This window comes from Micromonospora sp. SYSU B005 (genome assembly GCF_055362685.1).
This window is the reverse complement of the sequence record NZ_JAXCFU010000013.1, coordinates 110,312-154,875: the sequence shown is the minus strand read 5'-3', so window position 1 is coordinate 154,875 and position 44,564 is coordinate 110,312. Positions and strand designations below refer to the sequence as shown.

Annotated in this window: 38 protein-coding genes (1 of these 38 cut by a window edge); 20 read left to right on the top strand and 18 right to left on the bottom strand. The window is 71.6% G+C overall.

The window, feature by feature from the left end:
- Positions 1–80 precede the first annotated feature (80 nt).
- The 3 genes from SM452_RS25115 to SM452_RS25105 all read right to left on the bottom strand — a co-directional run bounded on the left by SM452_RS25115 (position 81) and on the right by SM452_RS25105 (position 5,236).
- Positions 81–1,637: a glycosyltransferase family 87 protein gene (locus SM452_RS25115; RefSeq protein ID WP_463840819.1), complete on the bottom strand. Its 1,557-nt coding sequence runs from the start codon at positions 1,635–1,637 to the stop codon at positions 81–83.
- Positions 1,638–1,757: 120 nt separating this feature from the next.
- Positions 1,758–4,595: a transglycosylase domain-containing protein gene (locus tag SM452_RS25110; RefSeq protein ID WP_463840818.1), complete on the bottom strand. Its 2,838-nt coding sequence runs from the start codon at positions 4,593–4,595 to the stop codon at positions 1,758–1,760.
- Between the two features lie 194 nt (positions 4,596–4,789).
- Positions 4,790–5,236 (bottom strand): DUF5318 domain-containing protein, encoded by a 447-nt coding sequence (locus tag SM452_RS25105; protein ID WP_013289362.1) that lies wholly within the window; start codon positions 5,234–5,236, stop codon positions 4,790–4,792.
- Between the two features lie 175 nt (positions 5,237–5,411).
- On the opposite strand from SM452_RS25105, the gene SM452_RS25100 reads away from it, so the two are divergent.
- Together SM452_RS25100 and SM452_RS25095 are read left to right on the top strand one after the other, a co-directional pair.
- Complete coding sequence (locus SM452_RS25100) at positions 5,412–6,050, top strand: PadR family transcriptional regulator (protein WP_120572535.1); 639 nt, start codon at positions 5,412–5,414, stop codon at positions 6,048–6,050.
- A 23-nt stretch (positions 6,051–6,073) separates the two neighbouring features.
- Positions 6,074–7,153, top strand: coding sequence for an inositol-3-phosphate synthase (locus tag SM452_RS25095; protein WP_366625881.1), 1,080 nt, complete (start codon positions 6,074–6,076; stop codon positions 7,151–7,153).
- Positions 7,154–7,218: 65 nt separating this feature from the next.
- On the opposite strand, the gene SM452_RS25090 is transcribed toward SM452_RS25095, so the two are convergent.
- On the bottom strand, positions 7,219–7,698 hold the full coding sequence (locus SM452_RS25090) for a methylated-DNA--[protein]-cysteine S-methyltransferase (RefSeq protein WP_355509481.1): 480 nt from the start codon (positions 7,696–7,698) through the stop codon (positions 7,219–7,221).
- Positions 7,699–7,777: 79 nt separating this feature from the next.
- On the opposite strand from SM452_RS25090, the gene SM452_RS25085 reads away from it, so the two are divergent.
- Complete coding sequence (locus SM452_RS25085) at positions 7,778–8,320, top strand: hypothetical protein (RefSeq protein WP_355509483.1); 543 nt, start codon at positions 7,778–7,780, stop codon at positions 8,318–8,320.
- 25 nt (positions 8,321–8,345) lie between these two features.
- Complete coding sequence (locus SM452_RS25080; protein WP_262012921.1) at positions 8,346–9,854, top strand: flotillin family protein; 1,509 nt, start codon at positions 8,346–8,348, stop codon at positions 9,852–9,854.
- Between the two features lie 57 nt (positions 9,855–9,911).
- Here the strand turns inward: SM452_RS25080 and SM452_RS25075 are convergent, their stop codons facing one another.
- Together SM452_RS25075 and SM452_RS25070 are read right to left on the bottom strand one after the other, a co-directional pair.
- Positions 9,912–11,948, bottom strand: coding sequence for a S8 family serine peptidase (locus SM452_RS25075; protein WP_355509485.1), 2,037 nt, complete (start codon positions 11,946–11,948; stop codon positions 9,912–9,914).
- A 176-nt stretch (positions 11,949–12,124) separates the two neighbouring features.
- Positions 12,125–13,585 carry a CCA tRNA nucleotidyltransferase gene (locus tag SM452_RS25070; RefSeq protein WP_262012919.1) on the bottom strand — a complete coding sequence of 487 codons (1,461 nt, stop codon included), beginning with the start codon at positions 13,583–13,585 and terminating at the stop codon, positions 12,125–12,127.
- 132 nt (positions 13,586–13,717) lie between these two features.
- On the opposite strand from SM452_RS25070, the gene murJ reads away from it, so the two are divergent.
- From murJ to SM452_RS25035, 7 genes are all read left to right on the top strand, one after another.
- Positions 13,718–15,466, top strand: coding sequence for a murein biosynthesis integral membrane protein MurJ (murJ, locus tag SM452_RS25065; protein ID WP_355509488.1), 1,749 nt, complete (start codon positions 13,718–13,720; stop codon positions 15,464–15,466).
- A 409-nt stretch (positions 15,467–15,875) separates the two neighbouring features.
- Complete coding sequence (locus SM452_RS25060; RefSeq protein WP_463840817.1) at positions 15,876–17,483, top strand: protein kinase family protein; 1,608 nt, start codon at positions 15,876–15,878, stop codon at positions 17,481–17,483.
- Between the two features lie 43 nt (positions 17,484–17,526).
- Positions 17,527–18,231, top strand: a complete 705-nt coding sequence (gene sigM, locus SM452_RS25055; RefSeq protein WP_357470680.1) for an RNA polymerase sigma factor SigM — start codon at positions 17,527–17,529, stop codon at positions 18,229–18,231.
- Positions 18,228–19,175 (top strand): hypothetical protein, encoded by a 948-nt coding sequence (locus SM452_RS25050; protein WP_355509494.1) that lies wholly within the window; start codon positions 18,228–18,230, stop codon positions 19,173–19,175. Before sigM ends, SM452_RS25050 begins: the two co-directional genes overlap by 4 nt.
- A gap of 177 nt (positions 19,176–19,352) precedes the next feature.
- Entirely contained in the window at positions 19,353–20,306 is a 954-nt protein-coding gene (gene trxB, locus SM452_RS25045) for a thioredoxin-disulfide reductase (RefSeq protein ID WP_262012914.1), read from the top strand.
- 38 nt (positions 20,307–20,344) lie between these two features.
- On the top strand, positions 20,345–20,668 hold the full coding sequence (gene trxA / locus SM452_RS25040) for a thioredoxin (protein WP_013289375.1): 324 nt from the start codon (positions 20,345–20,347) through the stop codon (positions 20,666–20,668).
- A gap of 162 nt (positions 20,669–20,830) precedes the next feature.
- Entirely contained in the window at positions 20,831–21,991 is a 1,161-nt protein-coding gene (locus tag SM452_RS25035; RefSeq protein ID WP_463840816.1) for an N-acetylmuramoyl-L-alanine amidase, read from the top strand.
- Between the two features lie 8 nt (positions 21,992–21,999).
- On the opposite strand, the gene SM452_RS25030 is transcribed toward SM452_RS25035, so the two are convergent.
- Complete coding sequence (locus SM452_RS25030; protein WP_013289377.1) at positions 22,000–22,665, bottom strand: GNAT family N-acetyltransferase; 666 nt, start codon at positions 22,663–22,665, stop codon at positions 22,000–22,002.
- 282 nt (positions 22,666–22,947) lie between these two features.
- Here SM452_RS25030 and SM452_RS25025 point away from each other — a divergent pair, with 282 nt between their 5' ends.
- Together SM452_RS25025 and SM452_RS25020 are read left to right on the top strand one after the other, a co-directional pair.
- Positions 22,948–24,261, top strand: a complete 1,314-nt coding sequence (locus SM452_RS25025) for an aminotransferase-like domain-containing protein (protein ID WP_355509498.1) — start codon at positions 22,948–22,950, stop codon at positions 24,259–24,261.
- A gap of 7 nt (positions 24,262–24,268) precedes the next feature.
- Entirely contained in the window at positions 24,269–25,261 is a 993-nt protein-coding gene (locus SM452_RS25020) for a D-alanine--D-alanine ligase family protein (protein WP_463840815.1), read from the top strand.
- A gap of 2 nt (positions 25,262–25,263) precedes the next feature.
- Here SM452_RS25020 and SM452_RS25015 read toward each other — a convergent pair whose 3' ends face one another.
- The 9 genes from SM452_RS25015 to rpmH all read right to left on the bottom strand — a co-directional run bounded on the left by SM452_RS25015 (position 25,264) and on the right by rpmH (position 34,306).
- Positions 25,264–26,130 carry a hypothetical protein gene (locus SM452_RS25015; protein ID WP_463840814.1) on the bottom strand — a complete coding sequence of 289 codons (867 nt, stop codon included), beginning with the start codon at positions 26,128–26,130 and terminating at the stop codon, positions 25,264–25,266.
- Positions 26,131–27,881: 1,751 nt separating this feature from the next.
- A complete protein-coding gene (locus SM452_RS25010) occupies positions 27,882–28,922 on the bottom strand; it encodes a ParB/RepB/Spo0J family partition protein (RefSeq protein ID WP_355509501.1) in 1,041 nt (346 codons plus the stop codon).
- 27 nt (positions 28,923–28,949) lie between these two features.
- A complete protein-coding gene (locus SM452_RS25005) occupies positions 28,950–30,287 on the bottom strand; it encodes a ParA family protein (RefSeq protein ID WP_315985915.1) in 1,338 nt (445 codons plus the stop codon).
- 245 nt (positions 30,288–30,532) lie between these two features.
- A complete protein-coding gene (gene rsmG, locus SM452_RS25000) occupies positions 30,533–31,294 on the bottom strand; it encodes a 16S rRNA (guanine(527)-N(7))-methyltransferase RsmG (protein ID WP_463840822.1) in 762 nt (253 codons plus the stop codon).
- 341 nt (positions 31,295–31,635) lie between these two features.
- Complete coding sequence (locus tag SM452_RS24995; RefSeq protein ID WP_355509503.1) at positions 31,636–32,223, bottom strand: Jag family protein; 588 nt, start codon at positions 32,221–32,223, stop codon at positions 31,636–31,638.
- Positions 32,224–32,434: 211 nt separating this feature from the next.
- On the bottom strand, positions 32,435–33,436 hold the full coding sequence (gene yidC / locus SM452_RS24990; RefSeq protein WP_262012908.1) for a membrane protein insertase YidC: 1,002 nt from the start codon (positions 33,434–33,436) through the stop codon (positions 32,435–32,437).
- On the bottom strand, positions 33,437–33,676 hold the full coding sequence (gene yidD / locus SM452_RS24985; RefSeq protein WP_013477538.1) for a membrane protein insertion efficiency factor YidD: 240 nt from the start codon (positions 33,674–33,676) through the stop codon (positions 33,437–33,439). It abuts the gene before it with no gap.
- Positions 33,677–33,720: 44 nt separating this feature from the next.
- A complete protein-coding gene (gene rnpA / locus SM452_RS24980; protein WP_262012907.1) occupies positions 33,721–34,134 on the bottom strand; it encodes a ribonuclease P protein component in 414 nt (137 codons plus the stop codon).
- A gap of 34 nt (positions 34,135–34,168) precedes the next feature.
- Positions 34,169–34,306 (bottom strand): 50S ribosomal protein L34, encoded by a 138-nt coding sequence (gene rpmH, locus SM452_RS24975; RefSeq protein WP_013289388.1) that lies wholly within the window; start codon positions 34,304–34,306, stop codon positions 34,169–34,171.
- A gap of 576 nt (positions 34,307–34,882) precedes the next feature.
- Between rpmH and dnaA the strand changes: the two genes are divergently transcribed.
- The 5 genes from dnaA (at position 34,883) to SM452_RS24950 (ending at position 41,567) form a co-directional block, all read left to right on the top strand.
- Positions 34,883–36,715 (top strand): chromosomal replication initiator protein DnaA, encoded by a 1,833-nt coding sequence (gene dnaA, locus SM452_RS24970; RefSeq protein ID WP_269697865.1) that lies wholly within the window; start codon positions 34,883–34,885, stop codon positions 36,713–36,715.
- A 1,061-nt stretch (positions 36,716–37,776) separates the two neighbouring features.
- On the top strand, positions 37,777–38,910 hold the full coding sequence (gene dnaN / locus SM452_RS24965) for a DNA polymerase III subunit beta (protein WP_463840813.1): 1,134 nt from the start codon (positions 37,777–37,779) through the stop codon (positions 38,908–38,910).
- Positions 38,911–38,949: 39 nt separating this feature from the next.
- The gene (gene gnd / locus SM452_RS24960; protein ID WP_269703327.1) at positions 38,950–39,822 is read left to right on the top strand and encodes a phosphogluconate dehydrogenase (NAD(+)-dependent, decarboxylating); all 873 of its coding nucleotides are present in this window, start codon (positions 38,950–38,952) and stop codon (positions 39,820–39,822) included.
- A gap of 16 nt (positions 39,823–39,838) precedes the next feature.
- Positions 39,839–40,969 carry a DNA replication/repair protein RecF gene (gene recF, locus SM452_RS24955; protein ID WP_013473313.1) on the top strand — a complete coding sequence of 377 codons (1,131 nt, stop codon included), beginning with the start codon at positions 39,839–39,841 and terminating at the stop codon, positions 40,967–40,969.
- Positions 40,962–41,567: a DciA family protein gene (locus SM452_RS24950; RefSeq protein WP_402812862.1), complete on the top strand. Its 606-nt coding sequence runs from the start codon at positions 40,962–40,964 to the stop codon at positions 41,565–41,567. The genes recF and SM452_RS24950 overlap by 8 nt, the downstream gene beginning before the upstream one ends.
- On the opposite strand, the gene SM452_RS24945 is transcribed toward SM452_RS24950, so the two are convergent.
- Complete coding sequence (locus SM452_RS24945; protein WP_013283216.1) at positions 41,558–41,797, bottom strand: hypothetical protein; 240 nt, start codon at positions 41,795–41,797, stop codon at positions 41,558–41,560. The two genes, SM452_RS24950 and SM452_RS24945, sit on opposite strands and share 10 nt — an antisense overlap.
- 81 nt (positions 41,798–41,878) lie before the next feature.
- Between SM452_RS24945 and SM452_RS24940 the strand changes: the two genes are divergently transcribed.
- Positions 41,879–42,367 (top strand): MarR family winged helix-turn-helix transcriptional regulator, encoded by a 489-nt coding sequence (locus tag SM452_RS24940; protein ID WP_262012903.1) that lies wholly within the window; start codon positions 41,879–41,881, stop codon positions 42,365–42,367.
- Here the strand turns inward: SM452_RS24940 and SM452_RS24935 are convergent.
- Positions 42,352–42,906 (bottom strand): hypothetical protein, encoded by a 555-nt coding sequence (locus SM452_RS24935; RefSeq protein ID WP_355509512.1) that lies wholly within the window; start codon positions 42,904–42,906, stop codon positions 42,352–42,354. The two genes, SM452_RS24940 and SM452_RS24935, sit on opposite strands and share 16 nt — an antisense overlap.
- Before the next feature lie 548 nt (positions 42,907–43,454).
- Between SM452_RS24935 and gyrB the strand changes: the two genes are divergently transcribed.
- On the top strand, positions 43,455–44,564 hold the 5' portion of the coding sequence (gyrB, locus tag SM452_RS24930) for a DNA topoisomerase (ATP-hydrolyzing) subunit B (protein WP_135242602.1). It continues 837 nt past the right edge of the window; 1,110 of the gene's 1,947 nt are visible here — the first part of the coding sequence; it begins with the start codon at positions 43,455–43,457; the stop codon falls past the right edge of the window.

Genomic DNA, 44,564 nt, shown 5'->3' with positions numbered 1-44,564 from the left:
CCCGCGGCGGGGGCGCGCCGGGGGCGGGGGGGGCTGGGGGGCGCGCCCGGGGGCCCCCCCCCCCCCCCCCCCCGCCTCGGTCACACCGGAACGGGTTCGGCGGGCCGTTCGGCGGCGCGCGCCCGCCAGCGCTGATGCCAGGGCGCGTCGGGCGCGCCGTCGAGCACCCCGCCGTCCGGGTCGTCGGCGTAGGTGTGCCGGACCACGTCCAGTTCGGGCCGCATGATGTCCCGGATCACGAACCCGCAGAGCACCGCCACGGTGATCAGGCGCAGGCTCGACGCGAGCACGAAGACGCCTTCGGGGAAGACCGGCCGGGACATGGCAGTGCCGAGCAGTTCGCCGTAGAACGCGGCGAAGTAGCCGACCTCGGCGACCTGCCAGGCCAGGAACGCACCCCAGCGCGGCCGGGCGAGCACCGCGAGCGGCAGCAGCCAGAGCACGAACTGCTGGGACCAGACCTTGCTGAAGATGAGGAATGCGGCGACCACCAGGAAGGCGAGCTGGGCCAGCCGGGGGCGGCGCGGTGCGAGCAGCGCCAGCCCGGCCACGCCGAGGCAGGCGAGCCCGAACAGCAGGTACGACAGCCAGTTGAGGGTGGGGATGTTCGCGTTGAGCCACTCGAACGGCCCGAGCTGGCCGGGTGCGGACGGACTGATCCGGCCGTCCAGGTAGCGGCCGATGTACCAGAGCGTGCCCCAGTCGATGGGGCGCGTCGTGTTCAGGTCGAAGAAGCGTTCCCAGTTCTCCCGGTACGGGATCGCCACCGGCAGGTTCACCGCCACGAGCGTCACCAGCGCGGTCGCCGTGGCGACTAGCCCGGCCGGCATCTTGCCGGCGCGCAGCGCGAGGACCAGGATCGGCCCGAGCAGGAACAGCGGCCACATCTTGGCCGCACCGCCCAGGCCGATGAGGACGCCGGCCACTCCGGGCAGCAGCAGCGCGTACCGGTCGGGCCGGGCGCGAGCCCAGGCCAGCAGACCGAACGCGGCCAGGCCGATGGCGAGCAGGTCCCAGTTGACGGTGGCGGTGAGCACCAGCGCCGGGGAGAGCGCGAACAACGCGGCGTCCCAGGGTCGTCGTCGGCGCAGGCTGAGGATCACGGCGACGGTGGCGACCGCGAGCGCGCCGAGCACCAGCGCGTTCAGGTTGTAGAACCACTGGCCCTGGTTGATGGCGGGGTTGTCGGCGCCGAGGGCGTGCACCGGCAGGCCGAGCGCTCCCATGAAGTAGCCGGTCAGCACCGGGTACTCCACCGGGTGGTCCGCGTAGGGGACCTTGCCCTCGTTGAGCCCTTCGGCGTAGTAGAGCGCCAGCACGTCGGTGTAGCACATCCGGGTGTACTGGACGTTGTTCTGCCAGGCGCCGTCCTGGCAGGGCGACTTCTGCACCCAGTGCAGGGCCAGCGTGAGGCAGACAAGCGCCAGGACGATCCGGCCGGCGGTCCAGAAGCGGCTCTCCCGGTCGGCGGGCCGGTCCAGGGCGGCGGCGTGGTCGCCGAGCGGCCCGCCGATCAGACCGGAGGCGCCCCGGACGAACCAGTCCGAGCGGGACGGGTGGTCCACCGTCTCTGCGGATCGTGGCGCCGCCTCGGACGCGCCGGGCTCATCGATGCCTGCGGGCGACTGGGTGCTCATGGAGAGGCATCCTGCCGTACACCGGGGGTCGCCGTCCCGTCGCGCGCGGAGAAATTCCGGTACGCGAAACGCGGCGGCGGCCGGACCCAAGGTCCGGCCGCCGCCGTCAGGTGGTACGCGTCAGTTCTGTCGTGTCGGTGGTGTGCTCGGGAGTAACCCACCGCCGCCACCGCCGCCACCGGGCCGTCCACCGCCGCCGGGGAGCCCGCCCCCACCGGGGTTGGTGCCACCCTGGTCGCCGCCACCCGGGGTGCCGCCGCCGGGCGTGCCGCCGGGGCAGAACAGGCCGAGCGGGTCGCAGTTCTGGCCCGGCTGGCCGGGCTCGTTCGCCGGCGGTGGCACTTCGCCGTTGCCGGCGTCGTCCTTGCCGATGTTCGCCGCGGGCGGGAACTCTTCCTTGTCCTTGCCCTTGAGCGCGTCGTTCATGAAGCGCTGGAAGATGTCACCCGGCATCCGGGCGCCACTGATGTCCCGGCCGTCCTTGTACTTGATCGCCTTGCGGTCCTTGACGTTTCCGACCCAGACCGCGGTGGCGAGCTGCGGCGTGTAGCCGATCATCCAGGCGTCGCCGTTGCGGGTGGTCTTGTCGCCGAGTTCCCAGGTGCCGGTCTTCTCGGCGACCTGGCGGCCGTCCTCGAGCTTCTTGTTGATCTGGCCCGGGTACTGCTTCAGCACGGAGGTGACGTCGGCGACGATGTCCTTGTCGATCCGCTGGTCCCCCTTGAGCTTCTCCGCGCCGACCAGGTCCCACTTGCCGGTGTCCGGGTTCTGCTTCTCCACCTTCCGGACGAAGTGCGCCTTGTGGTACATGCCCTGGTTGGCGAAGGTGGCGACGCCGTTGGCGTGGTCGAGCACGGTGATCGGGTACTGGCCGTAGCCGAGGACGTGGAAGAACGGCGACGGAGCCAGATCCTTCGGGTCGGCCTTGGTCAGGTCGTGCGCCTTGGCCGGGTTGGTGTCGGTCTGCCACATGGTGGTGACGCCCGCCTGCTTGGCCATGTCGAGCACCTTGTCCGGGCCGATCTTCTCGGTGATGTAGTAGAACGGAACGTTCAGCGACTTCAGCGTCGACAGTTCGAGCGTGCAGGAGTCACCGCAGGAGACCTTGTCCGCGCCGGCGTTGCTGACCTTGAACTTGGTGCCCTTCGGCGTGAACGCCGATCCCTTCCACCGGGACTTGAGCGAGATGCCTTCCTTCAGGGCGGCGGCGAGCGTGTAGATCTTGAAGCTCGAGCCCGGCGAGTGCCCGCCGCTGACCACGCCGTTGTCGACGTTCTTCCCGGCGTAGTCGGTGCCGGTGCCGTTGTCGCCGCCGTAGTAGGCGAGCACCCGGCCGGTCTTCGGGTCGATGGCCACCACGGCGGCCATCAGGTTCGGCGGCTGGCCGGCGAGTTCGGAGCCCTTCTTGGCCCGCTGGGCCGCGGCGAGCGCCGCCTCCTGCATCTTCCGGTTGATCGTGGTGGTGATCTTGTAACCACCCCGGCTCAGCGCCTTGGCGCAGAGCGGCTTCTTCTCGGTCGCCTCGGCCTCGTTGTCGGTGCAGAGGTTCATCTCGCGGATCTCCTGCGAGACGTAGTTGACGATGTTGCCGTACGGGGTGTCGATGCCGAAGCCGCCGCCGCTGTTCTTCGACGGCTTCGCGATGTTCTTCGGGTACTCGGTGGGGTGCTGCGGCGTGTTCGGCGCGTCCAGCCACTTCTCCGTGATCATGCCGTTGATCACGTAGTTCCACCGGTCCAGTGCGGCGGTCGGGTTGATCGCCGGGTCGTAGCCCTGGTGGGTCGCGCTCGGCTCCGGCTGTTTGATCAGTGCGGCGAGCACCGCGGCCTCGGCCACGGTCAGGCTCTTGACGTCCTTGCCGAAGTAGGTCCGCGCCGCCGCCTGGATGCCGTACGCGCCCCGGCCGAAGTAGATGACGTTCAGGTAGTGCTGCATGATCGCGCGCTTGTCGTACTTGTCGTTCAGCTTGGAGGCGAGGATCGCCTCCTTCACCTTGCGGCCGTACGTGTCCTGGTTCAGGTTCTCGAACGCGTTGCGCGCGTACTGCTGGGTGATGGTCGAGGCGCCCTGCTTGTCGCCGCCGGTGAGGTTGTTCCACGCGGCCCGGGCGATGCCCTTGTAGTCCACACCGGAGTGCTTGTAGAAGTTCCGGTCCTCCGCCGCGGCGACCGCGTGCTGGACGTGCTCCGGGATCTGGTCGATGGTGACCAGCTGGCGGTTCTGGTCGCCGATCCGGGCGATGGCGGTCTTGCCGGTCGAGTCGTAGATGGTGGTGGACAGCGGCGGGATGGTGTCCTCCGGGAGCACCACCTTGGTGGAGTACCAGGTGAAGCTCACCACTCCGATGCCGGCGAGCATGATGAACACGGCGAAGCCGGCGATCAGGATGTTGATCCGGCGACGCTTCTTGGCGCGCGCCGGGTCCTCACCACGGCCGCGCCGGCCGGGACCGAGCGGACCGCCGGGGCCGCCGGGACCACCGCCGGCCGCACCTGGTACCCGGGCGCGGCCACCTACTGCTGCCGCGCCGACGCTCGCCCGGCCCCCGACGCTCGCTCGCCCGCCGACGCTCGCCGCGCCCACGCTCGCCGCGCCGACGCTCGCCGCGCCCACCGAGGCGCGTCCGGCCGGAGCGGCCGGGGAGACCGGCACCGACGCCCGCCCGGCGCCCGCGCGTCCGGAGACGCCGGGCGCCGGCGACACCGGCACCGAGGCGCGGCCCGCGCCGGCCCGGCCGACCGAGGCCGAGCCTGCCGCCCCGCGCGGCGCCGGAGCGGCGCCGCCGACCGAGGCCCGGCCGCCCGCGCCGTACGGTGTCGCGGAGGCGCGCGCCGAGGCGCCGCCGTCCGCCGCGCCGGACCAACCGTTCCCGCCCCGGCTCCCTTCGGAACCGGGGTCGCCGTTCGGGCCCGGGATCTGGGCCCGCCCACGCGAAGAACTGGGATCGCCGTAGTTCATTCCTCACACCCTGCCGGTCGCGGTGGGGCGCGGGGGCGCCGCCACCGGGTTGCCGTGAGCTGGAACACGGGACGTTACCCGCCGGCCGTGCCAGCGATCGCCCGTCAAATCCGATCTATTCGGACCAATTACGCGTAAGGGCTGTCGATCCTGCCGCCCGGGGAATGGGCCGGCAGCGATCGGGACAGCCGCGTTCACCGTTGCGCCTCTCGCCTTCGCCGAGGGGTGGAGCCGTTGGCCGCGACCGACTCGTCCGCGTCCTCCGCCTCGCCCGCGAGGCCGTCCCGGCCGAGCAGGAACTGCTCGACGAGATGGTTCCAGTCGCAGCCGGGGCAGACCTCCACCACGAACACCTGGAACTCACGCAGCGTCATGGCCAGGACGGGCAACTCGGCCCGGGTACGCGCCTGGCCGGCCGACTGCTTGAGTTCGTCACCGTAAATGTAGTGGACGTGGATCAGGTTCTCGCTGCGGCAGATCGGGCAGCGGTGGTCGGTCGGCTCGCCGTGGAAACGAGCAGCGTTCTTCAGGTACGGCGAGGCGTCGCAGACGTCGTACGTGCCGATCCGCCCGGCGAGCAGTTCACGCAGCACAGCCCGCTTCTGGAGCGAGTAGTCGACGACCTGGCGCTGCGTACGCATGCGGGAAAGGGTACGCGCTCCGGCGAACCCAGGCGACCACGGTCACGATCCGTGATGATCGCGTCGCGTAAGCAGGGGTTTGCCCCACCCTCGCCTCTCCGCTAACGTGCGATGTATCGGTCCGATACATCGCGGCGGTTAGCACTCCGCGCAGGGGGAAAAGAAGGGATGGCCCGTGCTCGAGCTCGCCATCCTCGGCCTCCTGCAGGAGGCGCCCATGCACGGCTACGAGCTGCGCAAGGAGCTGACCGCCAAGCTCGGCGCTATCCGGGCGGCGATCAGCTACGGCTCTCTCTACCCGACCCTGCGCCGGCTGCAGGCGGCGGGATGGATCGCCGAAGCCGCCGAGACACCCGCGACCGCCGAGGAGGTTCCCGCGCTGACCAGCCGACGCGGTCGGGTGGTCTACACCATTACCGCGGAGGGCAAGGAACGCTTCGCCCAGCTCATAGCGCAGGCTGGACCCGAGACGTACGACGACACGGGCTTCGGCGTGCACTTCGCGTTCTTCGCCCGGACCGACCAGGCCACCCGGCTCCGGATCCTGGAAGGTCGTCGCCGCAAGATCGAGGAACGTCGCGAAGGTCTTCGTGACGTGCTCGGCCGGGCAGCCGAGCGGCTCGACGCGTACACCCTGGAACTGCAACGCCACGGGCTCGACGCCTGTGAGCGCGAGGTCCGCTGGCTGGAGGAGCTCATCGCCAACGAGCGCTCCGGCCGGGCCCCGGCCGACCCGCGACCCGGGACGGCCGGTGGCCGAGGAGACAACGACAGCCCGCCCACGCCTGGAACGTCCAGGACAGAGCGGCCGTGATGAAGAAGAAGGAGGCAGACGCTATGGGCTCCGTCCGCGTCGCCATCGTCGGTGTGGGTAACTGCGCCTCGTCCCTCGTACAGGGCGTGGAGTACTACCGGAACGCCGACCCGAACGACCGCGTCCCGGGTCTCATGCACGTCACCTTCGGCGACTACCACGTCTCGGACGTGAAGTTCGTCGCGGCGTTCGACGTGGACGCCAAGAAGGTGGGCATGGACCTCGCGGAGGCGATCGTCGCCAGCGAGAACAACACGATCAAGCTCTGCGACGTGCCGCCGACCGGCGTCACCGTGCAGCGCGGCCCGACCTTCGACGGTCTCGGCCAGTACTACCGCGAGATCGTCGAGGAGTCGGACGCCGCGCCGGTCGACGTGGCGCAGGCGCTGCGCGACGCGCAGGTCGACGTGGTCGTCTCCTACCTCCCGGTGGGCTCCGAGGCGGCCGACAAGTTCTACGCCCAGGCCGCGATCGACGCCGGCTGCGCGTTCGTGAACGCCCTGCCGGTGTTCATCGCCTCGGACCCGGAGTGGGCGAAGAAGTTCACCGACGCCGGTCTGCCGATCGTCGGCGACGACATCAAGAGCCAGGTCGGCGCCACCATCGTGCACCGCGCCCTGGCGAAGCTCTTCGAGGACCGCGGTGTCGAGCTGCTGCGCACGTACCAGCTCAACTTCGGCGGCAACATGGACTTCATGAACATGCTGGAGCGCAACCGCCTGGTCTCGAAGAAGATCTCGAAGACCCAGTCGGTGACCTCCCAGATCCCGCACGAGATGAGCAAGAGCGACGTGCACATCGGCCCGTCCGACCACGTGCCGTGGCTGGACGACCGCAAGTGGGCGTACATCCGCCTGGAGGGCCGTTCCTTCGGTGACACCCCGCTCAACGCGGAGCTGAAGCTCGAGGTGTGGGACTCGCCGAACTCGGCCGGTGTCATCATCGACGCCGTCCGCGCCGCGAAGATCGCGCTGGACCGGAAGATCGGTGGCCCGATCCTCTCCGCCTCCTCGTACTTCATGAAGTCCCCGCCGGAGCAGTACGCCGACCACGACGCGCACGCCGCCGTCGAGGCGTTCATCGCCGGCGAGATCGAGCGCTGACACGCTGACACGCACAAGAAGGAAGGCCGGGTCCGCGCGGACCCGGCCTTCCTTCTTCGCGTACGTCAGGACCAGGCGCGCCGCAGCGCCACCGACGCCTCCAGCTCCAGCAGCGTCACCTTGCGCGGCAGCCCGCCGCCGAAGCCGACCAGCTTGCCGCCCGCGCCGACGATCCGGTGACAGGGCACGATCACCGGCACCGGATTGCGGTTGCAGGCCACCCCGACCGCCCGGGCGCCACCCGGATCACCGACCGCCTTCGCCACCTCGCCGTAGGTAGCCGTCTCCCCGTACGGGATGCGGGTCATCTCCCGCCACACGGCGCGCTCGAACTCCGAGCCCCGGGGCGCCGACACCGGCACGGTGAACTCGGTCAGCTCACCGGCGAAGTACGCCCGCAGCTCCGCCACCGCCAGCCGGGCCACCGCGTCGCCGGGTTCGTCCGACGCCCCGTCCACCCGGCCGAAGTGCGCGCCGCGCACCGCGTCGTCGTCGGTGCCGACGGAGAACTCCCCGATCGGGGAGTCGAGCACGGTCCAGCGCATGTCACCCATTGTCGCGCGACCGCCGACATTCTCCCCGACCGGCCCTGACCCGCCGCTGGACGTCCGCTGAACGAAGTCGATGTTGCACGGCGTCGATACCGTGCAGGTCATGGCCACCGGGACGCTCATTTTCCTGATCATCGGCGGGGTCGGTGTGGGCGTGCTGACACTCGCCCTGCTCGGCTCGGGAGTGCTCCACCTCGGCCAGCCGGACGTCGACGGGCCGGTGTCGCTGGAGGCGGCCGCCGGGTTCACCGGGGCGTTCGGGTTCGGCGGCGCGATCGTCAACGAGCTGCTCGGGGGTCGTACCCCCGGAATGATCGCGGCGGCGGTGGCCGGCGGCGCGCTCGCCGCCGTGCCCACCGGCTGGCTGGCGGCCCGGCTGAGCCGCGCGGCCCGCAACATGCGCACCGACGCCACACCCACCCGCGACCACCTGGCCGGCGCGATCGGGCTGGTGGTGACGCCGATCCCCAACGGCGGCTACGGCGAGGTGCGGGTACGCCTCGCCGGCCAGCCGGTGAAGCTCAACGCCCGCGCCGACGGGCCGATCCCGGTCGGCACCCGGATCTTCGTGGTCGAAGCCCTGAGCGAGACCAGCGTGCACGTCGAGACCTACTGACACCACCACACAGACGGGAACCCCCATGCCCCTACTCGTCGCCATCGGCGGCGCGGTCCTCCTCGCCGTCGTCCTCGTCCTCTTCGTGTTGTCCCGGATCAAGGTGGCCGGGCCGAACCAGGCGTTCATCGTCACCGGCCGCAAGGGCCGCACCACCCAGACCGCCGACGGCGGCCGGGCCACCGACATGTCCGGGCAGAAGGTCGTGCTCGGCGCCTCGGTGTTCGTGCTGCCGGTGGTGCAGAAGCTCCAGTCGCTCGACCTGTCCAGCCGCCGGATCGACGTCAGCATCCGCGGCGCGGTGAGCAAGCAGGGCATCCGCACCGAGCTGCACGGCGTCGCGATCGTCAAGGTCGGCGGCACCGAGGACGCGATCCGCGCCGCCGCCCAGCGCTTCCTGAACCAGCAGGAGGAGATCGACAACTTCACCCGCGAGGTGCTGGCCGGCGCGCTCCGCTCGATCGTCGGGCGGCTCACCGTCGAGGAGATCATCCGGGACCGGGCGGCGTTCGCCAGCGCGGTCGCCGAGGAGGCCGAGCACTCGATGACCAACCAGGGCCTGGTGCTGGACACCTTCCAGCTCCAGGACATCCTGGCCGAGGGCTCCTACCTCCAGGACCTGGGACGGCCGGAGGCGGCCCGCGTGCTCAAGGACGCGGCCATCGCCGAGGCGCGGGCCCGCCAGCAGGCCGAGCAGGAGCGGCTGCTCGCCGAGGAGGCGATCGCCGAGGCGAACCGGAACCTGGCGCTCAAGCAGGCCGGCATCCAGGCCGAGATCGACGCGGCCAAGGCGAGGTCGGCAGCGGCCGGTCCGCTCGCGCAGGCCGAGCGGGACCAGGCGATCCTCTCCGAGCAGCAGAAGGTGGCCGAGCGCAACGCCGAGCTGAAGCAGCGCCAGCTCGACACCGAGGTGCGCAAGCCGGCCGACGCCGCACGGTACAAGGTGGAGCAGGAGGCCGAGGCGAACCGCAACGCGGCGGTGCTCAACGCCGACGCGCAGCGGCAGGCCACGATCGCTGCCGCGCAGGCCTCCGCCGAGCAGGCCCGCCTCACCGGTGAGGGCGAGCGGGCCCGCCGGGCCGCACTGGCCGAGGCGAACGCGATCGAGGGCGCCAAGGAGGGTGAGGCCGAGCAGCGCCGTCGTTCCGCGATCGCCGAGGCGGTCGAGCGGGAGGGCCAGGCCGAGGCCGCGGCCATCCTCGCAAAGGGTCAGGCCGAGGCCGACGCGATGGCCCGCAAGGCCGAGGCGTTCGCCGCGTACGGCGAGGCGGCCGTCCTGGACCTGCTGGTCAAGGTGCTGCCCGAGGTGGTCGGCGCGGCCAGCGCCCCGATCGGCGCGATCGACAAGATGACGGTGATCTCCACCGACGGCGCGTCCTCGCTGACCAAGTCGGTGGCCGGCAACGTCGCCCAGGGCCTCCAGCTCGGCAGCGACCTGACCGGCATCGACCTGGCCGGGCTGCTGGCGCGGCTGGGCAGCAGCGCCCAGCACAACGGCAAGACCACAGTGGACGGCAGCACCGTCACCCAGTGACGACGACGCCCGCCGGTTCCCCTCGGGGAGCCGGCGGGCGTCGTGCGGTGGTACGGGTCAGAGCACGGCGACGACGAACTTCTCGCCGGCACCCAGGCCGAGGGTCGGGCTGTTCCAGTCGATGGTCCGGCTGGCGATGAGCTGGCTCGTGCCGGCGCTGCCGGCGGTGACCGCCTTCTCGTTGATGTTCGCGTACAGGTAGACCGAGCCGTCGGCGTTGTAGTCGAGGAACGACATCCCCTCCCACGCGCCGATCGAGGCGCCCCGGGCGATCAGCGGCTTCGCCCCGGCGCTCTCCGCCGTGACGAACTTGCCGTTGATCTGGGCCTTCAGGCCGAAGGTGCCGTAGCCGTCACCGACGTTCACCAGCTCGTACTTCTCCCAGGCGCCGACGGTCGCCGAGCGCGCGATCAGCGGCTTCGCCCCGGCGCTCTCCGCCGTCACGAACTTGCCACTGGCCACCGACTTGATGCTCACGAGGGGCGCCGGGGCGTCGAAGTCGAACTTCTCGGCGGTGCCGATCGCGGTCTTGCTGGCGATCAGCGGGGAGGTGGCGCTCGGCGCGGTGACGTACTTGCCGTTGATCGCCGCCTTCAGGCTGATCGTGCCGTCGGTGTTGTCGACGATCTGGAACTTCTCCCACGCGCCGATGGTGGCCGAGCGGGCGATCAGCGGCTTCGCCCCGGCGCTCTCCGCCGTGACGAACTTGTTCGTGACCCGCGCCCGCAGGCCGAACAGGCCTCCGCCGGCGTCGACCACGTCGTACTTCTCCCAGGCGCCGATGGAGGTGCCCCGGGCGATCAGCGGCTTCGCCCCGGCGCTCTCCGCCGTGACGTAACGGCCGTTGACGCGGGCCTTGAGCCCGTACGAGCCGCGGGCCGTCACGGCCGAGCCGATGTGCAGCAGCCGGTCGGTGGAGCCCATGATGTCGTGCACCGCGCCGCCGATGCCGGTGGTCACGACCGAGTCGCGTACCTGCTGCGGCGACCAGGCCGGGTGCTCCTCCAGCAGCAGCGCGGCGGCGCCCGCCACGTGCGGGGACGCCATCGAGGTGCCGCTCATCGACTCCGTGCCGGCGCTGCTGCCGGCCTTGGCCGAGACGATGCCGGTGCCGGGCGCGAACAGGTCCAGGCAGCGGCCGTAGTTGGAGAACCAGGCACGCATGTCGACCCGGTCGGTGGCGCCGACGGTGATCGCGGCGGGCACGCTCGCCGGCGAGGAGCCGCAGGCGTCCTGCATGCTGTTGCCGGCCGCGACGGCGTAGGTGATGCCGGAGGCGATCGAGCGGGTGACCGCGTCGTTCACGGCCTGGTCGACGCGATCGACGCCGAGGCTCATGTTGGCGACGGACGGCCCGGTGGCGTTGGCGGTGACCCACTCGATGCCGGCGATCACCTGCTCGGTGTCGCCGCTGCCGGAGCAGTCGAGGACCCGGACGGCGACCAGGTCGACTCCCTTGGCGACGCCGTACGTCGTACCGCCGATCGTGCCCGCCACGTGCGTGCCGTGCCCGTCGCAGTCCTGCGCGACGTCGTCCTGCTCGACCGCGTCGTAGCCGTTGCGGGCGCGCCCGCCGAAGTCCTGGTGGTCGATGTCGATGCCGGTGTCGATCACGTACGCGGTCACCCCGGCGCCGGTCGACGGGTAGGTGTACTTGCCGTCGGTGCGGGTCTTGAGCTGGTCGATGCGGTCCAGGCCCCACGGCGGGGTGGTCTGGGTGCCGGCGGTGCTCCAGCGCTGGACCTGCTGGACGTACTCGACGTCCGGGTCGGCGGCGAGCCGCGCGGCCTGCCGGGCGTCCATGGTGGCCGAGTAGCCGTTCAGCGCCTTGCCGAAGACCCGGCGGACGGTGCCGCCGTGCTCGCCGGCCAGCGCGGACGCGGCGGACTTCACCTTGGCCGGGGTGGTCTTGCCCTTCTTGAGGACCACGATGTAGCGGCCGGGGACCGCCTCGGCCGTGCCGGCGCCACTGATCGACGGTCGCTTCGGGTCGGCGAGGGCCGGCCCGGCGACTGTGGCGCAGAGGATGGAGGTGGCGCTGGTGAGGGCGAGCCCCACGAGCGCGGAGCGGCGCAAGCCGCCACGACGTGTCACGAATTGTCTCCCCGTGTCCAGCGACCGTCCGGATCGGACGGGCGGATGAATCAGAACAGCCGCATCTGTCGATTCGGCGGCTGCCGATGACTCATCATGCGGGAGACATCGACCGGAGCGGGTCAACCGTTCGGTCGACACGCCGGCGTATCGTCGTCCGATTCGCGACGCCGGCCTCAGCCGGTGACGCCCTCCTCGCGCGCCCAGCGCAGCAGCTCCGCCTCGGCCTCGTCGCGGTCCAGCGGCCCGCGCTCCAGGCGCAGCTCCTTGAGGTGCTGCCAGGCGCGGCCGACCACCGGTCCCGGCGGTACGCCGAGCAGCTCCATGATCGCGTTGCCGTCCAGGTCGGGGCGGACCCGGGCCAGGTCCTCCTCGGCGGCGATCCGGGCGATCCGCTCCTCCAGCGCGTCGTAGTCGGCCGCGAGCTGGGCCGCCTTGCGCCGGTTGCGGGTGGTGCAGTCGGAGCGGGTCAGCTTGTGCAGCCGGGACAGCAGGTCACCGGCGTCGGTGACGTACCGGCGGACCGCCGAGTCGGTCCACTCGCCCCGGCCGTACCCGTAGAAGCGCAGGTGCAGCCCGACCAGCTTGACCACCTGGGAGGTGATCTCCTTGGAGTAGCGCATCGCCTTCATCCGGTTCTTGGTCAGACGGGCGCCGACCACCTCGTGGTGGTGGAAGCTGACCCGGCCGTCCGCGCCGACCGCCTTGGTGGCCGGCTTGCCGACGTCGTGCATGAGCGCGGCCATCCGCAGCACGAAGTCGCAGCCGTCGGACTCCAGCGACATGGCGTTGCTGACCACTGTGAGCGTGTGCTCGTAGACGTCCTTGTGCTGGGCGTGCTCGTCGATGGTGAGCTTCAGGCCGGTCAGCTCGGGCAGGAAGCGCTCGGCCAGGCCGGTGTCGACGAGCAGGCGCAGCCCGGTGATCGGGTCGGCGCCGCAGAGCAGCTTGGTGAACTCGTCCCGGATCCGCTCGGCGGTGATCCGGTCCAGGTCGCCGGCCATCTCGGTCATCGCCGCGCGGACGTCCGGGTGGACGGCGAAGCGGAGCTGGGCGGCGAACCGGGCCGCGCGCAGCATCCGCAGCGGGTCGTCGCGGAACGACTCCTGCGGCGTCCCGGGGGTACGGATGATCTTGGCGGCCAGGTCGGCCAGCCCGCCGTACGGGTCGGTGAACCGGTGGTCGGGCAGGCTGACCGCCATCGCGTTGACGGTGAAGTCGCGGCGCTTGAGGTCCTCGGTCAGGCTCGTGCCGTACTGCACCACCGGGTTGCGGCTGACCTGGTCGTAGACCTCCGCGCGGAACGTGGTGATCTCCAGGTTGAGGCCGTCTCGCTGGCAGGCGATGGTGCCGAACTCGCGCCCGGTCTCCCAGATCGACTCCGCCCAGCCGCGAATGACCTTGATGGTTTCGTCCGGGTGGGCGTCGGTGCAGAAGTCGAGGTCGTTGCCGAGCCGGCCGAGCAGCGCGTCGCGGACGGATCCGCCCACCAGGTGCAGTTCGTGACCGGCCCGGGCGAAGCGCCGGCCCAGCTCGTCGGCGACCGGCGAGACTCGGAGCAGTTCGGCGACGGCGTTGCGCTGCGCGGCGGTCAGTTCGCGGCGGTCGGCGGCGTGGGAGGCGGAGGCTTCGGACATGGGATCGCCAGCCTATCGGGCCGGAGGTGGATCGACCGCGCCGGGCGCGGGTAACGGGTCCGGGTTGACTAAGGTTCCGGTTGGGCGGGGCCGGCCGGGCCCGGTCGCCACGTACCCCCTGGAGGCTGGCAGATGAGCGGCGGGCTCTACCGCAGCGCGAACGCGCACGGCGACGGCCTGCCGCCGGACGACGGCGCCACCTTCATCTCGGCCGAGCCGCTGAACCAGCCCGGCGTCGAGGCCGTCGCGCCGCCGCAGGAGGTGGTCGCCGAGACCAGCGCCGCGGCGAACAGCGCGGTGATGGCGATCGGCAGCCTGGTGAGCCGGGGTACGGGGTTCATCCGCAACCTGATGATCGGTGCCGCGCTCGGCACGATGGTCGGCGACGCGTTCACCACCGCCCAGTTCCTGCCCAACCAGGTGTACGAGTTCCTGCTCGGCGGCGTGCTGACGAGCGTCCTGGTGCCGGTGCTGGTGCGCCGCCGCAAGATCGACGCGGACCGGGGCGAGGCGTACGCGCAGCGCCTGCTGACGCTCGCGGTGCTGGCGCTCGCCGCGACCGCGCTGATCGCGGTGCTGCTGGCCCCGGTGCTGACCGCCGTGTACGCGGCCGGCGGCGACGATCCGGCGTACACCACGCTCGTCACCCGGCTGTCGTACCTGATGCTGCCGATGCTGTTCTTCACCGGCATCAGCGCGCTGATCGCCGCGGTGCTCAACACCAGGGGGCACTTCGCCGCCCCGATGTGGGCGCCGATCCTCAACAATCTCGTCTCGATCGGCACGTTCGGCCTGTACATCGTCGTCTTCGGCGCGACCGGTCTCCGGCCCGAGGAGGTGGGCTGGGACCGGATCCTGCTGGTCGGCGGCGGCACGCTGCTGGGCGTGGCGGTGCAGGCGGTCGGCCTGCTGCCCGCGCTGCGCAAGGTCGGCTTCCGGTGGAAGGCGCGGTTCGACTTCCGCGAGCTGGGGCTGCGCGAGCTGGCCCGGCTCGGCGCCTGGATGTTCTGCTACGTCGCGGTCAACCAGCTCGGCCTCTTCGTGGTGGTCAACCTGCTCAACCGGGCCGCCGGCGGGGACGGCGAGAACGCCGGCCTGCTGATCTACAACAACGTCTTCCTGCTGCTGATGATGGCGCACGGCATCATCGCGGTCTCGATCATCACCGCGCTGATGCCCCGGATGAGCGCCGCCGCCGCCGAGAACCGGTTCGGCGACGTCACCGCCGACCTGTCCCGCGGCACCCGGATGGTCAGCGCGGTGCTCGCACCCATCGCGGTCTGCTACGCGGTGCTGGCCGCCCCGATCTCGGTGGTGGTCTTCCGGTACGGCGCGTTCACCGGCGACAACGCGGTGGCCACCTCGACTGTGCTGCTGGTGGCGGCGCTCGGCCTGGTGCCGTTCGCGGTCAGTCAGCTCTTCACCTTCGCGTTCTACGCGCTGCCGGACACCCGCACCCCGGCTCTGGTCAACATCCCGGTGGTGATCCTGCGCGTTCTGCTCCAGGTGGGCCTGTTCCTGCTCTTCTCGAACACGTTCGCGGCGGCCGGGATGATGCTCGGCAACGCCGTGTCGTACCTGGCGGCGGCGATCATCTCGGCGATGCTGCTGCGGCCCCGGGTCGGCCGGATCGGGCTGGGCGGGATCATGCGGACGCTCGGCCGGGTGGTCGTGGCTGCCCTCGGCGCGGCGGTCGTCGGCCTGCTCGTGGTCGCGGTGCTCCCCGGCGACCCGGCGAACCTGAGCTGGCTCGCCGCCGCGGTGCAGTTGGTGATCGGCGGCGCGGCGATCGGCGCGACCTATCTCGGACTCGCCATGGTGCTGCGGATCGGCGAGATCACCGAGGTGGTCGGGATGGTCCGGCGCCGCCTCGGTCGTTGACGTCTCCGGTGACCGACGGTGAACGAGGATCACCAGCCTGGGGATACGGCTGTGGATAACTCGGAATTCCCCCGTCCACTGGGCCTCTCGGCCTGTGGACAACCAACCGTACGGACGAGGGAGCGCAGGCCGGGGCGGGGAAAACCAGTCCGCCGCCGCACCGGTACGCCCCTGTGCCGCCTCGTTGCCGTCAACCTCTAGATTGGCGGTGCGTGTCCGGCTCGCCCGCCGGGTGGGCGGGTGACCCGGCCGGGGCCCGTGGCGACTGGCCTTCCGGCCGGTCACAGCGGGAAGATGACATGTCGGAGAACCGGGCATCCCGGGTAAGGTCGCTCTCGACGGGTACGACCGGGATCGACGCGGCGTCGAGACCGCCGGCCGTTCCACCAAAGGCAGAGCGGGAAGCCACATGCCCAGCAGCACGGGTCCATCGATCGACGCGATCACCGAGGGAGGACGGGTGACCCAGGTCGGCGAGGGTCAGGAAGCGGAGGAGACCACTCCTGCGGACGTGACCTTCGGTGCTCCCACGGTCGGTGAGCTGCTCGCCGAGCGGTACGAGCTGGTCGAGCACATCAACAACGACAGCGCGGGCCGACTGGTCTGGCGCGGTGTCGACGTGGTGTTGCGCCGTCCCGTCGCCGTGGTTCTCCGCTACCCGGGTGGCGACTCCGCCACCGAGATGCTCCAGGCCGCCGTCGCCGCGAGCCGCGTCATCCACCCCAACCTGGTCGGCGTCTACGACGCGATCGACGAGGACGACCGGGCCTACGTGGTCCGCGAGTGGGTCGACGGGCAGTCGCTGCGCGAGCTGGTCGCCGCCGACGGGCCGCTCGATCCGGCGCGGGCCACCGCGATCGGCAACGCCGTCGCCAGCGCCCTCGCCGCCGTGCACGCCACCGGGATGGTGCACGGCAACCTGCACCCCGGCACCGTGATGATCAGCGACGACGGCCGGGTGGTGCTCGCCGACGCGCGTACCGACGGGGCGGACAGCCAGGAGAACGACCTGCGCGCGGTCGGCGGGGTGCTCTACTTCGCCCTGACCGGGCACTGGCCGCACGGCGAGGCCCCGCTGCACGGCGCCACCGCCGGGCACGGCCGCGCCGCCCTGCCGGACGCCGTCCGGGACGCCGGCGGCTCCATCGCCGCGCCCCGGCAGATGCGCGCCGGGGTGCCGGCCTACCTCGACGACCTCACCATGGACCTGCTCGACCCGGAGATCCCCCCGCCGTCGTCGGACGTGCTGGCCGCCGAGCTGAGCCGGCTCGACATCCCTGCCGACGAGCAGTTCCTGGAGCAGGCCGGCCCGCTGCGCTTCACCGCCGAACCCGGCGAGGAGCCCTCCCCGCTGGCCGCCGCCGGCGGGCGCAAGGTCGCCATCGGCATCGCCGGTCTGCTGGCGGTGGCCCTGGTCGGGCTGCTCATCGGCATCAACGCGCTCGGTGGCGACGACGGCGACAAGGAGCCGGTCGCCCAGCCGTCGAACAGCGCGCCCGCCACCGGCGGCGGGGCCGAACCCGCCGCGCAGGTCCGCAAGCTCACCATCCAGGACGTACGGATCATCGACCCGGACGGCGACCGCGCCGAGGTGCGCAACGCCGAAAAGGTCATCGACGGGGACGACGACGAGGGCTGGGAGACCAACAGCTACCGCGACAGCGGCAAGTTCAGCGGGGTCAAGAAGGGCATGGGTGTCTGGATCGACCTGGGCGCCCCGCACTCGGTCAAGCAGCTGGAGGCCACGCTCTCGGCCACCGGAGCCACGGTCGAGCTGCGCACCGGCGCCCGCGGCGACTTCCCGTCCAGCTCCGCCGGCGACAAGCAGCTCATCAACGCCTACTCGACGCTGATCGGGCCGCCGAACGAGGACGGCGGCACGAAAATGATCTTCAACGCCTTCGAGCCGGACCAGAAGTACCAGTACCTGCTGTTCTGGATCACCAAGCTGCCGAAGAAGGAAGACGGCAACGGCTGGAAGCTCGGCGTCCAGGAGATCGTGGTCCAGGGCTCGTGACCCGGCCGCCGTCCCCGCCGCGCCACCACCGCCGGACGTGGTGATGGCGGAACGCGACGGCGCGCAGCCCGGCCGCTCCGACCTGGAGCTGCTGCGGGCGCACGCGGCCGGGGACCGGACCGCCTTCACCGAGCTGTTCCAGCGGCACCGGGACCGGCTCTGGGCGGTCGCGCTGCGGACCATCGGCGACCGCGAGGAGGCCGCCGACGCCCTCCAGGACGCCATGCTGTCGGCGCACCGCGCGGCGGCCCGGTTCCGGGGCGACTCGGCGGTCACCACCTGGCTGCACCGCATCGTGGTGAACGCCTGCCTGGACCGGATCCGGCGGCGTCAGACCCACGCCACCGTCCCGCTGCCCGACGGTGTGCACACCGACGGCGAGCCGGGCCGGCACACCGGCGGTCCGGAACCGGCCGCGCCGGCCCGCGACCACGACACCGCGCTCGTGGTCCGGCAGGCGCTCGCCGCACTGCCCGCGGAACAGCGGGCCGCGTTGGTCCTGGTCGACGTGCAGGGCTACCCGGTCGCCGAGGCCGCCGCCGTGCTCGGGGTCGCGGAGGGCACCGTCAAGAGCCGGTGCGCCAGGGGCCGGGCACGTCTCGCCGTGCTGCTCGGGCACCTGCGGACCGGCACCGACGCTCCGGCCGGTGACGTGCCGCGGCTCACTCCCGGGAACCGCCGGCGTCCCGAGGGCGTCGGATCCTCGTCGGGAGCTTCCCGTCAGGCCGTCAGCCAGGAGGAGCCGTGACTTCCCGGGAGTTCAGCGAGGTCGATCACGACCTGCTCGCCGACTACCTCGGCGGGGCGCTGGACGGCACCCCCGAGCAGGCCACCGTGGCGCGGCTGGTCGAGCAGGACCCGGCCTGGCGGGCCGCGTACGAGAATCTCGCCGACGCGGTCGACCTGGTCCGCGCCGACCTGGCCGGCTGGGCCGCGGCCCCCGCGCCGGAGATGCCACAGGCCGTGACCGACCGGATCACGGCGGCGCTCTCCGGGGCCGGACCGGCGCTGCGTGAGGGTACGCCGGTCGTGCCGGCGCAGCCCGGCGGCGCGAGCCGGCCACCCGGCTCGGCCCCCCGTCCCGACCGGCACAGCGGCCCCGGTCGTCGCCCCCGGCGCTGGGCCCGGATCGCCGGGCCGGTGGCGCTGGCCGCGGCCTCGGTCGCCGCGGTGGGGCTCGGTGTGGGCCGGATGGCCGACTCCGGCGACGGCGGCGTCAGCACCGCCGACCGGGCGGGCGGGGAGGCGGCACCGATGGCCGCCGCGCCGTACCGGACCACCGGACCGGCAGTGCGCAGCGGCACCGACTGGACACCGGAACGCCTCGCCGCCGACCGGACGCCCACCGGAGCGAAGTCGATCCCGGGAGACATGGCCGGGCCGTCCGGCGCGGCAAAGGACGGCGCGGAGACGCCCCTGTACAGCGAGGGCCAACGCCTCAGCGCCCTCGGCGGGCTGGACCGGCTGACCCGGCCGGAGACGCTCGCCGCGTGCCTCACCGCGATCGGGGCCGAGCACGGCGGCGGGCCGCTCACCGTGAACATGGTCGACTACGCCCGCTTCCAGGGCGTACCGGCGCTCGTGGTGACGTTCGCGGACGCCGGCGGCGCCCGCTGGGGCTGGGTGAGCGGGCCGGAGTGCGGGGTACCCGGGTCCGGCGCGGACACGCGGTTCCGGACGCGGGTAGGGTGAAAACGCGGTCACGACGCTTGTCCCGCCACGTGACCTGACCCACCGGATGACCGGCTCGGGAATCCCCGCTTCGTACGATGGCGTTCTGCAAGTCAGGCGCCGGCGTCCCTAGAGCCGTCGGCACTCGGGATCGACATCGGTGCGGCCGGTGACGAACACACACATCGGGAGACGGCAGTGGACGAGGTCCGCAACCTGATCATCATCGGCTCCGGTCCGGCCGGCTACACGGCGGCGGTCTACGCCGCCCGCGCCAACCTGAAGCCCCTGGTGATCGAGGGCGTGCAGTCGGGTGGCGCGCTGATGACCACCACCGAGGTGGAGAACTTCCCCGGCTTCGCGGACGGCATCCTCGGCCCCGAGCTGATGGACAACATGCGCAAGCAGGCCGAGCGCTTCGGCGCCGAGTTCCTCACCGACGACGTGACGCGGGTCGAGCTGAAGGACACCGGCGAGATCGGCTCCGACGCGGTGAGCACCGTGTGGGTGGGCGAGACCGCCTACCGCGCCCGCGCCGTCATCCTCTCCACCGGCTCGGCCTGGCGTCCGCTGGGTGTGCCGGGCGAGCAGGAATACCTGGGCCACGGCGTGTCGTCCTGTGCCACCTGTGACGGCTTCTTCTTCCGCAACCAGCACATCGTGGTGGTCGGCGGCGGCGACTCGGCGATGGAGGAGGCGAGCTTCCTCACCCGTTTCGCCGAGTCGGTGACGATCCTCCACCGCCGCGACTCGTTCCGCGCCAGCAAGATCATGGCGGACCGGGCGCTGAGCAACGAGAAGATCAAGGTCGAGTGGAACACCGTGGTCGAGGAGATCCTCGGCGACGACGGCAAGGTAAGCGGCGTACGGGTGCGCAACGTGCACACCGGCGAGAGCAAGGTGCTCGACGTCACGGGCGTGTTCGTGGCGATCGGGCACGACCCGCGCAGCGAGCTGTTCCGCGGTCAGGTGGAGCTGGACGACGAGGGGTATGTGAAGGTGCAGGCCCCCAGCACCCGTACCAGCGTGCCCGGCGTGTTCGCGGCGGGTGACCTCGTCGACCACACCTACCGGCAGGCCATCACGGCGGCCGGCACCGGCTGCGCCGCCGCGCTGGACGCCGAGCGGTTCATCGCCACCATCCAGGGCTGAGAGTTCCACGAGCAAGGTTCGGAGGAGGAGAGTTCATAGTGGGTGCAACAAAGGCGGTCACGGACGCCAGCTTCGTCAGCGACGTGCTGCAGTCCGACAAGCCGGTTCTGGTCGACTTCTGGGCGGAGTGGTGCGGCCCCTGCCGCAAGGTCTCGCCGCTGCTGGAGGAGATCGCGGGCGAGATGAAGGACCAGGTCACCATCGTCAAGCTCAACATCGACGAGAACCCGGAGACGGCGCGCGCCTACCGGGTGATGTCGGTGCCGACGCTGACCATCTTCAAGAACGGCCAGCCGGTGCAGTCGATCGCCGGCGCCAAGCCGAAGGGTGAGCTGGTCAAGCTCATCGAGTCGGCGCTCTGAGCCGTACCGACACCTCCGGAACCCCCGTCACCACGCCCGGTGGCGGGGGTTCCGGCTTCCCTGACCTGCATGAACGCGAACCCGCCGGGTATCGGCCACGGTACGCTCCGTAAGCATCCGTCGGAGTTCCGGTCCGCCAACGTCCGTGCAGAGGGGGTCGTCGTGCGTCCGATCCGACCCGGTGACCAGGGACCGGCGGTGGCCGAGATCCGTACCGTCCTCGCCGGCCTGGAACTTCTCCCCGCCGAGGCCGGAGGCGACGACTACGACGCCCAGACCGAACGCGCGGTACGGGCCTTCCAGCAGTCCCGCGGCCTCAGCGTCGACGGGCGGGTCGGCGCCGAGACCTGGCGGGCGCTCGACGCGGCCCGCTGGCGGTTCGGCGCCCGCGCGCTCTACCACGCCGTACCCGAGCCGCTGACCGGCGAGGACGTCCGCTCGCTCCAGGAACGCCTGCTGGAGATGGGGTACGACGTGGGCCGCGCCGACGCCATCTACGGCATCCGCACCTCCCGCGCGGTGGCGCAGTTCCAGCGGGAGATGGGCCTGAAACCGGACGGCTCGTGCGGGCCGCACACCGTCAACGCGCTGCGCCGCCTCGGCCGCAAGGTGGTCGGCGGGCGCCCGCAGTGGCTGCGCGAATCCGACGCCATCCGGCAGGCCGGTCCGACGCTCGTCGGGCGGACCGTGGTGATCGACCCGGGGCACGGCGGCACCGACCCGGGAGTGGTGGTGCCCGACGGCACGCTGCGCTGGACCGAGGCGGACCTCGTGCACGACCTCGCCAGCCGGCTGGAGGGGCGGCTCGCGGCCGCCGGCGTACGGGTGCAGCTCACCCGGGGCCCGTCGCCCGGCGTCTGCCTGCCGGACGCGGACCGGGCCCAGCTCGCCAACTCCCTCGGCGCCGACGTGTTCATCTCCCTGCACACCGACGGGCACGCCAACCCGGAGGCCGAGGGGGTGGCCACCTACCACTACGGCACCGACAACGGCGTCACGTCGGCCACCGGCGAGCGCCTCGCCGGGCTCGTGCAGCGGGAGATCGTGGCCCGCACCGGGCTGCGCGACTGCCGTACCCACGCCAAGGCGTGGGAGCTGCTGCGGCTCACCCGGATGCCCGCGGTACGCGTCGAGGTCGGCTACCTCACCTCACCGGACGACAGGGGGCGGCTCGTCGACCCGCGTTTCCGGGACCGGGTGGTCGAGGCCATCGTGGCCGGCGTGCAGCGGATGTACCTGCCGATCGAGCGGGACGTGCCGACCGGCTCGATCGACGTGAGCGAGCTGCGGGCGATCGTGGCCGCCGGCACCGTCGTCGACTGAGCCGCGACTCAGCTCGTCGAGCGGGTGGCGGGCGCCGGGCGGACCGGCCGCAGCAGCGTCTCCGGGCTCATCGAGCCGAGCAGCTTCTCCAGCGCGTACTCGACGTCCGACTTCCAGCTCAGCGCCGTCCGCAACTCCAGCCGCAGCCGGGGGTAGCGGGGGTGCGGCCGGACCGTCTTGAAGCCCACCGAGAGGAAGAAGTCGGCGGGCGCCACGCACGCGCGCGCCGGGTCGTCCGCGTCGTCGCCGAACTTGGCGTCGCCGAACGCCTCGATCGCCTTGATGCCGCGCTTGGTCAGGTCGCGGGCCACGCCCTGCACCAGCATCCGGCCCAGGCCGCCGTCGGCGAAGGCGGGCACCACGTGCGCCGTCATCAGCAGCGCCGCGTCCGCCGAGACCGGCGAGGTGGGAAACGCCATCGAGCGCGGGACGTACGCCGGCGGGGCGTACATGACGAAACCGGCCGGCATGCCGTCGACGTAGACGAGCTTGCCGCAGGAACCCCACTCCAGCAGCGTCTGGGAGACCCACGCCTCCTTCTCCAGGCCCGGGTCACCGGCCGCACAGGCCCGCTCCGCGGAGACCGGATCCAGCTCCCAGTAGACGCAGCTGCGGCAGGATCGAGGCAGGTCCTCCAGCGTGTCCAGGGTCAGGCTGACCAGACGTCGCGACATGAGCGCACCCCACCACTAGGCTCGGAGCGCCGGTTCCTCCCGCGCCCTCCTGCTCCCGACGAGCGATCGTACGCCCCTGTCCGGCGGTACGGGAGGGAACGCGCGAGCCCTCGCCCGGACGGCCGACGGCGGGTCCGGGATGTGGACGTGTCCACACGGCCGGTGCCGCGACCGTCACCGGGGACTACGATCGACCAACCGGCCCCCGCCGCCAATGGATGTCGGCATCGCGGGTACCACACCGGGCGGCAGCCCCGCCGACACCCGATCGAGGTGATGTCCATGACCGGCACGACGCTCGACGACTACACCGACCGGTACGCCCGGCGCGTCCGCGGGATGACCGCCTCGGAGATCCGGGCACTCTTCGCGGTGGCCAACCGGCCGGAGGTCGTCTCGCTCGCCGGTGGGGCCCCCTACATCGCCGCGCTGCCGCTCGACGCGGTGGGCGAGATGCTCGGCCGGCTCGGCTCCGAGCACGGTGCCACCACCCTCCAGTACGGCGTCGGCCAGGGTGCCCCTGAGCTGCGTGAGCGGATCTGCGAGGTGATGTCCCTGTCCGGGATCGACGCCTCCTGCGGCGCCTCACCGGAGGACGTGGTGGTCACGGTCGGCGGCCAGCAGGCCCTCGACCTGGTGGCCCGGCTCTTCCTGGACCCGGGTGACGTGGTGCTCGCCGAGGGCCCGACGTACGTCGGCGCGCTCGGGGTGTTCCAGGCCGCCCAGGCCCAGGTGGCCCACGTGCCGATGGACGACGAGGGGCTCATCCCGGAGGCGCTGGAGGTGGCCATCGCCGACCTGGCGCGCGCCGGCCGGCGGGTGAAGTTCCTCTACACCATCCCCACCTACCAGAACCCCGCCGGCGTGACGCTGAGCGAGGATCGGCGCGAACGGGTGCTGGACATCTGCGAACGCGCCGGTCTGCTCGTGGTGGAGGACGACCCGTACGGTCAGCTCGGTTTCTCCGGTGAGGCGCCCCGGCCGCTGCGGGCCCGGCGGCGCGACGGGGTCTTCTACCTGAGCACGTTCTCCAAGACGTTCGCGCCGGGCCTGCGGGTGGGCTGGATCCTGGCCCCGCACGCGGTCCGCGACAAGCTGGTCATCGCCAGCGAGGCGCAGATCCTCTGCCCGAGCGCCTACGCGCAGTCGGCCGTCTCGACGTACCTCGGCACCATGCCCTGGCGGCAGCAGCTCAAGGTCTACCGCGAGGTCTACCGCGAGCGCCGGGACGCGCTGCTCGACGCGATGGCCGACCTGATGCCGGAGGGCACCACCTGGACGAAGCCGCAAGGCGGCCTGTTCGTCTGGGCGACGCTGCCCGACGGGCTCGACTCCAAGGCGATGATGCCGCGGGCCGTGGCCGCCCGCGTCGCGTACGTGCCGGGGACCGGCTTCTACGCCGACGGCACCGGCGCCGGGAACATGCGGCTCAACTTCTCCTTCCCGACGCCGGAGCGGATCCGCGAGGGCGTGCGCCGGCTGGCCGGGGTGATGGAGCAGGAGATCGCCATGCGCAAGGTCTTCGGCGCGGTCGGCGGTGCCGGACCGCGCCGCCGCCAGGGCGGCTCGGACGCGCCCGGCCCCGACTTGGCATGATGCCCGCATGTCCGACAGCCCCGCCGCACCGCCTCCCGTGACCGGATCCGCCGTCGACGAGCTGCACGTGCTCGTACTCGCGGGCGGCCTCTCCTACGAGCGGGACGTCTCCCTGCGGTCGGGCCGCCGGGTGCTCGACGCGCTGCGCGCTGTGGGCGTCGAGGCGGAACTGCGCGACGCGGACGTGGCGCTGCTGCCCGCCCTGACCGCCGACCCGCCGGACGCGGTGGTGATCGCCCTGCACGGCGCCACCGGCGAGGACGGCTCGCTGCGCGGCGTCCTCGACCTCTGGGACGTGCCCTACGTCGGCTGCGACGCCCGGTCGTCCCGCCTCGCCTGGGACAAGCCGTCCGCCAAGGCAGTACTGCGCGAGGCGGGCATCCCCACGCCCGACTGGGTGGCGCTGCCGCACGACCGCTTCTCCGAACTGGGCGCGGTGGCCGTCCTCGACCGCATCGTCGACCGCCTCGGGCTGCCGCTGATGGTCAAGCCGGCGCAGGGCGGTTCCGGACTGGGCGCCGCCGTGGTCAGGGAGGCGGCGTCGCTGCCGGCCGCCATGGTGGGTTGTTTCGCGTACGACCAGACCGCGCTCGTGGAACGCTACGTACCCGGAATGGACGTGGCGGTCTCCGTGCTCGACCTCGGCAAGGGGCCGCAGGCCCTGCCCCCGGTCGAGATCGTGCCGCGCAACGGCGTCTACGACTACGCGGCCCGCTACACCGCCGGGCGTACCACCTGGCACGCGCCGGCCCGGCTCGACACCGCGACGACCGCCCGGGTGACCGAGGTGGCGCTCGCCGCGCACACCGCGCTCGGACTGCGCGACGTGTCCCGGGTCGACCTGATCGTCGACGCCGGCGGCGACCCGCACGTGCTGGAGGTGAACGTCTCCCCGGGCATGACCGAGACGTCGCTCCTGCCGCTGGCGATCCAGGCGGCGGGGCTGGACTTCGGCCGGGTCCTCGGCACGCTCGTGACCCGGGCCGCCGCCCGCCGCTGACCTCAGCTCTCCCGGGTACGCGCTGCGTCCGGCCGGTCGCTCTCGTCTCCGCTCTCGTCCCCCGCCTTGTCGTCGCCTGCGCTCGTCGGTGCGCTGCCCGGCGCGGTTTCCGGCGCCGGGCCGGCCTGCGGTGCCGGGTCGGGCTTCGACGGGCCCGCCGAGGGGTCTGAGACGTCCGCTGCCGCGTCGGACTCGGGGATCTCGTCCGCTGCCTCGATCACCGAGACGGACTCCTCCTCGGGCTCCTCAACGGCGTTCGCAGGGGAGGTCGCGGAGAGACTCGACGGCGCCTGCCATTGGATGCGCGGCGGCTCGGCCAACGGACGACCACCGAACTCGGCGAGCCATGCGGCCACCATGGCGAGGTTCTCCCGCCACTGGTCCTCGGAGATCGGCGGCAGGATCGAGTCCCACAGCGACAGGAACGTGCCCCGCAGTTGCAGCCGCCCGTACGGCCGGGCCAGGAACCACAGGTGCAGGTGCGCCGAGCCGTCGCCCCACCGGTTCACGTGGACCCGGGCCACCCCGTCGAGCGAGCGCACGGCCCGCTCCAGGCGGACGGTCATCACGCCCAGTTCGGCGGCGAGCAGGTTCGGCAGGTCGCCCAGATCCAGGTGGGAACGCGACTCCAGGATCAGGACCATCGGCAGGCCGGTGGGCCGGTCCATGGCGCGGACGCGCCACCGCTCACCGACCCAGATGTACGCCTCGTCGGGCGCGTTGCAGGCGGTGCACTCCCGGTCCGCCTCGCCACGGCGGGGAGGTTCGAACGGTACGGGCTCGTCGAGCTGCTTGACGCGGAGATCGCCCTCGAAGGGGAAGGACGGCCACTGGGTGAAGTCGGGAACTGAGGGAGGGGTGTCCGGCACGACGCTGACCCTAACCGAGTTGGCGACGCCTGTCCCTACCTGTTCCACTGGCCGCCCACCGGTTGTCCACCGCGTTGTCCACAGGCTGCCGAGATCACCAGCACAGCGCGTCATGCACTGCTCAGCAAGGGTTTCCTCGCTTCGTTTCACGTGAAACGGGGAGTGCCTGTGGACAACCGCTGTGGATAACCTCGAGTATCTCCGGGCCCGTTCTTCCAACGATCCGGCGACCGATCCGCACCGGGTGTCGGCGGCTCCTCGTAGCCGTTTCACGTGAAACGGCGGTTGCGCGTCGGCGTGCTTCTCGGCTCGGTGACTCGGCGCGCTGACGCCGGGCCGGCCTCGTACCGTGACTGAGCCCTCGGCGGGTGCGGCCGATCGAACGAGGCGCCGCGGGGCGACGGGCGGAAGGTAAGTCGACAGACGAACCATCCGGCGGTTGTTCGTTGGAAACGGACCGGGCCGCGCGGATCTCGAGCCGGGCCGATCACCGCTCGGCTTATGGCCGCCGGCACCGCGCCTCATCGCTTGTACTCGGACAGCCGGGACTCGATCAGATGAGGGTCGGGTCGGTCGCCGCGTTTCACGTGAAACAGCAGGCGGGTCCGAGCCGACCGGCCGAGCCCGAGCGGGCCACACGGCCTCGGGGTTTCCGGGCGGTCGCTGATCGGGCTCGCCGCCCTGGAGTCTGCGACCACCCGGTCCGGTGCGCAGAGAGTTGGTAGGTCATTCGAGGGGGGCGCCGACGACTCAACGGGAAGCCGTCCCCCGGGAATGCTGAGCCGGGCCGCACGCCTCGGCCCGTTGTCCGGGCTCCTCGCGAGAGTCCTCGGCTCGGCGGTCCCCGGTCCGGCGGTCCCCGGCTTCGTCCGCTCCCCGGCTTCGTCCGCTCCCCGGTTCGGCCGCTCTCCCGATTGAGCACTCACTGGTTCGGCATTACTCGGTTCGGCACTCCTCGGCTCAGCGACCCTCGGCCGGCGCTCCCCGGTTCGGCGGAGCCCGGCTCAATGCGCCTGGATCGCTCACATGCGCGATCGGATCGGGCTCTTCATAGCGACTCCTGCGCGACCGCCACGGCCGGGTGTGCTCAGCCCTGCGGCCCGCCGGCGTCGTCATCCTCCGTTCGCCCGTGCCCTGGCTCAGGGCTTGTCGGACCGAGACCACGTCACTCAGGGACAGGCCGGCACGCTGGCCCGGGCAGGGCGGCCCGACGGCTCGACGGGCTTTCCGGCGCAGAACCGGTTCGCGTTCGATCGGTCGGCGACACCAGCAGGCGGCTAGACGGGGTGCGTCGCGCGGAACGCTCGAGTCGTTCAAGGAACGGCTTCCGTCTGAGCCGTCGCCGTCAGCCCTTCTGCCAGACCAACGAAGTGGGCGCTCACCGACTCGTCACCGCCGAAGGCGGCCCTCGGCACCTTTGCGCACTACGCCCTCGCGTACTCGGCCGCTCAGCGCTCGGGCGCGCGGCGTGCTACCAATCAGCAGCGCGGAGAGTGGGTTCACCCACGCCCCATCTCCCAGTCACCGGTTCCCGTTTCACGTGAAACGCGGAGCGAAGCGCGACAGCCCAAGCCCGGCCCGTCGACGGAAACGGCAATGACTTCCGAGGGGTCGTTCTCTCCGTCGACCGGAATCGCCACGACCCATCGCCGCCGCCAGAACGAACGAGCGGCACCGAACCAACCCGGATACAGATCCGGCCGCATCCCCTCATCGGGATGCGGCCGGATCGACAAACGGAGAAGGAAGGACTACGCCTCGGGCGTCCCGTCCTCGCTCATGCCGATGATCCCGACGATCCGCTCCAGGTCGTCGACGGTGGCGAACTCGATCGTAATCTTGCCCTTGCTGCGGCCGATGTCGACCTTCACCCGGGTGTCGAACCGGTCGGAGAGCCGGTCCGCGAGATCGGTGAGCGCCGGGGCGTGCGGCTTCGGCCGACGCTTGGCGGCGGCCGACTTCGCCGGCTCCTCGGCGAGCGCCAGGTGCACGAGTTCTTCGGCGCCGCGTACGGTGATGCCCTCTCGGACGATCCGCTCGGCGAGTGCCTCCTGCGCCTCGGCGTTGTCGAGGCTGAGCAGAGCCCGGGCGTGACCGGCGGAGAGAACACCGGCGGCGACGCGGCGCTGCACGGCGGGCGGCAGATTCATCAGCCGGATCGTGTTGGAGATCTGCGGACGGCTGCGGCCGATCCGCCGGGCCAGTTCCTCGTGTGTGGCGCCGAACTCCTCCAGCAGTTGCTGGTACGCCGCCGCCTCTTCGAGCGGGTTGAGGTTGGCGCGGTGGATGTTCTCCAGGAGCGCGTCCCGGAGCATCGCGTCGTCCTTGGTGTCCCGGACGATGGCGGGGATGGTCTCCCGGCCGACCGCCTGGGCGGCACGCCAGCGCCGCTCGCCCATCACGAGTTCGAACTTGTCGGGGTCGAGCTGGCGGACCACGATCGGCTGAAGGAAGCCGACCTCCTGGATCGAGGTCTTCAGTTCCTCCAGCGCCTCCTCGTCGAAGACGTGCCGGGGCTGCTTCGGGTTCGGCACGATCGCGTCGACCGGAATCTCCGCGAAGCGCGCGCCGGGCACCGGGCTCAGCTGCGGCTCGGGCTCGGCGGCCGGCGACGGGGTGCTTGCGACGCCACCGGTGATGGCAGCAGTCGCACCAGCGGCCGGAGCCGCCGGCGACGCGGCAGCCGGCGACGAGTCCGGTTCGGTGGCCGCCGGTTCAGCGCCCGGTACCGGGCCAGTGGGGATGAGGGCGCCGAGCCCTCGGCCCAGTCCGCCGCGGGGACGGTTCTTCATGCGACGCCTCCCAGCGACATCTCCGCACTACGCATTCCGGCTCACCGGCTCCTTGACGCCTCGCTCCGCGATCTCCTGGGCGGCCTCGAAGTAACTCGTGGCTCCCCGCGAACCGGGATCGTAGGTCATCACCGACTGGCCGTAGCTCGGCGCCTCGGAGACACGCACGTTGCGGGGGATGACCGCCTGAAGCACCTTGTCGCCGAAGTGGTTCCGGACGTCCTGCTCCACCGCGTCGGCGAGCCGGGTACGCCTGTCGTACATGGTGAGCAGGATGGTGGAGACCTCGAGCTTCGGGTTGAGGTGCTGACGAACCAGGTTGATGTTGTTTATGAGCTGGTTGAGGCCCTCCAGCGCGTAGTACTCGCACTGGATCGGGATCAGCACCTCCTGCGCGGCCACGAGCGCGTTGACGGTCAGCAGGCCGAGCGACGGCGGACAGTCTATGAAGACGTAGTCGAAGTGCCCCGGGTACGCGGCGATGGCCCGCGCCAGGCGCGACTCCCGAGCCACCACCGAGACGAGCTCGATCTCGGCGCCGGCCAGGTCGATGGTGGCCGGTACGCACCAGAGGTTCGGGATGCCCTCGACGGCCTGGGCCACCTCTTCGAGCGGCACGCTGTCGATCAGGCAGTCGTAGACGTCGGGCACGCCCGTGTGGTGCGGCACGTTCAGACCGGTGGAGGCGTTGCCCTGGGGGTCAAGGTCGACCACGAGCACCCGGTTGCCGTGCAGCGCGAGCGCCACGGCGAGGTTCACGGTGGTGGTCGTCTTACCCACGCCGCCCTTCTGGTTGGCGACGCACATCACCCGGGTCCGGTCAGGGCGCGGCATGGTGACCTCGCCACTGGGATTCAGGATCTGCACGGCGCGCATCGCCTCCATAGCCAACGGTGGATCATCCTCTTCGCGCGTCGGGGTTTCACGTGAAACGTACGTGCTGGCGTCTACCTCGTCCCCGTACCCGTCTGCCTGTGGCGTGTCGGACGGCGCCACGGTGGCCTCGGGGGCGGCCTGGTACGGCACGGCCGAGACGGGCGGCTGGGGTTCGTAGCGGGTGGGTACGGCGGCGTTCGCCCGCACCGCGGGCGGGCGCGGGGTCGGTGCGTTCACCGGACCGTCGGCCGGATCGAGCGGATCGCGGGCCGGCGGTACGTTCGCAGGCGCGGACGAGACGGGGCGCACCGGCCCGCCGACCGACGGTTCCCGTCGCTTGGACGGCTGCGCCGGATACGGGGAGGCCGGTTCGCCGGACTCGTTCACCGTCCACTCCTGGTAGTTGGTTTCACGTGAAACGGGGTCGGCGGAGGGCTGGCCTCCTGGTCCGGTCAACCGTGGATCGTCGTACCTGCCGTCGTCATGCACCTGTCATCCCTACCCGCTCCGGATGGTCGGTCCGCACCCGTCGAATCGCGTCCGCGCCTCGCACGGCGCCGTCGGCTCGGCGGGAACCATCGGGTTCGGGTGCCGCCCGGCACCGCCGTTCCACACTATCGACGCGCGGTCAGCCTACGGCCGACGGGCGCGGTGGGTCCATGTCGGGTTGCGATCGATCGCGTCACGCCCACCGGTCCAACGACCGGACCGGGCGTGCGGAATGGCGTACCCGCTCAGCGGTCGCCGCGACGGCGACCGCCACGCGACCGCTTCGGCTTCTTGGGACGGCGCGGGTTGACCACGCGCTCCCGGACCACCTCGACCACAGTCGCCGGGGGGTCGATCACCCCTTCGCCACAGCGGTGCAGTTCCGGGGTCCCGCCGCCGAGGCGGACCACGGCCTCGGTGTGCTCGGTGATCTCGTCGGCCGCCGAGGCGCCCTTGAGCGCGACCAGCCGTCCGCCGGGAGCCACGAGCGGCAGGCACCAGGAGGCGAGCCGGTCCAGCGGGGCCACCGCGCGGGCGGTCACGATGTCGGCGCTCAGCGGCTCCCGGTCGCGCGACCCGGCCGCCGCCTCCTCGGCCCGCCCACGGAAGACACGCACGTCCCGGGTCACGCCGAGGCGCTGCACCGCCTCGATCAGGAAGGCGGTCCGCCGGGCCAGCGGCTCCACGAGCGTCACGGTGAGGTCGGGGCGCGCGATCGCCAGCACCAGACCGGGGAGCCCGGCGCCGGAGCCGACGTCGATCACGCTGGCTCCCTCCGGGATCCGTTCCGCCACCACCGCGCAGTTGAGCAGGTGCCGCTCCCAGAGCCGCGGCGTCTCGCGGGGCCCGATCAGGCCGCGAACCACGCCGTCGGTGGCGAGCAGTTCGGCGTACGCGGCGGCCAGGTCGAGCCGGTCGCCGAACAACGCGCGGGCGGCCTCCGCCAGCTCGGGCGGCAGCGTCGCCGTCGCCGGGTCGGGGGCACCGGCGTCGCCACCACCGTCCACGAGGGACGGTCCGTCCGCCGACGGTTCCGCGAAGACCGGGTCGGCCGCCGCGGCCGGAGCCGCCGGTGCCACGTCCGCCGCCGGCTCACCGGAGAAGGCGGGCATCACGTCCACCGCCGGGTCTGCGGGCTCGACCCCGGGCACCACCGCCGGCTCGCCGGAGAAGGCGGGCTCGCCGGGGTCGGTCACGGCCTTTCCCGGGTACGCGGGGTCGGCCGGCCCGTCGTCGTCGGAGAAGACCGGGTCGACAGTGGGGTCGGGGCGCACAGCCGACGGCCCGGGCGGCATACCGCCCGGGCCGGTCACGGCTCCTGCCGTCGTCTCGTCGGAGATCACGGACCTCAGTCCACCGGCCGGACGACGATGCGGCGGTTGGGCTCGACGCCCTCGGACTCGCTCTCCACCCCGCTCATCGCGTTCACCACGTCGTGCACGCACTTGCGCTCGAACGCGGACATCGGCTCCAGGCGCACCGGCTCACCGTGCTCCTTGACCTTCTCGACCGCGTTCTTCGCCACGGCGGCCAGCTCCTTGCGGCGGGCGGCCCGGTAGCCGCCGACGTCGAGCAGCAGCCGGCTCGGCGTGCCGGTCTGGCGGAACACGGCCAGCCGGGCCAGTTCCTGGAGCGCCTCCAGGGTCGCGCCACGCTGGCCGACCAGGTTCTGCAGCTGGCCACCGACCACCTCGACGACCGGGCGGCCACCCGACACCAGCTCGTCGATGTCACCGTCGTAGTCGAGGATGTCCAGCAGACCCTCGACGTAGTCGGCGGCGATCTCGCTCTGCCGGAACAGGTCGCTCTCGGCCGGGGCCTTCTTCTCCCGGGCCTCGCCCGCGGCGTCCTCGGTCTCGGTGGCGGCGGTAACGGGGGTCTCCTCGTCCAGGGACTGGTCGGCGCTGGGGATGCTGGTCTCGGTCACGGGTCTCATCTCCGTACTCGCTCGGCCGGACCGTCGGGGGTCCGCTGGTCTCCCGGGGCCGGCGGGAGGTTCGCCGGGTGCCCTCGGGCACGTCTGTACGGGCCAGTTTCGCCCGTGTCCGCGCTCCGCGCGGTGATTCCGGCCCGGCGCCGACTCCTCGGATGGCAGCACGCGGCCGGAACGGGCCACCGCCGACGTCGCCGACGGTGGCCCTGTGGGCTCAGCCCTGTCGCTTGGCGGGCTTGCTGCCACCCTTCTTCGGGTTGACCGGCTTGGCACCAGGCTTCGGGCCGGCCACCTTCGGCGCGGCGGCCGGAGCCTTCGCCGGCGGCTGGGCCGCCTTGCGGCCGAACAGGCCACCGGCCTTGGCCGGCTGCACCGGGTTCTTGCCGGAGGTGCTCTTGGCGGCGCTGGTGCTCTTCGCGGTCGGCGGCGGCGGGAACTTCCGCAGCACCCACTGCTGCTGGCCGAGCGTGAAGAGGTTGTTGGTGACCCAGTAGATGATCACACCGATCGGGAAGATCGCACCCGAGATCAGCAGCGACAGCGGGATGCCGTAGAGCATCAGCCGCTGCACCATGCGCTGCTGCGGGTCCTCGGCCCACCCGGTCTTGAGGATCATCTGACGGCTGGTCAGGTAGGTGGTGGCGATCATGATCAGCACCAGGATGCCGGCGACCACCTTGACCGTGCCGGTGTTCGCACCCAGCCGGCTCAGTTCCTCGGCGGTGGAGCCGAACTTGCCGGAGATCGGCGCGGTGAACAGCGTCGCGTTGGAGGCGCTGTTGAACTGGTCGACGGTCCAGCCGTACAGGGTCTTGCCCTGGTTGTCGGGGCTGAGGCGGCGCAGCGTGTGGAACAGGCCCAGGAAGACCGGGATCTGGAGGAACATCGGAAGGCAGCCCATGAGCGGGTTGGCCTTTTCCTTCCGATAGAGCTCCATCATCTCCTTCTGGAGCGTCTCCCGGTCACCCTTGTGCTTCTCCTGGAGCTCCTTGACCTTCGGCTGGAGCGCCTGCATGGCACGCTGCGACTTGATCTGCTTGACGAAGACCGGGAACAGGATCACCCGGACCGTCACCACCAGGAAGACGATGGCGAGGATCCAGGCCCAGTTCGTACCGATCACGGCCCCGACCGGAACTCCGATGGCGTCCCAGGCCGAGTGCCAGGTCAGCAGGATCCACGAGATCGCGTAGTAGATCCAGTCGAGACTAAACACTCAGGCTCCAGTCACGTCGGAACGGCGGCGGTCGCCCGGCTCCGGAACCGGGTCGTGTCCACCAGGGTGGAAGGGGTGGCAGCGCGACAGCCGACGGACCGTCAGCCAGGCGCCCCGCAGCGCACCGTGCCGGGACACCGCCTCCACGGCGTAGGCACTGCACGACGGGTAGAACCGGCAGCGGGCCGGCAGTGCCGGACTTATCCACCGACGGTACGCGATGATGGGCGCCAGCAGCATGCGGGCACCGGTTGTGGGCGACGGAGTCGCCGTCGTCGGGCCGCTCACCGCGACCGCCGTCCGCGGGGGGCCCGCGCGGCGGCGATGGCCGCGTCCAGGTCGGCCCCGAGCCGGGTGTACGTCGCGTCGGCCGATGCGGGCAGCGCGCGTACCACGAGGGTGGTGCCGGCGGGCAGCTCGGCCAGCCGCTCGCGGACCAGGTGCCGGAGCCGGCGGCGGACCTTGTTGCGGACCACAGCGCCGCCGACGGCCTTGGACACGACGAAGCCGGCGCGGCTCGGTGCGGAATTCTCCGCACCGATGCTTCGCGCCGGCTCCGGCGAGAGTGTCGCGGTGGTGCCGATCGGCTCGGGGATGGTCAGGTGGACCACGACGGCGCCACGGCCGACGCGTCGGCCACCGCGAACCGCTGCGGCGAAGTCGCTACTGCGCCGCAGTCGTTGCGCGGCGGCCAGCACGACTGCCCACGTCCCCGGACCGGACCTGTCGGCGTCAGGCCGACAGGCGCGCGCGGCCCTTGGAGCGACGGGTCGAGATGATGGCGCGGCCGGCACGGGTGCGCATGCGCAGCCGGAAGCCGTGGGTCTTCGCGCGCCGGCGGTTGTTCGGCTGGTAGGTGCGCTTGCTCACGTCAGGCTCTCCGTTGTCGTACGCCCCGCGCGGCGGATCGCCCGGGGTCGTGTGCTGGTCCAGATCACCTGTCGGTGACCTCCGATCGGCGCTGCCGTGACACGCTCCCCGGCGATGCGGGGTGACAGCCACGGACAGCAAGCATCAATCACCCTAGCAGAGGGCGAGAGAGCAGCCGCTCCAGCCTACGCAGGGGCGCAATGACCGTCAAACGTCACACTCGGGCGTCCGACCTGCGGGCAAGCGCGACCGAAGGGGCGGTTTTCACTGATGTTGCCAAGGTCGTCAGGGTGTCGCCGGTTGATGCTGTGGGGTCCGCGCTGTTAGCGTGCGCGATTGCGGTCGGCGTCGGGGGTCCGGGGTTTGTCGCCGATCGGCAAGACCGGACACGCTGTTGAATCGTTCGGCACGGTGAACCCGCTTCAACGCCTCCGTGGATCGAGGGGGGCAGGTCCGACCCGCGTCCGGTGGGCGGCCACAATCGGTCGGTACACAGGCTGTGGATAACTTGTGGATGACGACCGGTCAGCCGTCCGGGCGGGCGTGAGAAGGAGCAGGCGAGGGGGTGGCACGACGGTGACCGGAGCGACCGACCTTGCCGCGGTGTGGACGGCGACCACCGACGAACTCGCCGACGAGATCATCTCCGCGCAACAACGGGCGTACCTCCGGCTCACCCGCCTGCGGGCGATCGTCGAGGACACGGCGCTGCTCTCGGTGCCGGACGCCTTCACCCGGGACGTGATCGAGTCCCGGCTCCGCCCGGCCATCACCGAGGCGTTGAGCCGCCGGCTCGGCCGGCCGATCCAGGTGGCGGTCACCGTGCGGGTCGCCGACGACCCGAATGCCCGCCCGGCCGGCACCGTCTACCGCAGCAGCCCGGAGCCGCTGCCCGAGCACGACGGCGCCGCCCCGCTGCCCGGCTTCGACCAGCCCGGCCCGCCCGCCTCCGCCCAGGCCTTCCCGTCGCCGCGCCCGGAACCCGGGTACGCCGAGGCCGGATATGGCGAACCGCGCCCGGAGCAGCCGCTCGACGAGCCGGCCCCGCGGCAGCGGACCGCCGACGGCGGCCGCCCGCACCTCATCCCGGCCGGCCGGGACGCACAGGACACGCTCTTCAGCGCCGCGTTCGCCGAGCCGGTACGCACCGCGCCCGAGCGCCGCGCCTTCGACGAGCGCACCCGCATCGAGCCGCCCGTGCCCGACGCCGGCGGATACGAGCCCCGCTACCGGGAGAGCCCGCCCGCCGACCCCGCGCCGATGCGCGGCCTGCCCCGGGACGGCGCCACCGACAACGGCCCCGGCCGGGGTGGCGCCGACCACCACCGCCCGGGAGGCGGCCAGGCCGACCGGAGGCTCCCCGGCGGTACGGAGAGCGGCGGCAACCGGCTCAACCCGAAGTACATGTTCGAGACGTTCGTCATCGGCTCGTCGAACCGGTTCGCGCACGCCGCGAGCGTGGCGGTGGCCGAGTCGCCGGCGAAGGCGTACAACCCGCTGTTCATCTACGGCAGCTCCGGGCTGGGCAAGACCCACCTGCTGCACGCCATCGGGCACTACGCCACGACGCTCGGCAACGCGCGCTCGGTCCGGTACGTCTCGACCGAGGAGTTCACGAACGACTTCATCAACTCGCTGCGCGACGACAAGACGAGCGCGTTCCAGCGCCGCTACCGGGACGTGGACATCCTCCTGATCGACGACATCCAGTTCCTGGAGAACCGGGAGCGGACGCAGGAGGAGTTCTTCCACACCTTCAACACGCTGCACAACGCCAACAAGCAGATCGTGATCACCTCTGACCGCTCGCCGAAGCAGCTGGCGACGCTGGAGGACCGGCTGCGTACGCGCTTCGAGTGGGGTCTGCTCGCCGACATCCAGCCGCCGGACCTGGAGACGCGGATCGCGATCCTGCAGAAGAAGGCGGCCCAGGAGCGGCTGTTCGCCCCGCCGGACGTGCTGGAGTTCATCGCGTCCCGGGTGTCGAACTCGATCCGCGAACTGGAGGGGGCGCTGATCCGCGTCACCGCCTTCGCCAGCCTCACCCGCTCGTCGGTCGAGCTGTCGCTGGCCGAGGAGGTGCTGCGGGACTTCATTCCGGACGGTGCCGGCCCGGAGATCACCGCGGACCAGATCATGGTGTCGACGGCCGATTACTTCGGTGTGAGCCTGGAGGACCTGCGCGGCCATTCCCGCTCCCGGGTGCTGGTGAACGCGCGCCAGGTGGCCATGTACCTGTGCCGGGAGCTGACCGACCTGTCGCTGCCCCGGATCGGGCAGGCGTTCGGCGGCCGGGACCACACGACGGTGATGCACGCGGACCGCAAGATCCGTCAGCAGATGGCGGAGCGGCGCTCGCTCTACAACCAGATCGCCGAGCTGACGAACCGCATCAAGCAGAACACCTGACCGCCCCACCCTCGCACTGCCCTCGCGTCCCTCCCCGCTCCCGCCGCCCTCCCCGCTCCCGCCACTCCAGCGGTGATCAAGGAGGGCGGACGCGCGAACGTCCCCGCAGATCTTGGAAGCTTGGCGCCCTCATAGGGGCCGTTTCCTATCAAGATCTCGCCGGAGCTGAGCGCCGCGCCTTGACCGGGGTGATCGGCGGCCACGGGGACCCCTCACCGCTACGTCCCGCCCCTCGCTCTCGCCCACCGCCCTCCCCGTCGATCATGAAGTTGGCGGCGACAAACCGGACGCGAAACGCCGTCAACTTCATGATCAGCTGAAGCAGGGCGGGCGGAGCCGCGGGTGGCAAGTAGCCGACAGCGGGGAACTGTTGACCCTCGACCCGGTGGAGGGCCCAGGATCTGTCGTGTGTTCGTCCACAGCTCGTACCCGTTGTCCACAGCCCCTGTGTCACAGGCGGTGGACAACCACGCTTCGCACTCGGCCGGTTACCCACAGACTGTGGACAACTCCTGGGGACGACGCTGTGGACGCCTGGGGACGACTGTCCCGTTGTCCCCAGACAGCGACCAGCCTGTGGGCGAGCTGTTGAAGGTTCTGGGGACGACGGCTGTGGACGTCTCCGGCGCTGTCCACAGCGCTGGGGAGAAAACCGGTGGATTACCGGTGGACAACCGGTGGACAGCCGTGGAAAACCCGGCGGCCGGCGAGGGCTGTGGACCGGGACACGAGTTTTACCCCTGGTTCTCCACAGCCAAACCACCGGTGGATAACGTGTCTGACCTGCGCGGACGGCGGTTCTCCACAGTTTGCACAGGTGCGATGAAGACGATGAGTTATCTCTTCTAAACAACAAAAACCAATCATCACCGTTGGACTTCCTGTGGATCGGGCCGGAGCACTGCCGCCGGCAGTCGCCCGGGGCACCTGGATCCACGGGGTCGGGCGCACAGCCGATGCCCCAGCGCCTTAAGGTGCGATGGGTACCCGCACGGTCGGGCGGGACGGGTGGCAGCGGTCGGCATGAGAGAGTTGTCGCTGACGTCGACGCGGAGGCATTGATGAAGTTCCGAGTGGAGCGCGACGCGCTCGCCGAGGCGGTCGCGTGGACCGCCAAGAGCCTGCCCAACCGACCCTCCGTACCGGTGCTGGCCGGGGTGATGCTCCGCGTCACCGACGGCAACCTGCAGGTCTCCGGCTTCGACTACGAGGTCTCCAGCCAGGTGACGGTCGAGGTGCAGGGTGACGCGGACGGCGCCGCCCTGGTCTCCGGCCGCCTGCTCGCCGAGATCACCAAGGCCCTGCCGGCCAAGCCGGTGGACATCGCCGCCGTCGGCGTCCACCTCGAACTGGTCTGCGGCAGCGCCCGGTTCACGCTGCCCACCATGCCGGTGGAGGACTACCCGACGCTGCCGGAGATGCCGGAGAGCGCCGGCACCGTCGACGCCGCCGCGTTCGCCTCCGCCGTGGCCCAGGTGGCTGTGGCCGCCGGCCGCGACGAGACGCTGCCGATGATGACCGGCGTCCGGATCGAGCTGAGCGGCAGCACCATCGCCATGCTGGCGACCGACCGCTACCGTCTTGCGCTGCGCGAGATGGAGTGGAACCCGGACGACCCGGAGATCAGCCTCAACGCGCTGGTGCCGGCCCGTACGCTGCACGACACCGCGAAGGCGCTGGGCCCGCTCGGCGGCCACGTCACCATGGCCCTGTCGTCCAGCAAGGCCGGCGAGGGCATGATCGGCTTCTCCGGCGGCACCCGCCGGACCACCAGCCGGCTGCTCGACGGCGCCAACTACCCGCCGGTGCGCTCGCTGTTCCCGGCCGACCACAACGCCGAGGCCCGCGTCGCCGTCGCCGCGCTCATCGAGGTGGTCAAGCGCGTCGCGCTGGTCGCCGAGCGCACCACCCCGGTCCTGCTCAGCTTCAGCGCCGACGGTCTCGTGGTCGAGGCGGGCGGCACCGAGGAGGCCCGGGCCAGCGAGGCCATGGAGGCCACCTTCAGCGGCGAGCCGCTGACCATCGGGTTCAACCCGCAGTACCTCATCGACGGTCTGGCCAACCTGGGCGCGCAGCACGCCCTGCTCCGGTTCGTCGACGCGTTCAAGCCCGCGGTCATCTCCCCGGCAGGCGAGGACGGCGAGGTCATCCCGGGGTACCGGTACCTCATCATGCCGATCCGCGTGTCCCGCTGATCGCAGCAGCACGACCCTGACGTACGGAGGTAGGAGCAGATGCAGCTCGGCCTGGTAGGACTCGGCCGCATGGGCGGCAACATGCGGGAGCGGTTGCGCGCCGCCGGGCACGAGGTGGTCGGCTACGACCACAACCCGGAGATCAGCGACGCCGCGAGCCTGGCCGAGCTTGCCGAGAAGCTCCAGTCGCCCCGCGCGGTGTGGGTCATGGTCCCCGCCGGCGTCACCGACGCCACCATCGACGAGCTCGCCGGTGTGCTCGGCGAGGGCGACATCATCATCGACGGCGGCAACTCCCGGTTCAGCGACGACGCCCCGCGCGCCGAGCGGCTGAACGAGCAGGGCATCGGCTACATCGACGTCGGCGTGTCCGGCGGCGTCTGGGGCCGGCAGAACGGGTACGCGCTGATGGTCGGCGGCGCGCAGGAGCACGTCGAGCGGCTGATGCCGATCTTCGAGGCGCTCAAGCCCGAGGGCGAGTTCGGCTTCGTGCACGCGGGCCCGGTCGGCGCCGGCCACTACGCCAAAATGGTGCACAACGGCATCGAGTACGGCCTGATGCACGCGTACGCCGAGGGCTACGAGCTGCTGGCGGCCTCGGAGCTGGTGACGAACGTGCCCGGCGTGTTCAAGTCGTGGCGCGAGGGCACGGTGGTCCGGTCCTGGCTGCTCGACCTGCTGGACCGGGCGCTCGACGAGGACCCGGAGCTGGCCGAGCTGAGCGGCTACACCGAGGACACCGGCGAGGGCCGCTGGACCGTGGACGAGGCGGTCCGGCTCGCCGTACCGCTCAACGTCATCACCGCGTCGCTGTTCGCCCGGTTCGCCTCCCGGCAGGACGACTCGCCCGCGATGAAGGCCGTCGCCGCGCTGCGCCAGCAGTTCGGCGGCCACGCCGTCCACAAGCGCTGACCGGTATCCACAGGCTGTGTACGTCCGCCGGCTCGAACTGGTCGACTTCCGCTCGTACGAGCGCGTCGGCGTCGACCTGGAGCCGGGGCCGAACGTGCTCGTCGGCGCGAACGGCGTCGGCAAGACCAACCTGGTCGAGGCGCTGGGCTACGTGGCGACCCTGGATTCGCACCGGGTCGCCACCGACGCGCCGCTGGTGCGGATGGGCGCCGCGTCGGCGGTGATCCGCTGCGCCGTGGTGCATGAGGGCCGGGAGCTGCTGGTCGAGCTGGAGATCGTGCCGGGCAAGGCCAACCGGGCCCGGCTCGGCCGGTCTCCGGCCCGGCGTGCCCGGGACGTGCTCGGCGCGCTGCGCCTGGTGTTGTTCGCGCCGGAGGACCTGGAACTGGTCCGCGGCGATCCGGCCGAACGCCGCCGCTACCTGGACGACCTGCTGGTCACCCGCCAGCCCCGCTACGCCGGTGTCCGCGCCGACTACGAGCGGGTGGTCAAGCAACGCAACGCGCTGCTGCGTACGTCGTACCTCGCTCGGAAGACCGGTGGCACGCGCGGCGGTGACCTGTCGACGCTGGCCGTGTGGGACGCGCATCTGGCGCAGCATGGCGCGGACCTGCTCGCCGGCCGCCTGGAACTGGTGGCCGCGCTGACCCCGCACGTGGCGAAGGCGTACGACGCGGTGGCGGCCGGCCGCGGCGCGGCGGGCATCGCGTACCGGCCCTCGGTGGAACTGCCCGAACCCGGCGCGGACCGCGCGGCGCTGGCGGAGGCGCTCGCCGCCGCGCTCACCGCGAACCGGGCCGCCGAGATCGAGCGCGGCACCACGCTCGTCGGCCCGCACCGCGACGACCTGGCGCTGACGCTCGGCCCGCTGCCAGCCAAGGGGTACGCGAGCCACGGCGAGTCCTGGTCGTACGCGCTGGCGTTGCGGCTGGCCGGGTACGACCTGCTGCGCGCCGACGGGATCGAACCGGTGCTGGTGCTCGACGACGTCTTCGCCGAGCTGGACACCGGCCGGCGGGAGCGGCTGGCCGAGCTGGTCGGCGGCGCCAGTCAGCTTCTGGTCACCTGCGCGGTGGACGACGACGTGCCGGCGACGCTGCGCGGCACCCGGTACGCGGTGGGCGAGGGGACGGTGCGGCGTGCCTGATGACGAGGTGCAGCTCCCGCCCGCACGGCTCGGGCCGGGACGCGACGCGCGTACCCCGGAAAAGCCCGCGGGCGGTGAGCCGGCCGCGAACCTGCCGGAGGGCTCGACCGGGCCGGAACTGGCCCGGGCGGTGCTCGACGCGGCGAAGGCCCGGCGGCAGGCGGCGGCTCCGCGACGGCGCGGCGCGGTCCGCGGCGACGGCGAGAAGCGGCTGCGCGGCTACTCCGGCCCGGGTCCGGACCCGCGCGACCCGCAGCCGCTCGGCGTGGTGCTGGACAAGCTGATGAAGGCGCGGGGCTGGCAGAAGCCGGCGGCCGAGGCGACGGTGTTCGGCGCGTGGGAGAAGGTGGTCGGCCCGGAGGTCGCGCAGCACAGCCGCCCGGTCAAGCTGGAGGACGGCGAGCTGACGGTGGAGGCGCGTTCGACGGCGTGGGCGACCCAGTTGCGCCTGCTGGCGGGCTCGCTGTTGCAGCAGATCGCCCGCGAGGTCGGCCACAACGTGGTGCGCAAGCTGCACATCCACGGGCCGGCGGCGCCGTCGTGGTCGCGCGGCCCCCGACGGGTACGCGGGCGCGGCCCCCGCGACACCTACGGCTGACCGACGCCCCCCGAGCGCCGCGCCTCACGCCTGGCGCGCTTGAGTTCGCGCTGCTCACGGCTCCACTGCTTGCGGCGCTCCAGGTCTTCCTTCCACGCGTCGCGGGCCAGCTTCGAGCCGCCCTGCACCGCGCCCTGCACCTGGGACGGGCCGGCGAGGTTGCGGAACACCCAGCCCAACAGGCGGCCACCCTTGCCGGAGGCGTCGCCCACCTGCTCGTCGTCGCTCATTCCGCCGCCTCCCTGTTTTGTGTGCAAACCATTGGTACACCAATCATTGCTACGATCGCAACGACGACGAGGAGGACGCCGGTGACCGACGGCATCGAGGAGGACCCCCTGGCGCTGGAGCAGCAGGTCTGCTTCGCGCTCTCCGTCGCCGCCCGGAGTGTCGTCGCGGTCTACCGGCCACTGCTGGAGCCGATGGGGCTCACCCACCCGCAATACCTGGTCATGCTGGCGCTCTGGCAGCACGCGCCGCTGTCCGGGCGGGATCTGAGCCGGCTGCTCCAGCTCGACCCGGGCACGCTGTCACCGCTGCTCAAGCGGCTGGAGGCGGCCGGCTACATCAGGCGGGAACGGGACGCCGCCGACGAGCGCAGCCTGGCCGTCTCGCTCACCGCCGAAGGGCAGGCGCTGCGGGCGCAGGCCGAGCGGATCCCGCCGGCCATCGTGCAGCGCCTCGGCCTGCCGCTGGCCGACCTGCGGCACCTGCACACAGCGCTGACCGAGGTGATCGCGGCCGCCAACCGGGCCACGTCTTCTCCCGGCGCTGCGGCGCCCGGTCAGGCGTCGGCGTAGACCGCGAAACCCCGCTCCGCGCAGCGCCGGTAGAAGGCCGCCAGCACGCTCAGCTCGGCGCAGGTGAAGTTCCACTGCGGCGGGTCGCCGCTGTCGTCCCGCAGCCGGTCGAGGCGGCTGTCCAGCCAGCGGAGCTGCTGCTCGGCCAGCCGGCCGTCACCGAGTAGCGCGCGCAGCACCTCGCTCACCGACTCGAACGTGACCGGCTCGCCGTACGGCCGGTGCCGGGCGACGAACTTCTCCACGCCCTCGGCGATCCAGGAGCAGCCGTCCGGGTCGATCACCGGGTCCTCGTCCTCGACCGCGTTCTCCGTGGCGTAGAGCACATTCTCCAGCCCGAGGATCAGGTCGACCAATTCGGTGTACGCGGTCGCGCGTACCGTGCCGGTCTTCGCGATCAGCTCGGCGAGCGCCGCGGTCGGCGCGGAGATCCGGGGCATGTCCACGATCTCGCCGAAGTCCACGAACTCAGCCGGCGCGACCGGGTCGTAGAAGCGGCCGGTCCGCGGCCAGTGCACCGCGACGTTGTCCAGCCCCATCTGGCGTCACCTCTCACCAAGCGTTTTCGGACCATCTCCGACGATCGTCCCGGTTCCGGGCGCAAAAGATCAAGACCGCAACGGCGGCGCCGCAAAAGCTACGGCACGCCGGGCCCGGCCGCGACCCCCGGTCGGGGCACCCGCCGATCACCGGTCGGATGATCGTCACGGCTCACGGTGGCCGGTGGCGCGGTACCGGCCCGTTGGCGTGTAGGGGGAGTCGTGGGCGATGCGGTTCGTCCGGCTACGGCATTCTCAGCCGCCCCGGAGAGGGTGCCGAGTGGCGGTTTGGTCGGCTCCGCACAGTAAGATTGAGGGCGAGACGAAAGACCCGAGACGGAGCGACGGACAGGGGCCCGCATGAGCCCTCGATCATAGTCCCGTATCAGGTCCGAGCCGATCGCGATCCGCGGGCAACCGCGGCGCCCGGCGCACATGATCCGAGCCTGGCGACCCCAGGGGCGGACCATGCGCGCCGACGTCGCGTCCTGTCCGCCGAACCCGCGCCCCCGCGCCCGTGCGCGGCCGGTGCGAGAAAGTGGCCGAGCGTGGCAGCGGAGGACAACAAGAAGTACGGTGCCGAGTCGATCACCGTGCTCGAGGGCCTGGAAGCGGTCCGGAAGCGGCCCGGTATGTACATCGGGTCCACCGGCGAGCGCGGTCTGCACCACCTGGTGTGGGAGGTCGTCGACAATGCGGTGGACGAGGCGCTGGCCGGGCACTGCGACACCATCGACGTGGTGCTGCTGGCCGACGGCGGTGTCCGGGTGACCGACAACGGCCGTGGCTTCCCGGTCGACCTGCACCCCAAGCTGAAGAAGCCGGGTGTCGAGGTCGCCCTGACCGTGCTGCACGCGGGCGGCAAGTTCGACGGCAAGGCGTACGCCGTCTCCGGCGGCCTGCACGGCGTCGGCGTCTCCGTGGTGAACGCGCTGTCCACCCGGATGGCCGTGGAGATCCACAAGGACGGCTTCGTCTGGCGGCAGCAGTACCACCACTCCAAGCCGACGCCGCTGGAGAAGGGTGAGGAGACCGACCGCACCGGTTCGGCCGTCTCCTTCTGGCCCGACCCGGACGTCTTCGAGACAGTCGACTTCGACTTCCACACCATCTACCGGCGCCTCCAGGAGATGGCCTTCCTGACCCGGGGTCTCACCATCCACCTGCTCGACGAGCGGGTCCCGGAGGACGAGGACGGCAAGACCCGCGAGGTCACCTTCCACTACGAGGGCGGCATCGCCGACTTCGTCCGGCACCTCAACGCCTCCAAGAGCCCGATCCACAAGACGGTGGTCGAGTTCGGCGCCGAGGAGACGGGCATGTCGGTCGAGATCGCCATGCAGTGGAACGAGTCGTACGGCGAGTCGGTCTACACCTTCGCCAACAACATCAACACCCACGAGGGCGGCACCCACGAGGAGGGCTTCCGGGCCGCGCTGACGAGCGTCGTCAACCGCTACGGCGCCGAGAAGAAGCTGCTCAAGGGCGACGAGCGCCTCTCGGGTGAGGACATCCGCGAGGGTCTGGCCGCGATCATCTCGGTCAAGCTCACCGACCCGCAGTTCGAGGGTCAGACCAAGACCAAGCTGGGCAACACCCCGGTCAAGGGCTTCGTGCAGCGGGTCTGCAACGAGTCGCTCGTCGACTGGTTCGACCGC

What these genes read in the sequence shown, in the direction of transcription:
- SM452_RS25115 (WP_463840819.1), bottom strand. Translation starts at nt 1,637, where the DNA reads ATGAGCACCCAGTCGCCCGCAGGCATCGATGAGCCCGGCGCGTCCGAG.
- SM452_RS25110 (WP_463840818.1), bottom strand. Translation starts at nt 4,595, where the DNA reads ATGAACTACGGCGATCCCAGTTCTTCGCGTGGGCGGGCCCAGATCCCG.
- SM452_RS25105 (WP_013289362.1), bottom strand. Translation starts at nt 5,236, where the DNA reads ATGCGTACGCAGCGCCAGGTCGTCGACTACTCGCTCCAGAAGCGGGCT.
- SM452_RS25095 (WP_366625881.1), top strand. Translation starts at nt 6,074, where the DNA reads ATGGGCTCCGTCCGCGTCGCCATCGTCGGTGTGGGTAACTGCGCCTCG.
- SM452_RS25090 (WP_355509481.1), bottom strand. Translation starts at nt 7,698, where the DNA reads ATGCGCTGGACCGTGCTCGACTCCCCGATCGGGGAGTTCTCCGTCGGC.
- SM452_RS25085 (WP_355509483.1), top strand. Translation starts at nt 7,778, where the DNA reads ATGTTGCACGGCGTCGATACCGTGCAGGTCATGGCCACCGGGACGCTC.
- SM452_RS25080 (WP_262012921.1), top strand. Translation starts at nt 8,346, where the DNA reads ATGCCCCTACTCGTCGCCATCGGCGGCGCGGTCCTCCTCGCCGTCGTC.
- SM452_RS25070 (WP_262012919.1), bottom strand. Translation starts at nt 13,585, where the DNA reads ATGTCCGAAGCCTCCGCCTCCCACGCCGCCGACCGCCGCGAACTGACC.
- murJ (WP_355509488.1), top strand. Translation starts at nt 13,718, where the DNA reads ATGAGCGGCGGGCTCTACCGCAGCGCGAACGCGCACGGCGACGGCCTG.
- SM452_RS25060 (WP_463840817.1), top strand. Translation starts at nt 15,876, where the DNA reads ATGCCCAGCAGCACGGGTCCATCGATCGACGCGATCACCGAGGGAGGA.
- sigM (WP_357470680.1), top strand. Translation starts at nt 17,527, where the DNA reads ATGGCGGAACGCGACGGCGCGCAGCCCGGCCGCTCCGACCTGGAGCTG.
- SM452_RS25030 (WP_013289377.1), bottom strand. Translation starts at nt 22,665, where the DNA reads ATGTCGCGACGTCTGGTCAGCCTGACCCTGGACACGCTGGAGGACCTG.
- SM452_RS25025 (WP_355509498.1), top strand. Translation starts at nt 22,948, where the DNA reads ATGACCGGCACGACGCTCGACGACTACACCGACCGGTACGCCCGGCGC.
- SM452_RS25020 (WP_463840815.1), top strand. Translation starts at nt 24,269, where the DNA reads ATGTCCGACAGCCCCGCCGCACCGCCTCCCGTGACCGGATCCGCCGTC.
- SM452_RS25010 (WP_355509501.1), bottom strand. Translation starts at nt 28,922, where the DNA reads ATGAAGAACCGTCCCCGCGGCGGACTGGGCCGAGGGCTCGGCGCCCTC.
- SM452_RS24995 (WP_355509503.1), bottom strand. Translation starts at nt 32,223, where the DNA reads ATGAGACCCGTGACCGAGACCAGCATCCCCAGCGCCGACCAGTCCCTG.
- yidD (WP_013477538.1), bottom strand. Translation starts at nt 33,676, where the DNA reads ATGCTGCTGGCGCCCATCATCGCGTACCGTCGGTGGATAAGTCCGGCA.
- dnaN (WP_463840813.1), top strand. Translation starts at nt 37,777, where the DNA reads ATGAAGTTCCGAGTGGAGCGCGACGCGCTCGCCGAGGCGGTCGCGTGG.
- gnd (WP_269703327.1), top strand. Translation starts at nt 38,950, where the DNA reads ATGCAGCTCGGCCTGGTAGGACTCGGCCGCATGGGCGGCAACATGCGG.
- SM452_RS24945 (WP_013283216.1), bottom strand. Translation starts at nt 41,797, where the DNA reads ATGAGCGACGACGAGCAGGTGGGCGACGCCTCCGGCAAGGGTGGCCGC.
- SM452_RS24935 (WP_355509512.1), bottom strand. Translation starts at nt 42,906, where the DNA reads ATGGGGCTGGACAACGTCGCGGTGCACTGGCCGCGGACCGGCCGCTTC.